The 55863-nt window shown below is 39.4% G+C and carries 72 protein-coding genes, 1 pseudogene and 2 riboswitches (2 of these 75 cut by a window edge); of the genes and pseudogenes, 62 read left to right on the forward strand and 11 right to left on the reverse strand.

Features of this window, described 5'->3' with window-relative positions; translation table 11 throughout:
* The 40 genes and pseudogenes from ACFX4X_RS03520 to ACFX4X_RS03715 all read left to right on the forward strand — a co-directional run.
* Positions 1–694 carry the 3' portion of a phage replisome organizer N-terminal domain-containing protein gene (locus ACFX4X_RS03520; protein WP_377381594.1) on the forward strand. 122 nt of this gene lie to the left of the window's left edge, so 694 of the gene's 816 nt are visible here — the last part of the coding sequence; the start codon falls outside the window, past its left edge; its stop codon occupies positions 692–694.
* A complete protein-coding gene (locus ACFX4X_RS03525; RefSeq protein ID WP_377381597.1) occupies positions 600–1472 on the forward strand; it encodes a DnaA ATPase domain-containing protein in 873 nt (290 codons plus the stop codon). The genes ACFX4X_RS03520 and ACFX4X_RS03525 overlap by 95 nt, the downstream gene beginning before the upstream one ends.
* A 144-nt stretch (positions 1473–1616) precedes the next feature.
* The gene (locus tag ACFX4X_RS03530) at positions 1617–1886 is read left to right on the forward strand and encodes a hypothetical protein (protein WP_377381600.1); all 270 of its coding nucleotides are present in this window, start codon (positions 1617–1619) and stop codon (positions 1884–1886) included.
* Positions 1876–2130 (forward strand): hypothetical protein, encoded by a 255-nt coding sequence (locus ACFX4X_RS03535; protein WP_377381602.1) that lies wholly within the window; start codon positions 1876–1878, stop codon positions 2128–2130. The genes ACFX4X_RS03530 and ACFX4X_RS03535 overlap by 11 nt, the downstream gene beginning before the upstream one ends.
* Positions 2131–2142: 12 nt before the next feature.
* The gene (locus ACFX4X_RS03540) at positions 2143–2637 is read left to right on the forward strand and encodes an HNH endonuclease signature motif containing protein (protein ID WP_377381605.1); all 495 of its coding nucleotides are present in this window, start codon (positions 2143–2145) and stop codon (positions 2635–2637) included.
* Positions 2638–2787: 150 nt separating this feature from the next.
* The gene (locus ACFX4X_RS03545) at positions 2788–3654 is read left to right on the forward strand and encodes a DNA cytosine methyltransferase (protein ID WP_377381608.1); all 867 of its coding nucleotides are present in this window, start codon (positions 2788–2790) and stop codon (positions 3652–3654) included.
* Positions 3655–3657: 3 nt separating this feature from the next.
* Positions 3658–4125 carry a single-stranded DNA-binding protein gene (gene ssb, locus ACFX4X_RS03550; RefSeq protein ID WP_377381611.1) on the forward strand — a complete coding sequence of 156 codons (468 nt, stop codon included), beginning with the start codon at positions 3658–3660 and terminating at the stop codon, positions 4123–4125.
* Positions 4126–4261: 136 nt separating this feature from the next.
* Positions 4262–4762 (forward strand): sigma-70 family RNA polymerase sigma factor, encoded by a 501-nt coding sequence (locus ACFX4X_RS03555; RefSeq protein ID WP_377381862.1) that lies wholly within the window; start codon positions 4262–4264, stop codon positions 4760–4762.
* 3 nt (positions 4763–4765) lie between these two features.
* Complete coding sequence (locus ACFX4X_RS03560; protein ID WP_377381613.1) at positions 4766–5323, forward strand: dUTP diphosphatase; 558 nt, start codon at positions 4766–4768, stop codon at positions 5321–5323.
* A complete protein-coding gene (locus ACFX4X_RS03565) occupies positions 5323–5469 on the forward strand; it encodes a BH0509 family protein (RefSeq protein WP_377381615.1) in 147 nt (48 codons plus the stop codon). The genes ACFX4X_RS03560 and ACFX4X_RS03565 overlap by 1 nt, the downstream gene beginning before the upstream one ends.
* The gene (locus ACFX4X_RS03570) at positions 5450–5881 is read left to right on the forward strand and encodes a DUF1064 domain-containing protein (RefSeq protein WP_377381617.1); all 432 of its coding nucleotides are present in this window, start codon (positions 5450–5452) and stop codon (positions 5879–5881) included. Before ACFX4X_RS03565 ends, ACFX4X_RS03570 begins: the two co-directional genes overlap by 20 nt.
* A gap of 3 nt (positions 5882–5884) precedes the next feature.
* Complete coding sequence (locus ACFX4X_RS03575; RefSeq protein ID WP_377381619.1) at positions 5885–6292, forward strand: hypothetical protein; 408 nt, start codon at positions 5885–5887, stop codon at positions 6290–6292.
* A complete protein-coding gene (locus ACFX4X_RS03580; protein WP_377381622.1) occupies positions 6293–6721 on the forward strand; it encodes a transcriptional regulator in 429 nt (142 codons plus the stop codon).
* Entirely contained in the window at positions 6678–7310 is a 633-nt protein-coding gene (locus tag ACFX4X_RS03585; RefSeq protein ID WP_377381625.1) for a hypothetical protein, read from the forward strand. The genes ACFX4X_RS03580 and ACFX4X_RS03585 overlap by 44 nt, the downstream gene beginning before the upstream one ends.
* A gap of 395 nt (positions 7311–7705) precedes the next feature.
* Positions 7706–7894 (forward strand): hypothetical protein, encoded by a 189-nt coding sequence (locus ACFX4X_RS03590; RefSeq protein ID WP_377381628.1) that lies wholly within the window; start codon positions 7706–7708, stop codon positions 7892–7894.
* A 91-nt stretch (positions 7895–7985) separates the two neighbouring features.
* Positions 7986–8171 carry a hypothetical protein gene (locus ACFX4X_RS03595; protein WP_377381630.1) on the forward strand — a complete coding sequence of 62 codons (186 nt, stop codon included), beginning with the start codon at positions 7986–7988 and terminating at the stop codon, positions 8169–8171.
* 3 nt (positions 8172–8174) lie between these two features.
* Positions 8175–8357 (forward strand): hypothetical protein, encoded by a 183-nt coding sequence (locus tag ACFX4X_RS03600; protein WP_377381633.1) that lies wholly within the window; start codon positions 8175–8177, stop codon positions 8355–8357.
* Positions 8358–8363: 6 nt separating this feature from the next.
* A complete protein-coding gene (locus ACFX4X_RS03605; protein WP_377381636.1) occupies positions 8364–8861 on the forward strand; it encodes a terminase small subunit in 498 nt (165 codons plus the stop codon).
* On the forward strand, positions 8824–10296 hold the full coding sequence (terL, locus tag ACFX4X_RS03610; protein ID WP_377381639.1) for a phage terminase large subunit: 1473 nt from the start codon (positions 8824–8826) through the stop codon (positions 10294–10296). Before ACFX4X_RS03605 ends, terL begins: the two co-directional genes overlap by 38 nt.
* Positions 10290–10526 (forward strand): hypothetical protein, encoded by a 237-nt coding sequence (locus tag ACFX4X_RS03615; protein WP_377381642.1) that lies wholly within the window; start codon positions 10290–10292, stop codon positions 10524–10526. Before terL ends, ACFX4X_RS03615 begins: the two co-directional genes overlap by 7 nt.
* A 4-nt stretch (positions 10527–10530) precedes the next feature.
* Complete coding sequence (locus ACFX4X_RS03620) at positions 10531–12357, forward strand: hypothetical protein (protein WP_377381645.1); 1827 nt, start codon at positions 10531–10533, stop codon at positions 12355–12357.
* 12 nt (positions 12358–12369) lie between these two features.
* Positions 12370–12627, forward strand: coding sequence for a Gp49 family protein (locus ACFX4X_RS03625; protein WP_377381648.1), 258 nt, complete (start codon positions 12370–12372; stop codon positions 12625–12627).
* Between the two features lie 80 nt (positions 12628–12707).
* Positions 12708–13472 (forward strand): hypothetical protein, encoded by a 765-nt coding sequence (locus tag ACFX4X_RS03630; RefSeq protein WP_377381651.1) that lies wholly within the window; start codon positions 12708–12710, stop codon positions 13470–13472.
* Positions 13473–13485: 13 nt separating this feature from the next.
* Entirely contained in the window at positions 13486–14454 is a 969-nt protein-coding gene (locus ACFX4X_RS03635) for a N4-gp56 family major capsid protein (protein ID WP_377381654.1), read from the forward strand.
* 59 nt (positions 14455–14513) lie between these two features.
* The gene (locus tag ACFX4X_RS03640; RefSeq protein WP_377381656.1) at positions 14514–14915 is read left to right on the forward strand and encodes a hypothetical protein; all 402 of its coding nucleotides are present in this window, start codon (positions 14514–14516) and stop codon (positions 14913–14915) included.
* A gap of 51 nt (positions 14916–14966) precedes the next feature.
* A complete protein-coding gene (locus ACFX4X_RS03645; RefSeq protein ID WP_377381659.1) occupies positions 14967–15374 on the forward strand; it encodes a hypothetical protein in 408 nt (135 codons plus the stop codon).
* 5 nt (positions 15375–15379) lie between these two features.
* Positions 15380–15619, forward strand: a complete 240-nt coding sequence (locus ACFX4X_RS03650; protein WP_377381662.1) for a hypothetical protein — start codon at positions 15380–15382, stop codon at positions 15617–15619.
* Entirely contained in the window at positions 15619–15831 is a 213-nt protein-coding gene (locus ACFX4X_RS03655) for a hypothetical protein (RefSeq protein WP_377381665.1), read from the forward strand. Before ACFX4X_RS03650 ends, ACFX4X_RS03655 begins: the two co-directional genes overlap by 1 nt.
* 3 nt (positions 15832–15834) lie before the next feature.
* On the forward strand, positions 15835–16785 hold the full coding sequence (locus ACFX4X_RS03660) for a glycerophosphodiester phosphodiesterase (RefSeq protein ID WP_377381668.1): 951 nt from the start codon (positions 15835–15837) through the stop codon (positions 16783–16785).
* 12 nt (positions 16786–16797) lie between these two features.
* Positions 16798–17595, forward strand: coding sequence for a hypothetical protein (locus ACFX4X_RS03665; RefSeq protein ID WP_377381670.1), 798 nt, complete (start codon positions 16798–16800; stop codon positions 17593–17595).
* Positions 17596–17606: 11 nt separating this feature from the next.
* Positions 17607–19421 (forward strand): hypothetical protein, encoded by a 1815-nt coding sequence (locus ACFX4X_RS03670; RefSeq protein ID WP_377381673.1) that lies wholly within the window; start codon positions 17607–17609, stop codon positions 19419–19421.
* Between the two features lie 17 nt (positions 19422–19438).
* Positions 19439–21316 carry a M14 family zinc carboxypeptidase gene (locus ACFX4X_RS03675; RefSeq protein WP_377381675.1) on the forward strand — a complete coding sequence of 626 codons (1878 nt, stop codon included), beginning with the start codon at positions 19439–19441 and terminating at the stop codon, positions 21314–21316.
* Positions 21317–21390: 74 nt separating this feature from the next.
* A complete protein-coding gene (locus ACFX4X_RS03680; RefSeq protein ID WP_377381677.1) occupies positions 21391–22335 on the forward strand; it encodes a hypothetical protein in 945 nt (314 codons plus the stop codon).
* Between the two features lie 71 nt (positions 22336–22406).
* Positions 22407–22718, forward strand: a pseudogene (locus tag ACFX4X_RS03685) (C40 family peptidase); the annotation flags it as partial.
* 105 nt (positions 22719–22823) lie between these two features.
* Positions 22824–23162: an aggregation-promoting factor C-terminal-like domain-containing protein gene (locus ACFX4X_RS03690; protein ID WP_377381864.1), complete on the forward strand. Its 339-nt coding sequence runs from the start codon at positions 22824–22826 to the stop codon at positions 23160–23162.
* Entirely contained in the window at positions 23162–23611 is a 450-nt protein-coding gene (locus ACFX4X_RS03695) for a hypothetical protein (protein ID WP_377381679.1), read from the forward strand. The genes ACFX4X_RS03690 and ACFX4X_RS03695 overlap by 1 nt, the downstream gene beginning before the upstream one ends.
* Before the next feature lie 4 nt (positions 23612–23615).
* Positions 23616–27380, forward strand: a complete 3765-nt coding sequence (locus ACFX4X_RS03700) for an LPD38 domain-containing protein (RefSeq protein ID WP_377381682.1) — start codon at positions 23616–23618, stop codon at positions 27378–27380.
* A 10-nt stretch (positions 27381–27390) separates the two neighbouring features.
* The gene (locus tag ACFX4X_RS03705; protein WP_377381685.1) at positions 27391–27573 is read left to right on the forward strand and encodes a hypothetical protein; all 183 of its coding nucleotides are present in this window, start codon (positions 27391–27393) and stop codon (positions 27571–27573) included.
* A gap of 37 nt (positions 27574–27610) precedes the next feature.
* Positions 27611–27976, forward strand: a complete 366-nt coding sequence (locus ACFX4X_RS03710; RefSeq protein ID WP_377381688.1) for a phage holin family protein — start codon at positions 27611–27613, stop codon at positions 27974–27976.
* The gene (locus ACFX4X_RS03715; protein WP_377381690.1) at positions 27973–29121 is read left to right on the forward strand and encodes a peptidoglycan-binding protein; all 1149 of its coding nucleotides are present in this window, start codon (positions 27973–27975) and stop codon (positions 29119–29121) included. The genes ACFX4X_RS03710 and ACFX4X_RS03715 overlap by 4 nt, the downstream gene beginning before the upstream one ends.
* Before the next feature lie 149 nt (positions 29122–29270).
* Here ACFX4X_RS03715 and ACFX4X_RS03720 read toward each other — a convergent pair whose 3' ends face one another.
* The 5 genes from ACFX4X_RS03720 to ACFX4X_RS03740 form a co-directional block, all read right to left on the reverse strand.
* Positions 29271–29579, reverse strand: coding sequence for a hypothetical protein (locus ACFX4X_RS03720; RefSeq protein ID WP_377381693.1), 309 nt, complete (start codon positions 29577–29579; stop codon positions 29271–29273).
* Complete coding sequence (locus ACFX4X_RS03725; RefSeq protein ID WP_377381695.1) at positions 29563–30210, reverse strand: hypothetical protein; 648 nt, start codon at positions 30208–30210, stop codon at positions 29563–29565. Before ACFX4X_RS03725 ends, ACFX4X_RS03720 begins: the two co-directional genes overlap by 17 nt.
* Positions 30194–30913: a hypothetical protein gene (locus ACFX4X_RS03730; RefSeq protein ID WP_377381698.1), complete on the reverse strand. Its 720-nt coding sequence runs from the start codon at positions 30911–30913 to the stop codon at positions 30194–30196. Before ACFX4X_RS03730 ends, ACFX4X_RS03725 begins: the two co-directional genes overlap by 17 nt.
* Before the next feature lie 176 nt (positions 30914–31089).
* The gene (locus tag ACFX4X_RS03735; protein ID WP_377381701.1) at positions 31090–31332 is read right to left on the reverse strand and encodes a hypothetical protein; all 243 of its coding nucleotides are present in this window, start codon (positions 31330–31332) and stop codon (positions 31090–31092) included.
* A 6-nt stretch (positions 31333–31338) separates the two neighbouring features.
* Positions 31339–31560, reverse strand: a complete 222-nt coding sequence (locus tag ACFX4X_RS03740; RefSeq protein WP_377381866.1) for a helix-turn-helix transcriptional regulator — start codon at positions 31558–31560, stop codon at positions 31339–31341.
* A gap of 104 nt (positions 31561–31664) precedes the next feature.
* On the opposite strand from ACFX4X_RS03740, the gene ACFX4X_RS03745 reads away from it, so the two are divergent.
* The 12 genes from ACFX4X_RS03745 (at position 31665) to ACFX4X_RS03800 (ending at position 37932) form a co-directional block, all read left to right on the forward strand.
* Positions 31665–31847 carry a hypothetical protein gene (locus ACFX4X_RS03745; RefSeq protein ID WP_377381704.1) on the forward strand — a complete coding sequence of 61 codons (183 nt, stop codon included), beginning with the start codon at positions 31665–31667 and terminating at the stop codon, positions 31845–31847.
* A gap of 180 nt (positions 31848–32027) precedes the next feature.
* Positions 32028–32264 carry a hypothetical protein gene (locus ACFX4X_RS03750; protein WP_377381707.1) on the forward strand — a complete coding sequence of 79 codons (237 nt, stop codon included), beginning with the start codon at positions 32028–32030 and terminating at the stop codon, positions 32262–32264.
* Positions 32257–33450, forward strand: a complete 1194-nt coding sequence (locus ACFX4X_RS03755; RefSeq protein ID WP_377381710.1) for an FtsK/SpoIIIE domain-containing protein — start codon at positions 32257–32259, stop codon at positions 33448–33450. The genes ACFX4X_RS03750 and ACFX4X_RS03755 overlap by 8 nt, the downstream gene beginning before the upstream one ends.
* Positions 33451–33535: 85 nt before the next feature.
* Positions 33536–34021 (forward strand): hypothetical protein, encoded by a 486-nt coding sequence (locus tag ACFX4X_RS03760; protein WP_377381713.1) that lies wholly within the window; start codon positions 33536–33538, stop codon positions 34019–34021.
* A gap of 165 nt (positions 34022–34186) precedes the next feature.
* Entirely contained in the window at positions 34187–34636 is a 450-nt protein-coding gene (locus ACFX4X_RS03765; RefSeq protein ID WP_377381716.1) for an ATPase, T2SS/T4P/T4SS family, read from the forward strand.
* A complete protein-coding gene (comGB, locus tag ACFX4X_RS03770) occupies positions 34620–35654 on the forward strand; it encodes a competence type IV pilus assembly protein ComGB (RefSeq protein WP_377381719.1) in 1035 nt (344 codons plus the stop codon). The genes ACFX4X_RS03765 and comGB overlap by 17 nt, the downstream gene beginning before the upstream one ends.
* A gap of 78 nt (positions 35655–35732) precedes the next feature.
* Positions 35733–36041 (forward strand): competence type IV pilus major pilin ComGC, encoded by a 309-nt coding sequence (comGC, locus tag ACFX4X_RS03775; RefSeq protein ID WP_284472032.1) that lies wholly within the window; start codon positions 35733–35735, stop codon positions 36039–36041.
* A complete protein-coding gene (gene comGD / locus ACFX4X_RS03780; RefSeq protein ID WP_284470234.1) occupies positions 36034–36492 on the forward strand; it encodes a competence type IV pilus minor pilin ComGD in 459 nt (152 codons plus the stop codon). The genes comGC and comGD overlap by 8 nt, the downstream gene beginning before the upstream one ends.
* On the forward strand, positions 36479–36817 hold the full coding sequence (locus ACFX4X_RS03785; RefSeq protein ID WP_089361505.1) for a hypothetical protein: 339 nt from the start codon (positions 36479–36481) through the stop codon (positions 36815–36817). Before comGD ends, ACFX4X_RS03785 begins: the two co-directional genes overlap by 14 nt.
* Positions 36765–37244, forward strand: coding sequence for a competence type IV pilus minor pilin ComGF (comGF, locus tag ACFX4X_RS03790; RefSeq protein ID WP_061464024.1), 480 nt, complete (start codon positions 36765–36767; stop codon positions 37242–37244). The genes ACFX4X_RS03785 and comGF overlap by 53 nt, the downstream gene beginning before the upstream one ends.
* Positions 37237–37623, forward strand: a complete 387-nt coding sequence (comGG, locus tag ACFX4X_RS03795; protein WP_061464023.1) for a competence type IV pilus minor pilin ComGG — start codon at positions 37237–37239, stop codon at positions 37621–37623. The genes comGF and comGG overlap by 8 nt, the downstream gene beginning before the upstream one ends.
* Positions 37624–37746: 123 nt before the next feature.
* Complete coding sequence (locus ACFX4X_RS03800) at positions 37747–37932, forward strand: YqzE family protein (RefSeq protein WP_061464022.1); 186 nt, start codon at positions 37747–37749, stop codon at positions 37930–37932.
* Positions 37933–37981: 49 nt separating this feature from the next.
* On the opposite strand, the gene ACFX4X_RS03805 is transcribed toward ACFX4X_RS03800, so the two are convergent.
* Together ACFX4X_RS03805 and ACFX4X_RS03810 are read right to left on the reverse strand one after the other, a co-directional pair.
* Entirely contained in the window at positions 37982–38779 is a 798-nt protein-coding gene (locus ACFX4X_RS03805; RefSeq protein WP_284470236.1) for a YqhG family protein, read from the reverse strand.
* Positions 38757–40445: a DEAD/DEAH box helicase gene (locus ACFX4X_RS03810; RefSeq protein ID WP_089361501.1), complete on the reverse strand. Its 1689-nt coding sequence runs from the start codon at positions 40443–40445 to the stop codon at positions 38757–38759. The genes ACFX4X_RS03805 and ACFX4X_RS03810 overlap by 23 nt, the downstream gene beginning before the upstream one ends.
* A gap of 373 nt (positions 40446–40818) precedes the next feature.
* A riboswitch (glycine riboswitch) is annotated at positions 40819–40906 on the forward strand.
* Between the two features lie 3 nt (positions 40907–40909).
* Positions 40910–40992: riboswitch (glycine riboswitch) on the forward strand.
* Between the two features lie 136 nt (positions 40993–41128).
* Between ACFX4X_RS03810 and gcvT the strand changes: the two genes are divergently transcribed.
* Genes gcvT through gcvPB form a run of 3 tightly spaced genes read left to right on the forward strand, consistent with a single transcriptional unit; the run spans position 41129 to position 45049 of the window.
* Positions 41129–42235: a glycine cleavage system aminomethyltransferase GcvT gene (gene gcvT / locus ACFX4X_RS03815; RefSeq protein ID WP_377381726.1), complete on the forward strand. Its 1107-nt coding sequence runs from the start codon at positions 41129–41131 to the stop codon at positions 42233–42235.
* 17 nt (positions 42236–42252) lie between these two features.
* Positions 42253–43599 (forward strand): aminomethyl-transferring glycine dehydrogenase subunit GcvPA, encoded by a 1347-nt coding sequence (gene gcvPA, locus ACFX4X_RS03820; protein WP_061464018.1) that lies wholly within the window; start codon positions 42253–42255, stop codon positions 43597–43599.
* Complete coding sequence (gene gcvPB / locus ACFX4X_RS03825) at positions 43592–45049, forward strand: aminomethyl-transferring glycine dehydrogenase subunit GcvPB (RefSeq protein ID WP_377381729.1); 1458 nt, start codon at positions 43592–43594, stop codon at positions 45047–45049. Before gcvPA ends, gcvPB begins: the two co-directional genes overlap by 8 nt.
* 161 nt (positions 45050–45210) lie before the next feature.
* Here gcvPB and ACFX4X_RS03830 read toward each other — a convergent pair whose 3' ends face one another.
* Positions 45211–45594 carry a rhodanese-like domain-containing protein gene (locus tag ACFX4X_RS03830; RefSeq protein WP_076365383.1) on the reverse strand — a complete coding sequence of 128 codons (384 nt, stop codon included), beginning with the start codon at positions 45592–45594 and terminating at the stop codon, positions 45211–45213.
* A gap of 203 nt (positions 45595–45797) precedes the next feature.
* Between ACFX4X_RS03830 and ACFX4X_RS03835 the strand changes: the two genes are divergently transcribed.
* On the forward strand, positions 45798–46634 hold the full coding sequence (locus tag ACFX4X_RS03835) for a lipoate--protein ligase family protein (RefSeq protein WP_377381733.1): 837 nt from the start codon (positions 45798–45800) through the stop codon (positions 46632–46634).
* Positions 46635–47023: 389 nt separating this feature from the next.
* Positions 47024–49594, forward strand: a complete 2571-nt coding sequence (locus ACFX4X_RS03840) for a vitamin B12-dependent ribonucleotide reductase (RefSeq protein WP_284470240.1) — start codon at positions 47024–47026, stop codon at positions 49592–49594.
* Between the two features lie 131 nt (positions 49595–49725).
* Here the strand turns inward: ACFX4X_RS03840 and ACFX4X_RS03845 are convergent, their stop codons facing one another.
* Positions 49726–49911, reverse strand: a complete 186-nt coding sequence (locus ACFX4X_RS03845; protein ID WP_061464013.1) for a hypothetical protein — start codon at positions 49909–49911, stop codon at positions 49726–49728.
* A gap of 136 nt (positions 49912–50047) precedes the next feature.
* On the opposite strand from ACFX4X_RS03845, the gene splB reads away from it, so the two are divergent.
* Positions 50048–51073 (forward strand): spore photoproduct lyase, encoded by a 1026-nt coding sequence (gene splB, locus ACFX4X_RS03850; protein WP_377381736.1) that lies wholly within the window; start codon positions 50048–50050, stop codon positions 51071–51073.
* A gap of 83 nt (positions 51074–51156) precedes the next feature.
* Entirely contained in the window at positions 51157–52038 is an 882-nt protein-coding gene (locus ACFX4X_RS03855; RefSeq protein ID WP_061464011.1) for a patatin-like phospholipase family protein, read from the forward strand.
* Positions 52039–52059: 21 nt separating this feature from the next.
* Here ACFX4X_RS03855 and ACFX4X_RS03860 read toward each other — a convergent pair whose 3' ends face one another.
* The gene (locus ACFX4X_RS03860) at positions 52060–52434 is read right to left on the reverse strand and encodes an SA1362 family protein (protein WP_061464010.1); all 375 of its coding nucleotides are present in this window, start codon (positions 52432–52434) and stop codon (positions 52060–52062) included.
* A 138-nt stretch (positions 52435–52572) separates the two neighbouring features.
* The gene (locus ACFX4X_RS03865) at positions 52573–53526 is read right to left on the reverse strand and encodes a DUF1385 domain-containing protein (protein WP_377381739.1); all 954 of its coding nucleotides are present in this window, start codon (positions 53524–53526) and stop codon (positions 52573–52575) included.
* Between the two features lie 333 nt (positions 53527–53859).
* On the opposite strand from ACFX4X_RS03865, the gene ACFX4X_RS03870 reads away from it, so the two are divergent.
* From ACFX4X_RS03870 to ACFX4X_RS03880, 3 genes are all read left to right on the forward strand, one after another.
* Positions 53860–54369 (forward strand): YqhR family membrane protein, encoded by a 510-nt coding sequence (locus tag ACFX4X_RS03870; RefSeq protein ID WP_377381742.1) that lies wholly within the window; start codon positions 53860–53862, stop codon positions 54367–54369.
* Between the two features lie 95 nt (positions 54370–54464).
* A complete protein-coding gene (aroQ, locus tag ACFX4X_RS03875; RefSeq protein ID WP_284472033.1) occupies positions 54465–54911 on the forward strand; it encodes a type II 3-dehydroquinate dehydratase in 447 nt (148 codons plus the stop codon).
* A protein-coding gene (locus tag ACFX4X_RS03880; RefSeq protein ID WP_061464006.1) for a M24 family metallopeptidase crosses the window boundary here: on the forward strand, positions 54912–55863 show its 5' portion. The gene runs 110 nt beyond the window's last position; only the first 952 of its 1062 coding nucleotides appear in the window; the start codon lies at positions 54912–54914; the stop codon falls past the right edge of the window.

The following is a 55863-nucleotide window of genomic DNA, read 5'->3' on the forward strand; positions in this document are numbered from 1 at the left end:
AGGTAAGACAAATGCGTCAGGATTTATTTATCTTAATGAGAACATTCCGTTCACAGATGAGATGATTGCGACTATCTTTAATCGTCCGCTTGCGACAGTGAGATTAGCATTAAGTACTCTCAAACAGTTCGGAATGATTGAAATATTAGACAACAATTTCATCAGTATTTGTAATTGGGAAAAGCACCAAAACGTTGCTGGGCTTGAGAAAATCAGAGAACAGACAAGACAGAGGGTTGCTAAACATCGAGAAGCAAAAAGTATCTCATCTTGTAACGTTACAGTAACAGAAAGTAACGCTCTAGAACTAGATAAAGAATTAGATATAGAACTAGATAAAGAAAAAGATAAAAAGAATACCCCTTACTCAAACGAGTTTGAGCAATTCTGGAATATCTATCCTAGGAAAGTGGATAAGAAGAAAGCCTTGAAATCGTTCAAGACAGCTTCTAAGATCCACTCTCTAGAAACTATATTGTCTGGTACACAAAAATATGCACAGCAAGTCCAGAATACAGAAAAGCAATTCATCAAGCACCCTACGACATTCTTAAACAACGATTCATTCATTGATGGATTTGAAGAAGGGGGCGGGCAGTTTGGACAAGATACAAGAAGTTTTAAACAAACTCCAAGAACGAACGGCAGGCAATACGACATTGAACCACCAGAATTCAACTACGAACAAAGGTGAATGCTCTGAATGTAACGGTATGGGCTTCGTAATGTACCTTAAAAACGGTTATGAGTTCGCAAGAGAGTGTAAGTGCCAGGAAGCCATTAAAATGCGAATTAGGTACCAAAACGCGACAATTCCGGAAGAGTACGAAGAATACACTTTCAAAAACTTTGTGATGAGGGAAGATGTTCACGATCTGATGCTAACCAAGATTGTAGAGTATTTAAAAAACTTCCCAACTCAAAAGCCAGAACCTACATGGAAAGATGGCAAACAAGAAAAGTTTAAAGGCCCGTCATTCGGATTCATTGCAACGTTCGGAGAGCAGCGCATTAAAAATATAGGTGATCCTAACGCTAGAAACGATTTGAAGCGCAAACACAATAATTATGGAATCGGAAAAAGCCATTTAACGATAAGCGCAGCTAAATTTCTGCTGAAGAGTGGTTATAGAGTCCAGGTAGTTAGTGACCCTTTATTCATCCAAGATTTAATGACAGCAAAGTTTAACAACGATAAAGGGGAATCTTTCAATAACATCCTATCGAGTGTTACAGCTTATGCGGACTTTGTTATATGGGATGATCTCGGAAAACTGAAATGGACTGAGCCAAGAGAAGATTTATATTATCAGATCTTCAATGAGTTATATAAACAAGGCAAGCCAGTTATTTTCAGCAGTAACGAGGACATAGAAACGCTATCGGATAAAATCGGACAAGCTGCAGCAAGTAGGCTGAAAGGAATGTGTAAAGGATTTCTATATCCAGTAGAGGGGAAGGACCAAAGATAATGTGCATTTGCGAAGGAAACGGAAAGGTTGGAAGTGTGGTGCATGGAATGTGGTTAATTGAGCCTTGCGAATGCAATAAAGGCAATTGGGAAACGACGAGAAAACCTCAGCTTGAAAAAATCCTGAAGGAAGCGAGGGAGCGTCATGAGAGATATGGAAAACAGAGTGATCAAGAATACAGAAGAGAAGTACTTGTACCACAAGCGCCATAACCTTTACATCATGCTAGAGGACGAAGATGTGGATTGGTATTGGGATGAATCGGAAGTCATTGAATTTGATCGGATGTTCAATGAAGGTGCCACTGTATTAGAGCTTTCTCAGCACTTTTGCCGTCCTACAGTTGAAATAGCTTTGCTTACTATTGACCGGGATTTAAAAGGGCTGCTGGGAGTTGGTAAAGATGCAAATTGAAGATATCAAAGTGGAATACGATGACTGCGGACGTGTTAAATTCAACCCAGAACTTCATGAGAATCAAAGAAAGCCATGGAGTGAAGAAGATAAAGAATATCTTTGTAAATATGAATCCATTGATGAGTTGGAAACTGTAGCTATGGCATTGGGAAGAACACGTGGGACAGTAGCGGAAAATCTAAAAAAGTTAAGAAAAAGTGGAGAATTCGAATATTACAAGAACTTAAATAAATTCTGGTGAGGTGGATTGCAAATGGAATTTCGACCAGTACCGAAACCAGTTTCAAAACGTAAAGAGAAGCCGAGATATAAAGAACGTAAGCCGAAGAAAAGAAAGAAGCTTGAAACGTTCAAAGGTCGAACTATTCCGCCAGCTAAGGTAAGGGGATCCATCAGTAAAAAGGAATATGAAAAAGTGATTGGGCTATATGGTCATAACTGTGCTTATTGCTTCAGTTCTTATATTGAAATGCATCATATTTGTTTCCGTTCGCAGCAAGGTAGAGGAACATACAGAAATCTAATACCTCTGTGTAAGGAACATCATGGACTAGCTCATAGAAATCGAGTTTTCACGGATCAACTAAGAAGAGAACGGACCCAGAGTTACGGAGAATGGTACTGGGCTGATAAATTTGACTTATGGAAACAGAATTTAATACCTAACACCACGGATAAGGCATTTGAGGAATTCATGCTAAAAGAAGAGGTGAAGGTCCGTGAAACGATACGTCTTAATCAAGACTGAAAAAGATGTGGACGGAGCATTGTTACAAGTGGTTCAGGTACTGGATAGCAAACCAAACAGGGTGGACTTTATTATCTTTGGTAAAAAATAGCGCAAATAACCCAATTATAATAATACGTCAAATGGGGACCGAACGAAAAGGGGAACGATATGAAATTTTTAGACTTATTCGCCGGTATTGGCGGTTTTAGATTAGGGATGGAGCAAGCAGGGCATGAATGCGTGGGCTATGTAGAGTGGGATAAATTTGCAAGGAAAAGCTATGAAACTATTCATAATACAGAAGGAGAGTGGACTGCGCATGACATCAGAAAAGTTCGAGCAGATGAAATTCCCAGAGCTGACGCTTGGTGTTTTGGATTCCCCTGTACAGATATCTCAATTCAAGGAGAGATGCTTGGATTCAATGGAAGTCGTAGCAGTTTGTTTTTCGCAACTACAAGACTTATTAGAGATACAGAAGAAGAAAATAGACCCTCAACCCTATTTATTGAGAACGTTAAAAACTTACTTAGTATTAATGGAGGGACAGACTTCCTTAAACTTCTCGTTGAATTGGATGAATGTGGGTACGATGTTGAATGGGATGTTATCAATAGTAGAGAGTACAGTGTACCCCAAAACAGGGAAAGAGTGTTCGTTATTGGACATATTAGAGGTGGAGGTACAAGAAAAGTATTTCCTATCAGAAGATCAGATCAAAAGACTGGTGTACCTATAGTTAGAGTTGCTCATGCTAACAACTATCGTCGGTATTGGCTGACATACAACGTTAAAAGTAGTATTGAATGTTTAGATACCATGCAAGGAGGGGGCCGTCAACCTTGTGTACAGCTACCAGATGGCCGAATCAGAAAACTTACACCTCGTGAATGTTGGAGATTACAAGGATTTCCAGATTGGGCATTCGATAAAGCAGCAGAGGTTAATTCCGATAGTCAATTATATAAACAAGCAGGAAATTCAGTGACGGTAAATGTCATTAATGAAATAGCAAAAAGACTAGGGGGAAAATGAATAATGATGAATCGAGTGGTTTTAGTTGGAAGGCTTACAAAAGATCCGGAAATACGCTATACACCTAATGGGGTGCCGGTGGCTACATTTACATTGGCGGTCAATAGAAGCTTTACCAATCAACAGGGAGAGCGAGAAGCGGACTTTATAAATTGTGTCGTATGGAGAAAGCCAGCTGAGAATGCAGCGAATTTCTTAAAGAAAGGTTCACTTGCTGGAGTGGATGGAAAGGTCCAAACCCGTAACTATGAGGGGCAAGATGGGAAGCGTGTCTATGTAACTGAGATACTAGCAGAATCGGTACAGTTTTTAGAGCCTAGGAGCCAAAATACAGGTGGTAACAGTCAAGGGAATACAAATACTTCTGGTAACAAACAAAACAGCTCACAGGGCAATTATATGAGAAATGATGATCCGTTTGCTAATGACGGTACACCAATCGATATCTCAGACGACGATCTTCCGTTTTAATGAGGAGGCCTATATGAAAACATACTTGGCTACCAATAAACAATTAGAAGCAATAACTAAATTTGACTTTGACTGTCCCCCTTCTCTTTTGAGGGAGGTAGTCGAGGAAATGTTAAACAGGAATTTATTCGATCGTATGATAAACAATTGTTTTCAAACAGTATTCGGCAGCATTAGACGGATAAGTGAAGTGTACAAGATGGATTTAGAGGATTTTTTGCAGATAGGACGGACATGTGTATTCGAAGCAATCAAAAGTTATAAGCCAGGTAAAGGAAAGGCATTTTCAAGTTTTGCTTTTGTGGCTATCAAGAATAAATTTTGTGAGTTTATTAGAAATTTGGAAAGAGAAAAGCGTGATCAAAGAAATGAAATTAGTTGGAGTTTTGTTAATGAAGGATTGGACTTAATCAATCTGCTTGAAAGTCCTACTAACGTTGAGAAATACGTAATAAAGAAAATCACTTTAGAGAATTTGCTTAATACATTGACCAAACGGCAAAGGGAAATTGTAGATTTATTCCTTCTGGATTACAACTTTGAGGAAATCGCAGAAATCTTAGGGAGCAAAGGCAAAGGTAGATCTTTAAACAAGACCTATAACGATGCACTCAAAAAAATGAGAAAAGGGGCTTGAATTATGAATTTAACTAAATTATTTGATGCACAAAAAGAATTGGAGAAAGTTGGGTTGTTTAATTATAGAGGCCCAGATCGTTTTGATAAATTGGTTTTAGCCTTGCTGGTGGAGCTTGGGGAATGTGCTAATGAATGGCGCGGCTTTAAGTTTTGGAGTACGGACCAGAAACCAAGGACAAAGGCTTTAAAAAATCAAGTGATGATGGAAGAAGATAAAGTGTATTACAATCCTCTTCTTGAAGAATATGTGGACGGATTGCACTTTGTATTGGGAATCGGTTTGGAAATTGCTCAAAAAATGGATCTTGATGTTAGTGATTACTTTGAAGAGATTAATTCAGATATTGAAAGAGGATACCATAAGGAAGCGAACATAACACAACAATTTAATACGTTATTTCATATTACATCAATAGTAAATTTAGATTTCGAATACTCTGATCTGTTTGCTTATTACTATCACTTGGGTGAAATGCTTGGCTTTGCAGATGAACAGGTGGAACAAGCCTACTTTGAAAAAAACAAAATCAATCACCAACGTCAAAGTGAGGGGTATTGATGACTGAACAAGAACGTGAATCCATGATTGAATGGTTAGCTATGACAGGATATAGCAGAAACTATTACGAGAAAATGAGTGATAAAGAATTAGAGTTTTATTACCGTGAAATGCTGGGGGAAAACAATGGGGAAAATCAACAGTAAGAAAACGATCGCAGGTGGGTTAGTATTCGATTCTCAACTTGAGGCTGAATACTACTTGTACCTAACTAATAATCCAGATGTTAAGCACATTGAAATACAGCCTCAATACACCTTATTAGAGTCTTTCAAGATAAGATGCAGTAAATGTAAAGGGGAGGGCAAAAAGCCTTCTCCTAAGACTGCCAGGATGATTAAATGCAGCACGTGTGATGGGACAGGGAAGAAAAGCCGGCAAGCCTGGACCTATAAAGCTGATTTCAAAGTAACATACATGAACGGTTATGAAGAAGTGGTCGACGTAAAGGGACATCCTAACGAGCGATTCCCACTGGTTAAGAAGATGTGGGAAAAGAAATACGGACAAGAGTTGATCGTGGTGAAGAAAGTAAAAGGTGAATGGAAACGGGGATAGATCATGAACCAGCCTAAGCAGGATTGGACAGAAACCCATTTAATCGAAATCATCAAATATCAAAAGCAATTAGATGTCCTCCCTCATGATGGGATGGAGATAGCACGTATAGAGCTTTTATCCAAAATGCTTATATTCATTGGGAAGTTATCAGCTGAGTTCGCAGAACGGTACAAACGAGTGTATGCCAGCAGGAAGAGAGCGCATGCAGAAGCTTATATTGCAGCAGCTAAGAATAAAGCAGCAGAGGCAGAGCTTGCCGTAATCGATTTAAGGGAAGAAGAAGCAGAAGCATATGGGAACATGAAACGCTGGGGAAATGCTTTTGAAAGTACGAAAGAAGAGATAAACGCTCTGAAATATCGAGTGAGAATCAGTATAGAGGATGGATCAAGTAGGAGGGGAAGCTAATTGGCGACAGCAAGTAAACTTAAAAAACCAACCTTTAAACACATAGAATCAGAGTTATATAGTTATCATGATACTTTGAAAGAAATTCAATTCCTTCGGACTAACATCATGTTTACAAAGGAAAATGATGATGAGAATGTAGGTGGAGGAAGAAGCTCATACATTTCATCTCCTACTGAACAGATTTGTACAAGGTTAGTAACACATAAAAGATTGACTAAACTTGAGGAAATAGCAAACGCCATAGAGAAGGTTTATACAGGTTTACCTGAGGACCATAGAAAACTAATTGAACTAAAATTTTGGAGTAAACCCCAAATATATACATGGGATGGCATTGCTGGTAAACTACATGTTAGCAAGAGACAAGCAATGAGGTGGAGAGATGAAATTATTCAAATTACGGCAGAAGTCCTTGGGTGGAGATGATGATGATATCCCAAAGGAAAGAACTGAGTACAAGAAATCAGAGTTGGAAGCAAGTTCAGAATTAATAATTTTCTTCATTGGAATTTCTATAATGATTTTAGGGACTTTAAATTCTATTCGACCAGTTCCTAAAGAGTTTCTTTTAGGGGCAACATTAGCGGGTTTATTTTTCGCTTTTTCTGATTACTATTTATTAAAAATTAAATTTTTTAGAACTGACTTAATTATCAATTTAACTTTTATCTTCCTTGGGGTTTTCTGTTTCTTTTTACTCCCTGTAATACTAATTACGTTTCCGAGTTTATTCAATGTTTTTGGGCAATTTGGAGACATAGCAACATTTCTTGCGTTAGGTTTGGTTGTATCAGGTTTAGGTCTGAAAACTTATTCATCAAAAAGAAATTTTCTATTAGAAACTAAGGCAGATTTATTAGAATTAAAAGAAAGAAATGAAGATCTTCGAGAAAATTATAAAAAACAACAAGCTGTATATGAATCTATACTACAAGATATGAAGATATCAAATGAAAAAATATCTGAATTGGAGCAACTAGCACAACAGCTTGAAAACCGTAAAAATAATGAGTAGAAATAGATTGACACTTTCATGTCACTTTTGCCTTCAAATTCCATGATATTATGATATTATGCAAATTTATTGAAAGGGATATTGGTGATTCCTTTCTAATTCGATATTAAAAGGCGACTCACTCATGTGGTCGCCTTTTCCTTTTACTTACATTATCTACCTCAGAAATATCAAAAAGTTTGCTACGCATTCCGTCTTTCGTTGAATATATATCATAACCGTCTATCCATTGGGTAGGCGCTTTTTCATATTCCTTGTAAACTAGGCATACAGAAATACATGATCCACAACACATAGAAGTGATTGTAAAGTCTTGTGCCTAGTTTAGAGTGAATATACAAGAAGGAAAATAGTCCCTTTTGTCGAATTAGTGTAGGTGAAAGGGGGGAGCAACAATGAATATATCTGGTCAAATGCTTTGGGATATAGCGATAGACAAAGAAGAATCGCTTGCGGATACGATATCTAAACTTATAGATGAAGCAGAGCTAACATTAGGTGAGAATCAATACCTAGTTGTTCATCAAATAACTAAAAGAAACGATGAATTATATACTGTAGTACTTTATAGGGTTGAATACTAAAAGGTTAGCATCCATTAATTTGGGTGCTTTTTATTTGCAGGAAAATAGTACCTTCTGTCGAATTAATTAGGCAGAAGGGAGAGATGGAAATATGATGTTTACGGTGCAATTGGATAGAGAAGATAATAGCAGGGACTATGCGTATATTAAAGGGAATACAAAACCAAATGTTATATCCCGGATAACAAACAGCGTTTGGCTGAAATGCGATGAGACAGATTTTTATTACAATATGAATAAAGTAGTTAGTTTCCAAGTTGAAGAAAAAGAAGAATAAAAAATGAAGGTCGCTCTTTTAGAGTGGCCTTTTTTTGTTGGGGTGAAAACGATGAAACGTGATGAACCACCAAAGAAAAAACCCGTGAAGAAAGAGAAGTTAAGTCAAAGGGATCTTGAAGAGTTGATGAATATGAAAGCATCTACCTATATGCGTGGGCGTGGTGGAGCTATTAGGAGGAAGTGAGATGACATGAGTAATGTAGGTAGACCATTAAAGTTTCAGAGTGTTGAAGATTTGCAACAGAAAATAGATGCATACTTTGATTCATGCTTTGAAGAGTCTTGGTATCGAGTTGATGGAGAATGGAAACCTGAGTTAGATAGATATGGGGAAGTGGTTACACGTCGCATTAAACCCTTTACCATTTCAGGACTAGCAGTTTTTTTAGAAACCACAAGAAGAACCTTATTGGATTATGAACAACGCAACGATGAATATTCTCACACGATACGCGCAGCTAAGAACAAAATTGAGTCATTTGCTGAAGAAAGTTTGTGGCAGCCTAAAATTGCAACAGGGGTAATGTTCAATCTGAAAAACAATTTTAGCTGGGAAGACAAACAAAATGTTCATAGCACAGGTGAAACTACACATAACATCAAAACTCAAACTGATCTCAGTAAATTGTCAGTCGAGGAGTTGAAGGAGCTTGAAACTATCCTCTCTAAAACTTCCGACACTGAATGAGGTACAAAAGGCCATAGCACGTAAAAGCTATCTGGATTATGTTATCTATACGCATCAAGGGAGATACAAGCGAGCTCCGCACATTGAATACATTGGTAACATCATTCAAGCTGCTATCGATAAGAAACAGCGTATGCGTGATGGTGAGATTCCTACAGAGAATCAATACATTGCATTGAACATGCCTCCACGGCATTCTAAATCAATGACAATCACAGAGACATTGCCATCCTATTACTTAGGACACTTTCCAGAAGACCGAATCATTGAGATATCTTACAATGACTCATTCGCTCGTAAGTTTGGGAAGAAGAATAAAGAAAAGGTGCGGCAGTTCGGCAAGGAACTATTTGATATTGAGGTTGCTAAAGATAGTTCAGCGCATGATGAATGGGCATTAGATAACAATATTGGCGGTATGATTAGCCGCGGTGTGTTATCGGGTATCACTGGTCAAGGTGCTGACTTAATGATTATCGATGACCCCATTAAGAACCGTGAAGAAGCAGACAGCGAAACGCACAGGGAAAAGATATGGGATGAATGGATTGACTCCTTTTCTTCTCGTTTGCATCCAGGTGCTATTGTTATATTGATTCTTACACGTTGGCATGAAGATGATCTACAAGGTAGGTTGTTAAATGCAGAGTACGGGCAACCGTTAAACTGGGCAGTCTATAACTTCCCGTTAGAAGCTGAAGAGAATGACATACTGGGCAGGGCTCAAGGTGAACCGTTATGGCCTGAACGATACGGTAAGAACTTCATTGAAGAGCGTAAAAGGTATCCATCTTCCTTCAACTCACTTTATCAAGGTAGACCATCATCAGCAGCAGGGAATATCCTTAAGCGTGAATGGTGGCAGTATTATGATAAGTTACCAGAGATGGTGACAACGATAATGAGTGTGGATGCTACATTTAAGGATGAAGATGATAATGACTTTGTAGCTATTCAAGTATGGGGGAAACGTGACGCAGATATGTACATGATTGATAATCTGAAAGCACGAATGAATTTCCCAACAACTTTACAAGCCATAAGGAACATGGCCAAGAAACATCCTCAAGCTGTTACCAGATTGGTAGAGGATAAAGCAAATGGTCCAGCTATTATTGCCATGCTTCACAGGGAAATAGGTGGAATGATACCTGTTAAGCCTGAAGGTGGTAAGGTGGCAAGGGTTAACGCGGTATCTCCTCACATTGAATCAGGTAACGTGTATTTACCACGACATGCAGAGTGGGTACATGACTTTGTAGAAGAGTGTGCATCCTTCCCAAAAGGAAAGAATGATGATCAGGTAGACGCGATGAGTCAGGCTTTAAACCGATTCATTTATTACTATGCTGATTTACCGCCTGAACCTAAAGCACTTATGCATCCAGCGTTCAGGACGGATGATGACAATGAAGGAGGCTATATGTCTTGGTAATCATATTAGCAGTATGTATTCCGGTTACGGCTATTGTAACGGGCTTTTTTACGTTAAAGGCAGTACAACTTGGTTTGCGATGGCAAATGGAAACTAAACAGGAGAAACCACCAACAATGGAGACACCAAAGATTCCTAATCCTATTGCTCCCATTATCGAAGCTAAACAGGAGAGGGAAACGGCAAGCATATTTAATGAGTGGGTGTATGGTCCAAATGAAAGTAGGTGAGTAAATGGATAACAACATAGAAGCTGCCAGTGCTGTACAGAATCAGTACAAGGATGGATTATCTTATAAGAAACAACAAGGATACTTAGATAATTGGGCAGAGTATGAAAGGTTCAGAGCAGGTGATCAATGGCCTCAACCTACTTCAAGGACCAAAGACCTCCCAAGGCCTGTATTCAACGTCATAGACCAGATACAGGGGCATAAGGTTAGCTCAGTAATGAATGAGAATATCAAGATGATTTATACAGCTACGGAATCAGAAGAAGGCGAACCAGAGTTTGAGGCTGCCGATACCTTCACACGTTTTTCTGATGCTACATGGGAACGCATCAAACAGGATGATTTGAATGAGGAAGCATTGGATAGTGGTTCTAACGTTGGGACCTGTATATGGCATTACTACTGGGATGTTAATAAATATGGTGGTAACAAGCTTAAATACAAGGGGGAAATGTGTGGGGAAACAATTGATCCCGTTAACTTCTTCCCTGGTAATCCTCAACAACGTTTAGTCCAGAAACAACCATACATTATCATTACGCACCGTGACGATGTGGCGAACGTGAGAGAAGCAGCGAAGGGTAATGGAGTAAGTGAAGAGTTAATTGCTCTTATCAATCCTGACAGCAACACAGAAGATCAAGCGTATGACAAAGCGAAGGATGAAATAACCGGCAGCAAGAAGGTTACAGTCCTAACTAAGTATTATAAAAAGGATGAAATCATTCATTTTACTAAGGTAGCTGGTAAAGTCGTTATTCAGCCGGAAACAAGTACACGTAAAAAGCTATATCCATTAGAGGTTATGCAATGGAAACGACGTAAGATGTCCATATTCGGCATTGGGGATACAGAAGGGTTGATACCTAACCAGAAGAGCATTAACTTCCTTATCGCTATGCAAATATTAAGCATACAAAACACAGGGATGCCTAGAATGCTCATTAAAAAGGAGTTTATCCGTCAGAATCCTACCAATACACCAGGTGAAATCTTAGTTGATGGTGGTCCTCCAGGGACATGGAATGCTCAATACATGCAACCTGGGACAATGTCACCGCAAGCTCAAGGCTTAGTTGATAACATTATGACCTACACTAAAGAGGTATCTGGTGCTAATGAGTCGGCAATGGGTGAACAAATCAGCTCAGACCTGAACGCTTCGGCTATCATGATGCTTCAGAAGGCTGCAGGTATTCCGATTGAGTCTGTTAAAAGACGTTTTTATCAATCGATGGAGAACATCGGCCGTATTTGGGAAGAGTTTTGGAAGGTTCATTACAATACGGATCGTGCAATCACCTTGAAAGATGATGATGAAGAGTCATATACGCGAACTTTTAAAGGTACTGAACATAAAGATACAGAAATGTCACTCAAAATAGATATTGGTCCATCTTCTTCTTACTCTGAAACGTTAATGATGAGTAGTTTAGATAAATTGTTCGATACGCAAGCAATTTCACTTGAGCAGTATCTTAAATTTGCACCTAGAAACGTGATCCCGTTTAAAGATAGATTGCTGAAAGAAGTACAAGAGCAGATGGAGCAACAACAACTGATGGAACAGGAACAAATGGAACAGCAACAACAGCTAGACGATGATATGCAACAACAACAGACGGATGAACTACAACGGCAACAGGATGAAGAATTGAGACAGCAATTAGAAGCGCAGGAAAAAGAGGCAGCGGAAGCACCTCATGAGTTTGACCAGATCCTTGCTACCTGGCCGCAGCATGAGCAAGAACAATTTAAGAAGCTATCTCCACAGGAACAAAAGGCAATCATGGAACAAGTGATGGCTGAACAGGAACAAACACTATAAGGAGGAATAAAATTGAGTGAAAACACTGTAACACAGGCACATGTAGACGATATCTTTAATCGTACAGAATTACAGTACGATACGATTTTTGGGAAATGTACAGTTTTAACAGCAAAACTACCTAACGGATTTATTATTGTAGAATCGTCAGCGTGTGTTGATCCTGCTAACTTCGATGAACAGATTGGCGCAGATATATGTAATGAGCGTGTTAAGAATAAGATTTGGGAATTAGAAGGATACGTATTGCAAAGCACCTTAGCCAAATAAGGTGTTTTTATTTTGTCCTGAGCATGACGCTATAAAAGGCTTAAATACTATTCGGCAACCATACCGAAGGAGGATTTATTATGTCAGAAGAATTTCAAGAAAGCGCCAACCAAAGCGCACCAGAAGTAATTGAAAGCAATGAACCATCAATACAGCAAGAACCAGCAATAGAAGAAGCTCCTGCTACCACACAGGAAGCACAACAAGCGTTCAAAGTGAAGTACAACAAGGAAGAAATTGAAGTACCTTACGAACAAGCTCCGGATTATATCCAAAAGGGTATGAATTACGACAAGCAAGTTCAACGTGCAGAAGAGTATCAACAGCATTTAGAACGCGTTGCTCGGTTATCCGGATACCAAAACCCTGAGGAACTTCTTGGAGCTTTGGGGGATTTAGAAAAAGAGCAGGAACGACAAAAGTATGAACAAGCTGGAATCAATCCTGATAAATTCAAAGAATTAGTCAGTGAGCTACCGGAATTTCAAGAGATGCAACAAATGAAACAACAGCAACAACAAAACCGACAGCTTCAATCAGAAGCAAATGAGCTATTTACCGAGTTTCCAGACTTAACACCTGAACAAATACCGCAGGAAGCGTGGAATCTCAAAGAATCAAGAGGCTTATCACTCTTAGATGCTTACTTACGGACTACGTATAAGCAACTAGGACAGCAAAAAGAGCAAGAAGCTATTCAAAAATTACAACAAAACCAAAACTCGTCACCTGGTTCACTAGGAGCTGGAGGAGAACACCAAGTTCCGAGTGTAAGTGAAATGTCTAAATCGGAGTTTGAAGCCTTAATCCAAAAGGTGAAGCGTGGAGAAAAAACAGACTTTTAGGAGAGTGTAAAACATGCCAACAAATATCAATAGTTATTCCAATGGATCAGCCGGATTTACGCAATTAACAGCAGAACAAGCCGAGGTATACCAACGTTTACTGTTAGAACGACTTACACCAGAGCTTTTCTTCATGAAATATGGTGAAAAGAACATGGGTATGCCGAAGAATGCAGGGGATACAGCATCATGGAGACGTTGGAACTCCCTCGCGGTAGCAACTACTGCCGTGACGGAGGGTGTAACTCCTGATGGGGTTTCATTAGATGTAACTAAGATTTCAGCTACCGTAAAACAATATGGTAACTGGACTAAATTCACAGACAAAATTCAATTAGTAGGTTTGGATAACACACTTGTTGAAGTAACTGAATTAATGGGTGAAAATGCAGGGGAATCACTTGATATTGTTGTTCGTGATATTATCACAGCAGGAACAAACGTTGTTTATCCTGGCGTAGCTACTTCGCGTGCAACTGTAACGGCAGCAATGAAAATTACAGCATTGGATATTTTACGTATCAGACGTAACCTTAAACGTAACAAGGTTAAAACTATTACACTTCCTGGTGGAGGAAAAGGGTACCTTGCATTCATCCATACGGATGTAGCAACAGACTTAATGCAAACTCAAGAGTGGAAAGATCAAAATACTTATGTTGATACAAAGAATCGAGTAGAAGGTACACTTGGTAAAATGTACGGTATCTACTTTATTGAAGCTGACAACGCACCTAAATTCGCAGGAGCTGGTTCAGCAGGAGCGGATGTATTCGGAACTCTCGTAATTGGTAAAGGTGCATATGGAGTACCGGACGTAGAAGGTTCAGCAAAACCAGAAATCATCGTTCACAAGGCAGGTTCAGCAGGTACAGCAGATCCAATGAATCAGTTCAATACAGTAGCATGGAAAGCGTGTCTGACAGCTTTACGACTTAATGAATTGTGTATCGCGCGTTATGAATCATCAGCATCACTATAATAACTAACTAAGAGGAGGGCTTAATACCCCTTCTCTTTTATTTTGAGAGGAGAATTTAAATGGCTAATAAAGAACCTAAACCAGAAATCAATGTGGAAGAACTTAAAGCACAATTAAGAGCAGAATTGCAACAAGAGATGGAAGCGGAACGAGAAGCAGCAGAAAAGAAAGCGTCTAAAGAAGAAGCACGCCTTGAACGTGAATTAGCAAAACAAGAAAAGTCAATGAAAGCTATATTGGACGCTCAACCTAAGAAGCTAATCCATATCCCTGAAAATCCTATGAATCCGAATGAAGTTGTTCCAGTCGGTGTGAATGGGGTTATTTATGCTATCCCAGTAGGCCAAGATTTCGAAGTTCCTCAATCGATTTATGAAACATGGAAATACTCATACGAAAAGACACGCGAAGCAAACAAACGTATGGAAGAAGTTCTTAAAAAAGAGATCACTATCCTATAACACTCCTTAAAGGGGTGTTTTTCAGTCTTGAAGGGAGGATGAAGTTTACAGATGAACTTAGGACAGTTTTTAATACATATTCAATCCCTTACTGAAGAATCTCCAACACTTGAACAAGTAACTAATTATGCAAATGACGGGATAGCCAAGCTTAATTCAAAAGCTGGGGCTATCTTTCCTTTTTTAGAATCCACTCCAAATTACGAGTTTCCTATCTCAGAAACATTTGTACGCACTATTCTCGTTCCTTTTGTTGCAGGTCGAATAAAAACACAAGATAGTTCTCAGTTTGAATACTCAGATTTATATGGTGAATTCAAGGAAGGATTGAGTGATTTTATCGCAAATTATCCGATCCCTGAAGAATTTAAAAGTCATCAAAATCAGACCTATAATCCCGAAACAGGAAAATGGGAAACTGATGTAATGAGCATTGAATTGACATACAGAATGGGGTGATATGTATGGCGAGACAAAATACCCGTCCTGAACCTTGGATTAAACACATGGAATCCTATGATAATTTTAGTGGTGGATTAAATACAATAGCCGAAGATACCAACATGGCCGTAAATGAAGTACCACTTATATTAAATACGGACATAGGAGATCGAGGGAGCGTGTCCCGTAGACACGGTATGACACATCATATTCGGAGGCCGATATGGAGTGACATTAAAGGAAAAACTTGGGGTGAATTGTAATGGGGGAAATCACTTTGTTTATAGCAGCTTTGAGTATACAGAATGAATCAAAATTAGAATCCTTCGAAACTAAAGAAGCCTTACTGGCGCGTGCAGGCTCTTTAGGTTATGGCGATAAAGTGGAAAGAGTTTTTTCCATCACGCATAGTGGAGTATTCAAAGGGCATAAGGTCTTGTTCACAGATCGATTAGAGTTAGTTTTGGAGGGATAATGTATGGCAGAATGGTGGGAAAATCTCAACCTATTTAAGCCAGGATCAGATGACAACATGGGAGTGGAAGACAGCTTAAATGGAAACTTCCAGAAGATTGATGAAAAAGTTGGGGATGCACTTAAAGATAAAAACGGAAAGCAATACACTTCCATAGGTAAACGTATGGATGAAGAATTAGCCATTCTTGAACAGAATAAAAAGGATACACAGATTGCATTAACCAGGGAGTTCAACGTGGTACGGGATGACCTACAACATCACTCCATCGCCCTACGTGGATACAGAAGGGGAGCACCAGAGAATACGTATCCGGCTTTCCGCCAAGCAAAACAGATGGGATTTTGGGGAATTAAAACAGATTTACGGCTCACATCAGATAAACAGTGGGTTGTTTTCACAGATGCAACAGTGGATAGAACTACAAACGGTACAGGCGAAGTAGCATCTAAAACTCTTGCACAAATGAAGGCCCTCGATGCAGGTCTAAAACTAGGTGGAGCTTATCACGCAGACGAACGAGTCTTATCCTTAAAAGAGTTTTTGTGGTTTTGCCGTGAACATAACATGGCTGCATATATGGAAATCAGGGTAGCATTAACGGCTACAGATACACAAGAACTTCTAAGGATCATTAAAGAGTACAGCATGTTAAAACGTGCAGCTTTAATATCCACGACAATTCCAGACCTTCAGCTAATACGTGACCTAGATCCAAATATTCAAGTAGGTTTCAGTACAAGTATTTTGAATCAAACTAATATCGACTACGTTAAACCGATACCGAATTCATTTATATACACTGTGTATTCACAGATTGTACCAGCGACATACATACTAGCAATCAATGCAGGTCTTCAGGTTGACGGGTACCAGGCTGAATCGTATGACGATGCACAGACAGCAATACGGAACGGGGCCAGACGAGTGACTACTAGTTCTGTACCTTTCTAAGGAGGATGACACATGTTACCATCGGCAGCACTTACCTTTTATAGCAAGCTAGGACATTGGGATTTAGAGAAAATGATTGCACGAGACAAGAGGAAAGATGGGTCCTCTACTTTATTTGTCGATGCAGGGGTACTGAAATGTAAATCGACTGCAATCGATGAACGGGCATATACCTTCGAAAATGTATTTGTACCTACAGGCGGTTGGATTGAAGTAGAATTTCAGGCAAAAGTAATAAGTGGAACAGGACAAATGTCCACAGATGTTTACGGGGATGCATCTTTTACCGGTGACCCTACGACAGATAGCGTTACGATCACAGATAAGAACTGGAAATATTATCGCTTTGCATGCCCTACCGAAATGAATAAGAACTACCTACGCATATTGTTTGGTTTATGGAAAAGTGCAATCGGAGAAGTTTGGTTTAGAGATATTTCTATCAAGGGGTACAACATGAATCCCTATCCGGATGTTCGTTTCGCAGCATTCAAAGGTTCAGGCAGTTCTTGGGGCCTGGATGACGGAATTGGCCAATATGCAAACGAGGGAATTGTTTCGGTAAAGCTAATGTCTGATTACCTAGAAGTTCAGCATGTCCCATTCAATACTTGGTACAAACCAGTATATAGTGCTACAGTTCTTCGGGACGGAAACGCGACAAACATTATGGCAACTATTGGAACGAATCCTACAAATCCTGAACGGTATTGCCGTATCTATTTAGTTAATCCGGGTACAGGAGCCAAGGTTGATCCAAGAAGTATCTCTGGAGATATGACTATATTTTTTGAAGCTAAAGCGAGATAGGAGGGAATTCCATGGTGCTGTGGAAAGACCTACAACAACAGCAAGTGACACCTCCAAACCGAAGAGGTAAAGGGCAGGGATACTTTAGATATTACCGACCTGATGGATCCTTTAAGGCGATTGTAGCGGTAGACGGTAAACTGATGCTTGACGGTGGAGATTTACCGATTACAGGGCTACCAGAAGGATTTCAGGAGGAACGGATGATTGAAGCCGTTCAATGGAAAGACAAGCTGTTTATCGCAACTGGTACCGAGCTTGTGGAGTACGATGGAACGTTGGCAAAGGTAGTCGAACCATACAGACCTAAACCACTTGAAGCGTTAGAAATAGGCACAAATGGGCTAATGGATTTTCCTGATAATTACCTTGATGATGGTGAAGGAGATTTATTATCAATCATGGGAGTTATGCCTGATAAAAGAATTGGGATACCCAATCAACCAACAACATTCTCCACTTTTATATCGAAGGTTGCTGGAACGAATATAGAATACAAATATGAGTATGGGATGAAGCGATGGGCAGCAGGAACAGGAGCGGAAAATCTTCTATTAGGTAAAGATTGGTCTGACTCTAAAACGTGGATGTTTACCCCATCACAATCAGGTGATTGGACGATTAAAGTCTCAGCTCGGGTAAAAGCTACACCTGAGTTTCCTACTCCAGGTGAACCAGAAGCATTTACTATCCCTACTTATAAAGTTACGTCGACTGACGAAAATATAAAAATTGATACAAATTGGGTGAAAACATGTAACCGAATCATGCTTTATTGGGACCGATTAATTATGTATGGAGATACGACTAAGAAATCTCAAATTTATATATCTCACTTACAGAATCCACGCTATTTCCCAGTAAACAACACTTTGGAATTTGAGAACACAGAGCAAGAAGGTATTTCGAAATTGGTACCCTACAGAGATTTCATCCTCATTTTCATGCCAACATCGGTTCAAGCTTTACTAGGTAAATCACCTACAGGAAGTGATCCATTTTCTCGGTATGTAGTTCATACAGGGGTGGGGTGTATTGCGCCAGAGACAGCAAAAGTTATGGGGAATGATGTTGTCTTTTTATCTAAAGAAGGAATCATGGTATTAAGGTCATTCGGACTAAATGAAAACAGAATGAATATTGAACAATTGGATGGGAAGATAAGAAATATAATCCCTTCTGATACTAATGCTTGCGCTATTTTTTATGATCATCAATATCATATTTGCTTCCCAAATAGAAAACAGCGTTTAAGATTTTATACAAATCATAGTGCATGGACTATGGATGAATCACCATACTTTGATTTCGCCAAAATGTATGAATGGCAGAGTGAGTTAGTAGTGCAGTCTCAGGATACAGGACAAGTATTCCAGTTTGATGAAAACGTATTTAATGACCTTGGGTTTATATATGAAGACCGAATTTTAACAAAGTCTTTCGATATGAGTGCTCCGTATAATCCTAAAAAGTTTAAAGAACTTCATGTTATTACGGAACGTAACGAGCATGATACAAAATTAGTGGTTACTGTCAATGTAGATAATAACGCTGTTGTGAATCCCATTAAGAATGTAGTAAGTGTAAATGATCGAGGGGAAGTTGAGTCGATTGAAGTACTTGAACCGAATATTATTGTTGATTCAGGTACGGTTCTTGGAAGTTGGGATTTAGGTGTTTTCTCTTTCAGTAAAGCTAAATCGGAGAAATCTGCGCTTCCCATTTCAGGTAAGGGACGGTTAGTTAGTATAGATATTCGTCATAAGCTGGATGTACCAAATACACTCCTAGGAGTTGCATTCGTTTACAAACTTAAAAAACCATAAGTTAGGAGGGGGTTTATATGGCACGTATACCAGACGGAACATTAAAAGAATGGCGTGATGTAGATCGTGTGGACGCAACAGCATACACAATAGAACGTGAAGTTCTTCGTGTAGCAGTAAATGATGCACAAGATCAAGTGGATGAACTGAAGATGGCAAACCTAGAATCTTTAGGGCGAACGGAAGCAGAAACTATTTTTGCCAACAAGCAAACTGTGGACGATTTAACTTTACGTACAGAAGAAGCGATTCAAGCCGCGCAGCAAACTATTACACAGGAAATGTTGTTGAGTGAAGTAAACAATAAAGTTCCTGTAGTTATTGATGAAAAATTACTCCCGATTAACACAGAGTTGACGGGCAATTCGGTAGATATAAAAGACATAAAAGTTATTAATCCTTCTTTAAATGCAGTTTGGAAATCACCAGAAATGCCAGCTACTTTGAGGGGGGTTCAAGTTCCATCTTCATACAATCCTGATGTGCAACTTGCTGCATTAATGGACCCGTTAGTTGATGGTGAATACGTAACTAAAAGAAGTATAGGTAAAAGTTCTTCACGACCTGCTCCAGCGACCACACTACCAAGTGAAATATTTGACGTATGGTGTTATGAATTTACACCTAAATATCCAGAGAAAACAATATTAATAACTGCATTAATACACGGTAATGAATACACAGCATTCTATTGGGCTACACAGTTTGCCGATCTACTTGTTAACCATTATAAAGGTGATCCACATTTGGAATATTTAAGACGCTCTGTGAGGATCGTGATGGTTCCTCTCGTTAACCCATATGGACACTTAATGCAAACAAGGGAAAATATTAATGGGGTAGATTGCAGTAGGAACTTTGATTACAATTGGGGCGTATCAACGGATGAATACAATCAAGGTCCAGCAGCATGGAGTGAGAATGAGTCTAAAATCATACGTGATTTAATGGCTTCATTACCAGATGATACAGTAGCAAGCCTTGATTACCACACTACATTAAGTGAAGGCGATACACATTACATGCTTTATTATCCACGATGGATGGAGAATGATGTACAAGACTACCTTGCATTAATTGACCAGATTAAAAAGCCGGGAGAAACAACAGCATTTGCAAATGTAACCCTACCAACTCTAACAAATTGGGGAGTTTATAATCATGGATTCAATGCGGCTAATCCAGAATTTAAAAACAGGGTCGACCCTGCGAGAACCACACGCGACAGCCAGGAAATGACCCGTGCCATGAAGTTCTTTGGAAATATGGTAATGTTAGCGGCTAAGAAACCATTTAGGAATAAAGGCACAACAATCTCCACAGATGAATTAATGAGAGTAAACTATGATTATAGAACAGATGGTGGACTAATACCATTTAGTTATAACACTGATCCAGGTACAGGGTTACCAATTTATACATCACAAGGAGCAAAGACATCAGTAAGATTTGAAGCTAAATCTGAAGGAACATGGAAGGCTTTTGGGGATGTAATAGTCATTGCCGATCAGGATTGTGAGATTTCTATTATGTCACATTTGTATCAATTAGGATCTCCAGACTTTGACTTTGAGAAAACAAAGAATGATGAAAAAAACTCAAGGATCTTAAAAGTTAAAGCCGGGGAAGAAAAAGTATTTTCTATACGTTCTGCAATACTTTGCCACAAGACAAATATACTTGCGGCTAACAATACCAATACAGCAATGAGGGCAAGGGAAGTTGTATGGCAATTAAGAACAAAGATAGGTACAACAGGTACGGCAAATATTAAGTTTGTTGATATGATGTTAGAATTTGTTCCTAGCACAAATGGCAAAAGGCTTACTACTTACAGGACTAACCCGGCAAAAATTGATTATCCAACAGGTCAAGAAACGGTCTACAAGTATTAATGTATAGAAGGGAATCCAAGGCATCCAATAGGAGGGCTTTTTTTTTGTGAAAAAATATAGAGAGGGGCAGGTAAATGGCTAAGAGAACAGTTGTTACTAAGCCAAAAACAACTAATATAACTGTTAAACCGAAACCAATCAAATATACATCGCCGTCTGATATTCAGAAACAGTATGGATTGGATTACTCACAAAAGTTCGCTAAACAACAAGCTGACGCATTAGCGCAATCAAAACTTACTGGGCTTAATAATCAAGGGAAACAAATTGATACAGGTATAAAAAATGCCCAGGATACTATTGGTCGTGATTATTTTCAAAAAGGATTACAACAAGCCCAATCACAAGTGAATGGTGGAGTCAATTCAGGGCTAGCAGCTGAGGGTAATTTACGTTTGGGCATGAGTAGGCAAGCTGATATGTCAAAAATGTTCCGTGAAGCACAAACAGAGAAGAATAACTTGGCTTCTCAAATAACAAATGTGGAAGTAGAACGTAAAGCAAACCAAGCGCAGATATATCAGGACCTTCAAGAAAAAGCATTTGATAAAGCTAAATGGCAAACGGAATTCAATAACAGTAATTCTAAATGGGAAACAGAATTCAATAGAAATCAAGCTATTGATAATCGTAATTTCACCTACCAACAAGGCAGGGACAAGGTTGGTGATGCCCAGTGGGATAAGTCCTTTAATTATCAAAAGGGCCGTGATAAAGCAACAGACTCTCAATGGGATAAGTCTTTTACCTATCAAAAAGGTCGAGACAAAGTAGGTGATACTCAATGGGATAAACAATTTGGTTTTCAGAAATCACAATTTAAGACAGAGCAAGAATGGCGTAAATATGAATTTAGTCATATGTCAAAATCTGAAAAAACGGCACTAGATTGGGCAAAGAAGCAATATGGAGAAGATGCAGCATGGAGATTGTACGAAATGGAATACAACGGCAATAAAGCACTATCTCAAAATCAAGCTACGATTGATGGGTATAGCGCAATGGATTTTCTTCCGTAAATGGAGGGGGGGCGGTAGCAACAGTATCGGCCTTAGGGCAAAAACTTAGCGGAAACTCAAAATATGTATGGGGTGGCGGCAGGACCGCAAGTGATATAGCAAAAGGGAACTTCGATTGCTCGAGTTTCGTTAACTATGCATATAGCCAAATGGGGATTAATTTAGGCAAACAGGGCAACGCATCCACTGAAACACTCAATAAAAAAGGCACAAGAATTAAGGCTAGCCAACTTCAACCTGGTGATATGGTGTTCTTTGATACGTATAAGAAAGATGGACACGTTGGCATATACATGGGTAACGGTAAATTCCTTGGTGCGCAATCAAGTACAGGTGTGGCGCAGGCTGATATGACTAAAGGTTACTGGAAAGAAAAGTTCAGTGGTCACGTTCGCAGGGTAGGAAGTGGTGGAGGCTTAAGTCGTGCTGATATAGGTCAAGCCGGCGCAAACCGCAGTGGTGGAAGTTCTTATACAAACACTTGGAAAATGAAGAAAGAAGCCGTGAAATCTCCTGATTATCAATCTTATAAAAACCATTTACGGTCAGCGTTAGGTACGGGGAAAATATCAGGAAATTGGGTTGTTGCTTTAACGGAATTAATAGGGCGTGAATCCACATGGAATCCAGGTGTAGGGAATAAAAAAAGCTCTGCATGGGGTTATGGTCAGTTTCTTAGTTCAACACGAAAACAATATGAAAAGAAATTGGGACTCAGCTATAAAAACCCAGTTAATCAGATTATCATGACAGCGGAATACGTTAAAGATAGATACGGAACGCCAGAGAAGGCTTTGAAGCATTGGGACAGTAAGGGGTGGTATTAATGGCTTACAATGAATTTGATCCAAATAAATACAAAAGAATATTCGATAACATGTATGGGGCCGGCAAATTCAATGCTGGCCTTTCTCAAGCTCGTGAAATCGGTAAGACCACGGCCCAAGCTGAGTTTGAAAAAGATATGTATGCCCAACGTTTGAAAGATGCCCAAGATGCGGCAATGGCCGCATCAGAAGCGGCACAAGCGGAATTGGATTATCAAGATGAATCAGGTGAATCTGTGGATGATTTAGTTAGTCAATTCCGGAAAGATAAAGAAGAATCCAGTAAATCGGGTATTTCAAAATACTATGAGAATCAGACGAAGCAATTGAACAAAGGGAGATCATTAGCTAGGAAGCCAGTCGAAGAGGTTTTCCCTCAAGCTGTTCCTTCCCTTCGGGATAATCCAAACTTGAATGCTTGGGAAAAAATGAAACTGTTTGGTGGGTGATTAAATGGCGAAATCAGCATTTCAGATATGGGCAGAAAACGAGAAGAAAAGGAAAGCATCTCCAAAGCTTTCTTCTTTGGCCCGTCGCGAAAATCCCGTTCAGTACAACAAGTCGAACTACAGTGGGGAAAGTTTAACCCGAAGCAAGAATTACGAATGGGAAAAAGGCTTACTCAAAAACTTACCGTCTAATTATGGAAGAAATTACGATAAAAAGTTTGAATCTTGGGCAGCCAGTAAAGGGATGGATAAATCTGAAGCAAGGGAATTCCGTACCTGGATGGATTCAAAAGAGGATGAAGTGGATACCAAAAGTCGTTTGACTGATGGTATCTTAAATCTTTCTAACCGGAGAACGGAAGAAAGAGCGAAAACCATTACAGAACATCGGCCTAAACGTGAACCAGAAAAGAAAACTGGTTTTGCTGCTATGGTTGATAAGCTTAAAAAGTCGGAAGTCGGGCAAACATTCAAAGCAGCAGAAGACTTCTTTAATCCTTTTGACAAAGTAAAAGCTGGGGATGCGATGAATAACTTCTTGAATCATGAACAATCCGATAAAACGAAAGAATTTGCTCGTGGTGCTAATCGTGCGACTGATTCAGCTTCATTGGGTCTATTTAGCAACTTAGATAAAAGACTGAATGACCGTGATCCAGCTTATAATCCTGATCGTGAATTTGGGGAAGGTGGAGGAACGGATATGATTACGTCCGGTCTTGGCTACCTTGTTCCAGGTTTAGGTGCTGCTAAAGCTGTAAAAGGGGCCGGATTAGGCGCAAAAGCAGGAGCAACAGGTTTATCTAGGTTCGGACAAATAGCTCGTGAAGGGGCTATTGCAGGGGCCGGTGTAGGTGCTACGGAAGTTGGTATCCGTGAGGGGTTGAATCCTGATGATTACAATTACAAACAGAACTTAGGCCATATTGGAATAGGTGCGGCTGCCGGTGCGATTGCAGATCCTTTACTGGATGGAGCAGGCCAACTTGCTTCTAATGGCCTTGCAAGGTTAGCGAAAGGTGAAGTGCCTGAATTCACAGGCAAACCAAGCGAAGATATTTTGGAACAATTACGACCACAACAAAGTAACCGTATAGAAACGCCTCATAAGAGTTTGTTTGATAGATTACAAAGTATTAAGCGTGAGGAATCTATTGCAGATACTGAAGCAGCGCCTTCCTTGGACCGTATAAGAAAAGGTGTGGACTATGAACCAATCGAAGCTGGACTAAATGCAGTTGATGACCCTGGCATTGTCCTTAAACCTGTGAATCATGATATCCCTTATAAGCCTGGCGATCCATTACCTGATACATTAGACCACATCGGCACAAAAACCAAAAGAGAAATGCCGACTCTTAATAATTTAAAAGCCAATGCGTATATCAAAACTGTTGATAATTTGCATAATTTGAATCAGTTTGATAAGACCGTGGAAAAGGTTCTAGGAAGGGAATTAAAGCCTTCTGAGAGTTCTTATACCTTAGGTCTTAATTCGCGTGGAAGCGACCAAATAAGCAAACAAATTCTAACTGAGAAGATGGTTAATAAGTTAGGTGATGCAATTGGTCCATCTTTGAAAGAAATTACAACGAAGGTGCCTAAAAACAAGCTTTCAAAGTTTGAGGATTATCTTATAAACAAACATGCTATTACCCGTATGGAACGCGGTGAAAAAGTATTCCCTGATGAAATGGAAATGAATGCTGCTAAGTCGGAAGCTAAAGTGAAACAATACGAATCACAAATTCCGGAGTTCAAGGAATTATCCGAGCAATATTATGAATATAATAATCAACTAGGGAAAACATGGCTTGTAGATAGTGGAATCCTTAGTGAGAAACAATGGAAACAATATCGTGAAGCAAATCCGAATTATGTACCAAACAATCGTATTTTCAAAGATATTGAAAAAAGTGGTTTTTCTCACATAGCTAAGAAAGGATTTTCAAACCAAAGTAACCCTGTAAAAAAAGCGGTAGGATCTCAGCGTAAACTCGTTAGTCCTATCGAGAGTACAATTGAACATACGGATAAATACGTCAAGACAGCCAAACGTAACGAGGTTATGCAAACACTAATTAATAATATCAAGCAAGATCCGGAAGCTTTCAAAGGATGGGCTGAAATTGTACCTACGAAAGAAACTCCTCAAGATGTTTTAGAAACATTACAAAAGGATGGAGTAGAAGGGGTTCTTGAAAACTTTATCAGTGGGTTTGAACAGAAAACAGATTTAACAAAAGGGAATGTTGTTTTTGGTTTAATTGATGGGCAAAAAGTACATGTAAAGGTTAATGATCCGCAATTATTAGAGGCGATTACGAACCTTTCACCACAAGCCCAACATATTGTAATTAAAGCTGTCGGTCAGGTGACAAGGGTTATGAAAAACTTAACAACTGGTATTAACCCTGTATTCTCACTGACTCGTAATATTTGGCGAGATATACCAACGGCCTTCGTCAACTCGAAAACAACGGATAATCCTCTTAAATTCGGAAAGGATTTAATTGGATCTGTAATCAGTGTTTTCAAGAATGATGATTTGTATCGTTCTTTTAAAGCTGTTGGTGGAGGTCATTCAAGTCCAATTTCATCTGATGTAAATTTATTAGCACAAAGTAAACGTGATGTTTTGCCAGAAAAGGGATTAAGAAATTTTTTAGGTAAAGGTTTAGGAGCTTTAGAAAACTTGAATAACGCAGTTGAAGCAGCACCACGACTAGCGGAGTTTAAACGCATTACCAAAAATGATCCTAGCTATGACGGTAAAATGAAGGGTTTATACGAAGCTAATGACATAACAGTTAACTTTAATAAGTATGGGAATACTGCAAAAGAAGTTGATGCCGTTGTACCATATTTAAATGCAGCCTTACAGGGTTTAGATAAAACTTGGCGTTCTATAAAAGGTCAGCCTGCCAAATTCGTAGTCAAAGGATTCACAGCAGTAACTATTCCGACTATCGCTTTATATGCGATTAACCATGATGATCCCGACTATAATCAATTGAGTGATTTTGTAAAAGATAATAACTTTCTTATCCCTAACGGAGATGGAACATTCACTAAGATTCCAAAGCCAAGGGAATTAGGTGTTTTTTTTGGTTCTGATGTCGAGAGAGCATTAAGAATGTGGAATGATGATGATCCAGAGGCTTTTAAAACCTTTTCAGCAACTTTCCGCGGAAGCTTCACACCACCAACCAGAACAACCTTACATCCTGTATTACGAGATTTGCCAGCTAATAAAAACTTTATGGATGCCCCTATTGTACCAGGGGATTTACAAAGTCTTTCTCCAGAATACCAATATGATTCTACAACAAGCGAAGTAGCTAAAGGTCTAGGGAAATTGACGAAAAAGTCTCCAAAACAAATTGATTATTTATTTAAATCATATGGCGGGGTATTAGCTGAACTAGGTATCCCAGCAACTACAAAAAATGCTACAATAGGAAACACATTGAAACAAAAAGTTACAGCTGATCCTGTTTTTTCTAACGATAATTCTAAAAAGTTTTATGATTTGAAAACCAAGCTAGATCAAGCGCATGCAAATTACGCTAAACAGGGAATAGAATCTAAAGACTTGGACGAGGAATTACGAAAAGAAATGAATAGAAAATCTCTTGAAATGGGTAAAATCCGCAAAGAGATTAAAGAAGTTCAAAATGATGACTCATTAAGCCGGAAAGAAAAGCAAGCTAAAGCACGTAGGTTGCAACAATTTATTAATGATCTCGCGCAAATTCCTAAGGAATAGAGGTGAAGTTGTGAACAAATGGATTTATAGTATCATTACTGCTTTTGTTGTTTTCTCAATAGTAGGAGATATTTATTTTTATGATGTATCGGTTACAGTTGGAGCGGTTTTCGGAGTGCTGGTTTTCATCTTCATAGCAATAAGTGGTACTGTTAAGGCAAAACATTTAAAAAGTAAAAACCGAGAGGGCTGATTCATTCAGCTCTCTTTTTTATATAGAGGAGGAAAAGATGGATTTACAACTTGTTCATTCTTACTTATTTGGGGATGTAAAATATATAGATTATTTAGCTGTGTCAATGCTGATTGACATATTTACAGGTATCGGTGCAGCATGGAAGGAAAAAAGGTTACGTAGTCGCACAGCTCTATTTGGATATGTTAGAAAAATTGGTGTGTTTGGCATAATCATAGCTGCAAACATCATTGATATTATATTGAATTTAAACGGCGCGGTGGCTATGGCCTCGGTGCTTTTTTATATTTGCAATGAAATATTATCGATTGTAGAAAATTGCGCAATAATGGGGTTAAAAGTACCATCTGTGATTGTAGATAAATTACAAGTAATCAAAGAAAAGGATGATGAAAAATGAATTTTACAAACCTTCCACAATTAGTCGATATGAGAGGTAAATTGAAATCAAATGGTACTTATTCAAAACGTACGAAAGCAATCACTCACCGCGTATGGCACCATTCTTTAACAAAGAAGAGTTTGGCGGGTTCTGATGCTGCAAGCTTTGCAGCATACCATGTAAGTACACTGGGGTGGCCTGGATGTGGCTATGCTCTTGTAATTGAGCCTAAGAATATAGTTAATACACCAAAGGGTGAAAGGGCTAGGATTGTGTATGCAAATGATATTAACAACAGGACATATCATGTTGGGAATAGCAATCAGTTCTCCCTTGGTATTTGTGTTGCTGGTGATTATCGATATGACACTATGGATGAAGCTACTCTTGCAAGTATCGCAGAGCTTCACGAAGCACTTGTTAAAGATGGCGTAGGACAATATGATAAAGCCCATAATGAAATGCCAGGGTATAGCTGGAAAGCTTGTTGCGAGTATAATTACAGAGCTACATTTGATTGGAGAGGTTCAAAAATTCCAACCAAGCCAGTACCGGCTCCTGATGTTTATACAATCCAAGAAGGAGACACTTTATGGAGTATTGCACATAAGGATGGAGCAGGCGGGGTTCAAGTTGAAGATTTAATTAAAGCGAATCCTGGTATCGATCCAACTAAATTAAAAATTGGCCAGAAAATCAATTTTGGTAATGCTAAAGACGTTATTCCTCAATCTGATACTAAAGAAGAAACCGAACCTTCAAACAGTGGTGATGAAGTAATTAAGTCGATTCAAAAAACGTTAAATAGCCGTTATAAAGCTGGTCTAATTGTGGATGGATTTAATGGCCCAAAAACCAAAACAGCATTGATTAAAGCGCTACAAACAGAACTTAATAAACAATTTAATAAGGGGCTTGTTGTGGATGGGAAATGGGGAGCTAAGACAAAGGCCGCCATTGTTACTGTCGAAAAAGGTGCAAAAGGCAATCTCACTTGGATCCTACAGGCTGCACTTTATTTGGAAGGATTTAATCCTGGATCACTTGATTCTATCTTTGGAAAAGGTACTGATTCGGCTTTATATAAATTCCAAAAGGCCCAGGGGATTTCTGCAGATGAGAAAGCTGGTAAAGGTACCTTCACTGAATTGTTTGCGGCATAAATGAATAATTAGAAACGAATGGAAATAATTAAATAACGGTTACTACCCCTAAGTAGTACCTCATCATTGGTAAAAGCCCTTCTCGTATTGAGAGGGCTTTTTGTTTTAAGTCTTTATAATTGGAATAACGATTTGATGTTATAGGATTTTTATGCGCCAGGAGCAGCACTTTTATTTGGATCAAGTTTTGAATTACCTTGTAAATCAACTGTAGAGGCAGATATCTTTGTTTGAAGAGTTATTATACCTATTATAAAAATTATTCCAAAGATCATTGAATAGAAATAAAATTGTATTATGAATTGTGATGGGAAGGAATGAGTTATTTTATGAGTAATATTAAACTTATATAAATCTGATATACCATATCCCAAAATTCCAAACAGGATTACAAAAGCAAAAAACGCTGGTCCTAAAATTTTTGATAGGAACTCAAAGGTTTCAATGAACTTTGGCATTATTTAATGTCCTCCTATATAGCTTGTCAAAAAACATTAGAAAACCAAAAGTTGAGGATATTAATAAAACAAAGATACTGTCGGGAACAGAAATCACTTTGATAAATGCAAGAAAAATAAATAAAAAACCTACAATTAAACTAACTGTGATAGCTGTATTTTGTACTTTAGTTAGAATTTTAATAAAATAATCTCTTTGTTGGGTCATAAGATCAATCTCCTTATTCTCCTCATTTATAATTATTTTATCATTCTTAGCTTTATTTGTGTTGAATATGTTATCGACATTTTCCCCCATAGTACTTATTGGGATTGGCGACGAAACAAGAGGTTTCTCATTGGGTGTTAACTTAGGACCACTCATGGTCGAAGTGTAATTTGTTTGTTCCCTGATAATCCTTATAGTAACCTTTTCACCTTTATTAATATAAAGGGGTAAATCAACTTTTAGAGGAAAGTCCTTGGCTATAAGAACACTTTCTTCAACTTTCTCATCATTACCAGTAGTCTCGAATTTCTTATCATTTGTTGAAAATAGTTTAGATGCATCAATTATATTGTTTCTCTGAGGGTTTGGTTGATGAATATCAAAAGCAGTACTAGTATTATTAGTATTATTTTGAAAGTTCATATTTGTCATTCCTTAAGGATTTAATATAATCTGGTAATTTATCATTTAATTCTTTAAGATCATTCAAAACTGTTTGTAGTTTCTGCACCTTAAAGTTTTCTCTAAAACCGTCTAAATCAACTGTTAATAAATCCCTTACATCCTTATTTATAATTGGCATTCTAGGGTCAAAAGAACTCTCAATAGTTTGCTCTTGTTGATAATACATCGCTAAATTAAAAAGACTTGCTCCTTTTTTACCAGAAAATTGAACTCTAGGATTGAAGTAATGATCAGCAAATTGTTGTGATTTGAACTTGGAAGTTAAATATTCTTTGAAAATAAATTGATCAATTGCTTCTTGGCTATTTGACTGAAAAGAATGGAGTGTTCTAAAACCAATACGAATAATTTCATTTACTTCCATTAATTTCAAAACAAAAGTTAAATCTGAAACCGCACTTTTAATGAACTCCCCTAAAGAATTGGGTTTGTCCCAATCAATAACAATTCTATTTAATTGAATATGAAGTTGTTGTTGCCTACTCTGATCTAAAAAAGACAATAATTCCGGGTTTTCTGAATGATGCTGAGAGTACTTTTTTGACATTTTGTCAAGAATCTTATATCTCGTATCAGTCAAAGGTAATTTAAAGGAATCTTTAAACCTTACTTCGATGAAACTTTTATCTGTTGTGTAACTATTAAAATCAAGGTGTAACAATATAAATTCTCCTTTTTAATAAATTTTAATAATACTGCAAGTATCCTATAAATCCATTTTTTTCATTTAAATAATAATACCATCTATTCTAAAATTAAAACTATATTCTTTAAAAAAACTTATAATAACAGTCCTTCGGGTTATTGATGGCTTGTTTTTTAGAATGGTAAGTCATTCTAAATGTTAGTCCTAACCTTCTTAACTAACTCCGTAATATCATTTTCTTCGTTATAAATTACTTGGTCAATACGAACCCTAGACCCCATATTCTTATTAATCTGTTGAATCCATTCATATGCAGCAATAGCAGCTGTCCAGTCAGGATCCTTCTTGAAGTCTGAATTAAGAACTGGGAAGCTCCCACTTTGAGAAAAATTAGTATCCTTTACATGTAAGTAAACCTTGATAGTGATGTTCAAAACAGTTCAATCCTCTTTCTCATACAGTTCATCTACTCTAACCCCCAATAAATCAGCCAATAGATATGCCTTATCTATAGGTGGATAACTTCTATTTAATTCATAATTCCTCAATTGCCTTGTAGAAATACCTAATTCATTTGCTATGTAATCTTTTCTAAGTCCACTTTGTTTTACTAACTCTTCTATTTTACACCTCATATGCATCACCTGTTGTAAATATTCCACATTCAATCCATTTTCCCCTCTAAGTAATTAAATTTCAGATAGACATGCAATTATATTTTAGATGCCAATACAATGAATTATACAACGAAGAGGAGAGTGTAAAAATGGACCCGTTCACATTTGGATTAGTCTTTACAGGTATAACCGGAGGATCATTAGCAGCTATTGCTTTATTGGATAAGGAAGGGTTAAAAATTAATGGTGATATGCTAGTAATTTTTATGGAAATAGCCAAGTACGGCAGCATCCTTTATTTATTGAAAGTAATCAGCAAAGCATTCTTGTAAGAATAGTTCAAGGTAATATTCAAAAGGTGTATTTTTCATTGTTCTATGCAAAGTTGATGATATCAATTGTTTAACTTGTCTTTTTTAATTCTTTTATTTTGCGACAGATATGTTTCACATATCTCTTTTCTGTCTGTTCCATCCAAAAAAGATTGATTTCAAAAAAAGGGAGTGTTGAAGATGGATTTTGAGATTCACCGTAGTAAAAAGAAAGCATTTAAGCCTTTACATGAGTTTCTTGCCGATTGGAGTAATGACAAAGAAGAGATTGATGAAACGTTAGGCCAATACATGTACATGTGCCATGATGAAGAGAAAACGTATTACAAGCACTGGGGAACCCGAAAATACTTTAATATTTTTAATGACGGTACAACAGAAGGAGAAATTGAAGATTGGAGGAATTGGAATGATTGAATGGTTAGCTATTCCAGCTATCGCTTTAGGTGCTGCCTTTATCCCTGGTAAGAAGATGACAGACGAAAAGAAAATAGAACAGATATTTGAAAATAGAAAGGTAGGTATCAACAAAGGAGAAACGTTCCTGTATCCTAAATTAATCCGCAAATATAACCACATTACTTACACCACTTATATCTACTCACTGCCTTTAGGCGTACCCTCAGAAGCATTTGAATCCTTTATCCCTGTATTGAAAGATGGGCTTAATAAAGATGTGGAAATCGACTTTGACGAAGCGTTAAAAATCAATGTATTTGAACAAGGGCTACCGAATAGCTGGAACTATGATGCTACCCTTTTGCGGCCTGATACATGGGAAATACCAGTCGGAAAGAATCACAAAGGCACTTTATATCACGACTTTGAAAAGTACCCTCATATGCTCGTTGGAGGTGTTACCCGTTTCGGAAAAACCGTTTTAATCAAAGAGACTTTTTACACTTTGCTTATGAACCAGATTAATGATGTTGAGTTTTATTTCTTGGATTTGAAAGGCGGTTTGGAGTTTGGGAAATATGAGGGTTTGCCACAAGTGAAAGCTGTAGCCAGTAATGTATTCGAAGCAGCAGAAGTATTGTCCGAAATTGTAGATGACTTAAAGAAGCGTGAAAAGATGTTTCGAGCAAAAGGATACACCAACATAGTTGATACTCCTATAAAGAAGCGGACCTTTGTCATAGTGGATGAAGGGGCCGAATTATCACCAAATATTATTGCTGGCGAAGGAAAGAAGTATGCAAAGTTTTGTCAGGCTGCCTTATCTGAAATATCTCGAATAGGTGGGGGATTAGGGTTGCGTTTGATTTATTGCACCCAATACCCTACGAAAGAAGCTGTCCCGATGCAAGTCAAAATGAATATTGTTGCGCGGATATCGTTCATTGCAGCTGCACAAATTGCCAGTATGGTTATTTTAGATGAAAAGGGAGCAGAGGATTTACCTAGCACACCAGGTCGTGCCATTTACAAAATTGAGAAGAAGAGAGTCGTTCAAGTACCGTACATTGATGACAAATACATGATGGAAAAAATGGAGGAAAGAGAAAATGATATCATTCACTCAACAACGAATCGAAAACCTGTTAACGACAATAGACCGGCTGAGTATGGCGAAAATACGCCACCTTCAGCAAATACATGATTTAAAAAGCTATAGGAATGCTTGCCGCATTATAAAACAACTTGAACCATATATTCATGAGACTTATTTTGAACGAGAAAAGGTAATGTACCTTAACAAAGAGGGGAGGGAATTAATCGGATCTAATAAAGAAGTGAAAAAGAACATGTTAATTGAGCACACCCTTTTATGTAACGAAGCTTATTTATATTTTAATTGCCCGCTGGATTGGAAAAAGGAATATATCATAGAGACAAGAGAACCAGTCACTTCTTCATTTGGAATACAATTCAAAGGGTTAGCCCTATCTAATAAGAAAAAAGTCATAAGTGATGCTACTTTTAGCCGAAATGGCTACCTTCATTTAATCGAAGTAGACAACATTAGAGGAATGGCTGATAACAAAAGCAAAATAGAAGCATATGTCGATGTGTTTCCGGAAGTGAAGAGTAGATTTGGATTGATTCCAGCACTTTATGTATTCACTTCAACAGAAGATAGAAAAGGTAAATTTGAAGGATGGATGAAACAGCATAATTTGAGGGGAGAGGTAAAAACATTCAATGAAATAAAAAAGTGGTCAATCATTTAAGATTGACCACATGACCACACAAATGCTCACACACTAGTATGAACTAGCGTTAATTAGTTTTTATAAATAGAGGGGGAGCAATTAGTTAAACCGTTGATATATTAGTATTTTGGAGTGTATCGTTGACCGGGTGATACTAGTGTAATTTCATTATACAGTCCCGATGTGATCATGGTTGGGGAGGTCAGGGATGCCGAAACGGCCAAAATTGCAGTTCGTGCTGCACTAACCGGTCATTTGATACTTACAACCATGCATACAAGGGATGCACAGGGCGCTATCTCCAGGTTACTTGAATTTGGTGTCAGCCTGCTTGAAATTGAACAGAGTTTGATTGGCGTGACAGCACAGCGGCTGGTTGAATTAAGCTGTGTACCATGTAAAGGCGACTGTGCTATTGCTTGCCAAATGACTGCCAGGAACAAAAGGGCAAGTGTGTATGAATTGCTTTATGGAAAAAGCATGGCCAATGTCCTTCGGATGATGGGGGATGAAAAAGGAAAGGGTACGGTAAGCTACCGCCAATTGAAGGATGAAATAGGAAAGGCGGTTGCAATGGGCTATGTGGATTCCCTGGAATATGAACGGCTGGTATACGATGAAGCAAAAAAGTAAATGGCAGCTAAAAGAACAGGCGGTCTTTATTTCGAAACTAGGGGAATTATTAAGTCATGGTTATCCCCTGGCGGACGCATTACATTTTCTGGAATTCCAGGAATCGAAGAAGAAAGCGGAAGATTTCGCTCAGGCCATAAAGGATTTAAGGAATGGATATCCGTTGCACCAGGTGCTAATTCACCTTAATTTTCATCCGCAGCTTGTAAGTTATATATTTTATGGAGAGCAATACGGCGACCTGGATCGGGCGTTGAAAGAAGGAGGGCAATATTGGAAGAAAAGAACGGAGGATATGGATAAAGTAAAAAAGTTAATGGTTTATCCCGTATTCTTAGTCATTTTTGTAAGCATCGTTTTTTATATACTTCAGAGTGTTCTCCTTCCTAAATTTCAGGCAATCTATTTCACGATGGATGTCGATCAGAATGCAATCTTGAAATTACTGTCAGCTTCTACAATCATTCTCCCAGTCCTCCCCTTCATATTGCTTGGATTGCTCCTATTCCTGTTTGTGCTCAAACGATTTTGGTTCAATGGATTATGCCCATTAAGGCAGCGGCGGATTTTGATGGTCATTCCGATATTCGGGACCTTCATCAAGTTATACGAAACTTATTTCTTTGCAAGCCAATTCAGCGGTTTGCTTTCCGGAGGGCTTTCGATTAACGAAAGCATCAAATTATTCTCTAAAAACCAGCAACAGCCTTTTTACCAAAAACTATGCTCCATCATCAAGGATGATCTGACTGAGGGAAGATCGCTTGAAATGATCTTTCAGGAGCTCCCCTATTTCGATGGAAACTTACCTGTGGTTGCTGCAAATGGTCAAAAATACGGCAGACTTGATGCAGAGCTGCATCATTACAGTCGTTTTTTACTCGAGAAAATCGAAGAGAGAATGAATGCAATCTTGAAAATCATTCAGCCTCTTATGTTTTCACTGATAGGTCTTTTGATCGTTTCCATTTATTTAGCGGTTTTGCTGCCGATGTTCTCTTTGCTTGAAGGTATATAGGATTCAGTATTGCATTCCGGAGGTGAAATTGCTCTGAAATCACCTGGTGTCAGATGGTTTCAGGAGCAGGATGATATGATGAAGAAAATGATGAATGAACGAGGTTTTACACTAATTGAGATGCTTATTGTTTTACTTGTAATATCTATTCTTTTGATTATAACAATCCCAAATATCACGAAGAACCAATCTACAATCCAGTCTAAAGGGTGTGAAGCATTCGTGAAGATGGCTCAAGCGCAGGTTCAGGCATATGAGATCGACAATGCTAAACTGCCCGTAAGTATCGATGAATTGGAAAGTCAAGGCTATCTCAAACAGACATCTTGCCCTAATGGGAATGATATTAGTTTGGATAACAAAGGAAAGGTAACGGTCGTTGAGTAGGAGAGAAGTTAATATACGGCATTCCAATGGGGGGTATACCCTGTCTGAAACCCTTATTGTCCTTGTTATTTTTATACTCCTGATTTCCATCAGCCCAAATTTATATCCAAGCTTCACTAAAGGGATGGAAATCAGGTTATTTCTTTCTCAATTCCATGAAGATCTTTTCTACGCACAACAGTATGCCATCAGTCATGAGGGCTTGATTTACCTCCATATTGATAATACCAATAAGTTTTATAGTGTTTCGTCTTATAAGGAGGGAACTCTTCTAGAGAGAAGCATACCAGAGGATATACAGTTCTTAAGTGGAACATTAGGGTTCAGCTTTCATTTTAATCAGTATGGAAATGCTTCAAAAGCTGGAACGATGATGCTTGACACTTCAAAAGGAAAGTACAAATTGGTCCTCAATATCGGTAAAGGGAGGTTCAGGATTGAGAAATTGTAAGGGTTACGTCTACCTTGAGATTATTGCCGCATTTTCCATTTGTATTTTCGTGGTCCTTTCCATTTTACCGATTCTTGAAGAGTTGATGACACATCGTAAAAATATTGTCATAAGGACAGAAGCCCACCATTTATTATATGAAAGATTGACGGCGTTCATCGATGGGGAGATACAAGCTGTTGGACAGGATATCATTTACCGAAGAAAATCCTATGAATTGATATGGAGGGACCATGGCGATTTCCCTGGGATGATTGAAGGGTGTGTATGTTATGAAGATGAATCTGGTAAATATGAATCCATTTGTGATGCTGCGAAAAAATGATGGTTTTACGATGATCGAAATGCTTTTTTCTTTAATGATCTTAATGACGACGTCTCTTTTTGTATTAGAACTTTTTTCAACCATTCATACCCAGGTGAGGTCCATTGACAAGTTACATCCTAAAGAGTGGGAGGTCTTTACTATGCAAATGCAGCAGGAGGTCCGGAGTTCAATAGATCAGGATGTAATGGGAAATAAATTATATTTGCTTTCAGGTGAGCAATTATCATCCATTGAACAATATGAGGATAAGGTCCGAAGGCGAGTGAATGGTATGGGGCATGAGGTCATCTTGCAGAACATTTCGGAATTCCAGGTCGAGAAGGATGGCGGTGTCATTGTTTTAAATATAACGGATAAAGCAGGGACTACTTTCAGTCGAAGATTTCATCCTTTCTTTAAAAATGTGAAGAAAGTCGATGAATAATCAAAAAGGAGTCGTTTTCCCGATGGTAATGATTGTAGCAAGTGTTTTCATCATGTTGACGATATTGATGATCGATCAATTTATCCTCGATAAAAGGTTTTATAAAGAAGTGGAAGAATCGCTTGTGGCCGACCATCTTGTACATCTCGCCGTTAAGGATGTGACGGAAGAGCTGGGGGAGGTGATCCCGGACATCATTCAGGGGGAAATCTCATACCCAAATGGTGTGGTGAGGTATTCCTTAACAAAGCAAGACGGTCCTTACGTCTATCTCGAATTTTCTTCCACAACTAAAAATGGCCGCGTTGGCAGGGTCATCATTCAATATGATAAAGAAGCGGGGAGAGTGATAGAATGGATAGAAAAGCAGGCTATGTAATACTCAAAGATCAACTCTCTTTTTAAAACGCTGACCCATTTTCAACGATTTTACGTGTTTAACTAACAAGTGAAGGATTAAAAGAAGCGCTATCCGGGCATACTTTGCATAGGGTGATTTTAAATGTCTACAAACGCTTATATTAAATATCTGACGCAACAGCTTGTCGAGTATTTTAATTTGACCAAAAAAGAACGAAAAGAAAAGCGCCGTCATAGAAAAGAGGATAAAAATCATGGTATATCCCATTGGTTTGGCATTGTCCCTTTTGCTTTGTCGATGTTCGTAAGGAAAAATATCAAAAAATAAAACAGATGTCCTAAACTTAGGATATCTGTTTTTTTAAGTATCGTTTTTACTATCCCAACGCCCTATCTGAAAGGTAAAACAAACCTCCGTTGATGATGGATATTCGGATATTCGGTTCGTATTGAGCTTTTAATGCTTCTTTTTCGGTAAAATAACTCTCACTTTTTTCGTCCATGTCCTTGTAAAAATGCTCCAATAAGTTCAAGTCATTCTGCCAGCGCAGCATGGCTTCTTCCGCCCAAGAATGGTCATCATTCTCGAAACTCGTTCTAATGTATGTATCCAGTCTTGCCAATCCACTTTTCGGCATGATGAGCGGTGAAAGCGTAAACGAGTAATCCGGTATTTTTGGGGTGACCTTAATTGGTAAAACCCGATGGTGAAATCCTTCCATGATCTCGCCCGAAATTAAATTCAATCCGATGGACATAAAAGTATCTTTTTTACGATCGCATTGGTAGGATATTTTCACATTCAGGGTAAGCCATGGAAACAATGGATTATTCCCGCCCATTGATGGAGGAGTATCCTCAAAAAGTCTAGTATACCCTGCCAGCTTTTTTGTTGATTGAATAATCTGATGGAGCCGAGGGGAGCCAAAATGAATCATTTCTCCCTTTAGGTCGGGTGGGGCTTGTTCCGGATCGGTAATGAAAGTCATCTGGGCTGGGTTCGGAATGCCACCCGTTTTTTCCAGGTAGTGCCAATAAAAGGGCCGGTTCATTAATTCTTTATCCATTTCTATCGTTAGTTGAACTGTAAGGTGGGTTGGTTTATTATCCAATATTTCACATTCATTGGCTTTAAAGTAAGTTATTAAAAAATCATGAATTTCCTGTTGCTGCATGAACCTCACCTTCCTTCATGGATTGAGCGAATTGGATCATCGATGAAAAATTATCCATCTTGATTTTCATTTCGCCCTCTGTTTTGGACTCGCCGACCACATCAATTAAATATTCTTCAATGTTGTTAATATCCAGTTTGGTTAGAATATCATCCAATTCACCAATTACTTTTTCAAATAAATTAATTTTTTCGTATAGTAACTTTAGAATATGTTCTTCAACAGTATTTTTCGTGGCAAAGTTATAAATCCTGACATCCTCTTCCTGTCCAAGGCGGTGAATCCGCCCAATTCTTTGTTCAAGCCTCATGGGGTTCCATGGCAGGTCAAAATTAATCAAGTGATGGCAGAACTGAAGGTTTATCCCTTCCCCGCCAGCTTCTGTTGCAATTAATACCTGAATTTTCTTTTGGAATAATTCTCGCATCCAGTCTTTCTTTCCACGTTTAAATCCGCCTCGGAATGGGACTGAAGAAATTCCATTCTGTTGAAGGTACCATTGTAGATAAAGCTGAGTAGCTCGGTATTCGGTAAAGATAATCACTTTGTCATCAATTTTCTTGATCAGTTCCAAAGCTTTTTCAGCTTTTGAATTCTGAACCGTTTCATTCACTTTTGTAAATAAATCATCAAGCTTTGCCAAAAAGTCAGGGGTAGGCTGGTCGTATTTGGCTTTCATGTTTTTTAAAGTATAAAAGACCGCCTCTCTGCTGCTGCAGGCTTCTCTTTGGAGAGTGAGAGCTGAAAAGGCGCTTCCTTTTGTTCCATCAGAAATAGGTTTGAATTTTGAAACTGCATCGTACAATGCCTGCTCGGTTGGAGAAAATTCAATGGTGATGGTTTCCACATGCCTTTTTGTCCATTCAATACCAGTATCGGCCCGCCGGTTTCGAATCATCACAGTGTTGACCAATTCCTTTAGGTGTTCATCTTCAATTATGTTCCGGCCTTTCCCTTTATATTTTTCCGAAAAGAGTGAGGCATTTCCCAAGTGGCCTGGTTTTAATAACGAAACGAGGTGAAAAATTTCCTCGACTTTATTTTGAATGGGAGTAGCTGTCAGGAGTAAACAAAATTTCTTTTTCAGATTTTGGACGAATTCATAGTTCTTCGTCTTATTATTTTTAAGTTTATGAGCTTCATCAATGATGATGAAGTCATATTCCTGATTGAAAATGATATCACGATGTGGAGCGCGTTTCGCTGTATCAATGGATGAAATGACCACATCACAGGAGTCCCATACATAACTTTTTCTCTGAACGACTGCCGGAATATGAAACTTCGTATTCAATTCAAAAGCCCATTGTGTTACAAGGGAAGCTGGTACAAGGATCAATACCTTCTTTACAAGGCCTCTGATCATATACTCCTTTAGGATCAAGCCGGCTTCAATTGTTTTTCCGAGACCTACTTCATCTGCTAAAATGGCCTTTCCATTCATCTTTTCCACCACTTGCTTTGCAGCTTCCAATTGATGGGGAAGCGGGGTTAACTGAGGAAGGTGCTTGGGTGCCTGTAAACCTTCAAAATCAGGAATGATGAGATTTTCCTCCATTTTAACCGCCAACTTATAAAGCTCCCAATTTCCCCATGGACCATCATTTTCCACTTTTTGTAAAAACTCGTCATTCCATTCAGAATTGAAGGATATATTGATTTTCATAGAAATAACTCCCTCTTAAATCATAAATTCCTTAATATAAGGTCAAAAACCGAACATTTCATATGTGAAGTAAGAAAAATATTTCTCTTCAAAAGATATTGCAGAGATAAGTTTCTTAGGGTAGGATATAAGTATATTTAGAAAATTCCAATTTCCAAACGCTAAAAAGAATTTTTGTATCGATTTTGCAGTTCGCGTTTTCTTAGTATGGGCTATAGGTACCTGCTTTATCCATGATTACCGAAGGAGATCATTTAAACGTTTTTCTGGAGTTTTTGGAGATTTGGCAGAGAATGCATTCTATGATGCTCAAAGGTTTTACTAATGGGTGGGGCTTATTCGCTTAATTTCATTGGTAGACCATAATATGCGGGTGAAGATAAGGGGAGAGACTACGGATGTAGCGCCGAAGGAGCAAACTTAGCAGTGAATCTCTCAGGCAAAAGAACTCTTATTGGACGCAACTCTGGAGAGCGCCGCCCGTTTGGGACGGCCACCAAAGGGGAAAACCTATTATATAGGTAAACTTTCAGGTTTCAGGACAGAGAAAAAGCTCAAACGGGCTTTCTCTGTCCTTTTTTGTGCTTTTTTCACATCATGAATCAGAATATCTGATGCGTAAGGACAAAAAGCTTTGATAATGAAGCCAATTTAATTTTAAAAAATCTGAGGGGGGTCATTTTTTGACCAATTTAAAAAGAACACCACTATTTGAGGTTTATCGTGAATACGGAGGGAAAACGATTGATTTTGGCGGCTGGGAACTTCCTGTCCAATTTTCGGGTATAAAGGACGAACATGAAGCCGTACGTACAAAAGCGGGTCTGTTCGATGTATCGCATATGGGGGAAGTTGATGTTAAGGGTCCTGGGAGCCTTTCCTTTTTACAGAAGATGCTGACTAATGATATATCAAAGCTGCAAACGGGCGGTGCCCAATATTCGGCCATGTGTTATGAAAACGGCGGGACGGTTGATGATCTCATCGTTTATAAAAGGGCGGAAGACGACTATCTGCTCGTGGTCAATGCAGCGAATACAGAAAAAGATTTCGATTGGCTGCAAGCTAATCTAACGGAAGATGCCCAAATTACGAATGTATCGAGTGACTATATACAGCTAGCACTTCAAGGACCATCTGCAGAGAAGATATTGCAAAAACTTTCAGAAAATACTGCCTTAAGTGAAATTGGATTTTTCAAGTTCAAGGAGAATGTCATGATAAATGGTATCTCCACGTTGGTATCCCGTACTGGATATACTGGTGAAGATGGTTTTGAAATATATAGCGACAGTGAAAACGGCCCTGCCCTTTGGAAGGCGATAATGGATGCCGGAAAGGAAGAAGGGATACAGCCGATTGGTTTAGGTGCTCGTGATACCCTGCGTTTTGAAGCGAAACTGCCGCTGTATGGGCAGGAGCTTTCAGCGGACATTACTCCAATAGAAGCCGGGATTGGTTTTGCGGTAAAAGTGGATAAGGAAGCCGATTTTTTCGGGAAAGCCGTTCTTGCTGAACAAAAGGAGAAAGGGGCACCCCGGAAGCTTGTGGGAATTGAAATGATTGACCGTGGCATTCCTCGTCATGGGTATAAGGTCTACAGCGGGGACAAAGTCATTGGGGAGGTCACGACTGGTACCCAATCACCAACGTTGAAGAAAAACGTAGGATTGGTACTTATCGATAAGGAATATTCGGTGCTGGATGCGGAAATTGAAGTGGAAATCCGTTCCAAACGTTTGAAAGCCGTTATAATACAAACACCTTTTTATAAAAAACCACGTAAATAGAGGGGAATGGTCATTAGATGAAACATCGTTATTTACCCATGACAGAGCAAGATAAACAAGAAATGCTGGAAGTTATAGGGGTACCTGCTGTTGAAGAACTTTTCAATGATATCCCTGAAAGTGTTCGCTTTCAAGGAGAATACGATATCAAGCCTGCTAAATCGGAACCTGCATTAATGAAAGAATTATCAAGGCTTGCTGCCAAGAATGCGGATCTTAAAAATTATGCTTCCTTCCTTGGTGCGGGTGTCTATGACCATTATGCACCGGTCATCGTCGATCACGTTCTTTCCCGTTCTGAATTTTATACGGCTTATACTCCCTATCAGCCCGAAATTTCACAGGGTGAGCTGCAAGCCATCTTTGAATATCAAACGATGATTTGTGAATTGACGGGTATGGATGTAGCTAACTCCTCCATGTATGACGGCGGGACTTCGCTGGCTGAGGCGGCCATGCTTGCTTCAGGTCAGACACGGCGCAAGAAGATTCTCATTTCAGGAGCAGTTCATCCTGAATCAAGAGAAGTTGTGAAGACATATGCCAAAGGGCAACGCGTGGAAGTGATTGAAATTCCTTATAAAGACGGTGTGACGGACATGGCTGCTTTAAAGGAATTAATGAATGATGACATTGCAGGAGTGATTGTGCAATATCCGAATTTTTTTGGCCGGATAGAGCCATTGAAAGAAATGGAAGAAATCATTCATGGCGTCAAGTCCATGTTTATCGTTTCCAGTAATCCGCTTGCACTGGGGGCTTTGACACCCCCAGGTTCACTCGGTGCAGATATCGTAACGGGAGATGCTCAGCCATTCGGCATTCCAGCGGCATTTGGGGGACCTCATTGTGGATATTTTGCCGTTACTAATAAACTTGTTCGGAAAGTTCCGGGCCGGCTCGTCGGTCAAACGGTGGATGAAAATGGAAAAAGGGGGTTTGTGTTGACACTTCAAGCTCGTGAGCAGCACATTCGCCGTGATAAGGCCACATCCAACATTTGTTCCAATCAAGCGTTGAATGCCTTGGCAGCTTCTGTTGCAATGACGGCGCTTGGGAAAAAGGGTGTCAAAGAAATGGCCGTGCAAAATATTCAAAAAGCGCACTATGCGAAAAAAGCTATAAAGGCAAAAGGGATAGAAGTGATGTTCGACGGTCCTTCGTTTAATGAATTTGTCATTAAACTGCCTGCTTCGTTTTCAGAAATCAATAAAAACCTTTTTGAAAAAGGGATGATTGGCGGCTTCGATTTAGGGACGGTTTATCCTGAGCTGAAAGACCATATGCTGGTTGCGGTAACGGAACTTAGAACAAAAGAAGAAATCGATGCACTTGCGCAGGAATTGGGGGATCAACATGAATAATCAAGATCAATCACTCATTTTTGAAATCAGCACTTCCGGTCGAATCGGGTACAGTCTGCCAGAAATGGATGTTGCAACTATTCCGCTCGAAGAAATTCTTCCTGCCGACTACATCCGTGAAGTAGAGGCAGAGCTTCCTGAGGTGTCCGAACTGGATATCATGCGTCACTATACAGCACTTTCCAAACGGAATCATGGGGTGGATTCGGGTTTTTATCCGCTGGGTTCATGCACGATGAAATATAATCCGAAAATAAATGAAAATGTGGCACGCTATAACGGTTTCGCCCATATCCATCCATATCAAGACCCGACTACAGTCCAGGGAGCCTTGGAACTATTATTTGATTTGCAGGAACATTTAACGGAAATCACAGGGATGGATCTAGTGACATTACAACCTGCAGCAGGTGCACACGGTGAATGGACAGGGTTGATGATGATTCGCGCTTTTCACGAAGCGAATGGCGATACAGAACGGACGAAAGTGATCGTACCTGATTCTGCACACGGTACGAATCCTGCATCTGCAACTGTTGCCGGACTTGAAACGATTACAGTGAAGTCCGATGAAAATGGGTTAGTCGACCTTGAAGATTTAAAGCGTGTTGTCGGACCGGATACGGCGGCCTTGATGCTGACGAACCCCAATACATTGGGATTGTTTGAAGAGAACATTTTGGAAATGGCACAACTTGTCCATGATGCCGGTGGAAAGCTTTACTATGACGGAGCCAATCTGAATGCAGTCCTATCAAAAGCACGCCCGGGTGATATGGGCTTTGATGTGGTTCACTTAAATCTCCATAAAACATTCACAGGTCCGCATGGCGGCGGCGGTCCGGGTTCCGGCCCTGTAGGGGTAAAGTCGGATTTGATTCCCTACTTGCCTAAACCGCTTGTTGTTAAACAAGATGAGCAATTCGTTCTTGATTATGATCGCCCGCAATCCATTGGCAGGGTAAAACCATACTATGGGAACTTCGGGATAAATGTTAGAGCTTATACGTACATTCGTTCAATGGGTCCTGATGGCCTTAAAGCCGTCACAGAGAATGCGGTCATCAATGCCAATTATATGATGCGTAGGTTGGAACCATTTTTTGACTTACCATATAATCGTCATTGTAAGCATGAATTCGTATTAAGCGGACGCAGGCAAAAGAAATTAGGGGTAAGGACCCTCGATATAGCAAAAAGATTGCTGGATTTCGGGTATCATCCTCCAACCATTTACTTCCCGTTGAACGTGGAAGAAGGAATGATGATAGAACCGACTGAAACCGAGTCAAAAGAAACGCTGGATGCATTCATCGATGCAATGATCCAGATTGCCAAGGAAGCGGAAGAAACCCCGGAAATCGTTCAGGAAGCTCCGCATACAACCGTTATTAAGCGGCTTGATGAAACTCTTGCTGCAAGAAAACCTATTCTGCGTTATCAAGCATAGACTGATAGCTTACACGAAAAAAATCCCTGCCTGCCGGCGGGGATTTTTCATGTTTATGTAAGAATTCATTAAAGTCGAACAGTTAACTTTCATTTTCCTAGAGCCCGCATGATGCATATGAAGGCTTTTTAATTTAAAAGAGCCCATGCGGAGATGGGGTCTTATTTCTTTGCTTTGATTTTCCCGGTCCACATCTTGAAACCGCCCTTTAAGTGAAAAAGTTCCCTGTAGCCCTTTTTGTATAGCATGGCTGCAGCTCTTCCGCTGATGATTTCGCTTTGAGCGTACAAATATACAGGCTTGTCCGGCCTAATTTCGACCAAGCGGGTTTTCATTTGCGTCATAGGGATGTTTCTTGCGCCTAAGATATGACCATTATCGAAATCATTCGGTTCCCGCACATCGATTAGCTGCACTTTTCTGTAGTTAGCGATAAATTCGTCCTGTGTTAATGTTTTAACGATTTTACGCTGGCGGTACCAATTAAAAAGTGAATACGCAATAACCACTCCTAAGATGATGAGCAGTGTATATAATATTTCCAAACATAAAAACTCCCTTCTACCTTAACGAATACAGACAATCTTTATTATATAATTGCTTTACCCAATAATCAAAAAGAATTTTCATCAAATTCTTCATCGACTTGATAGCACTTTCTTTTTTAGAGTGTTAAAGTCTGTTAAACTACTACATGTGAGTTTTTTGTGGGGTATTGAAAAACAGTCTATTGAAACGAGGGGTAAGGATGACTAAAGAAAAATGGGGTTTTATAGATTCTGGATATTGTTCACCGGCGTTTAATATGGCGCTGGACGAAGTACTGCTAAACTGGCAAAGCAAAGGGGAAATTCCGCCAATCATACGCTTTTACGGTTGGGACCCAGCGACATTGTCGATTGGTTATTTTCAAAAGGCAGAAGCGGAAATCGATATGGAAGAGGTCAAAAGGCAGGGCCTTGGTTTTGTTCGCAGACCAACAGGAGGACGAGCGGTACTGCACGAGCATGAATTGACTTATAGTGTAATCGTTCCAGAATCCTATCCGGGGATGCCAACTACCGTTACTGAAGCATATCGTGTCATTTCTGAAGGAATATTAATGGGGTTCAGGAATCTGGGATTGGATGCTTATTTTGCCGTGCCTAGAACCGATCAGGAAAAAGCAGCTTTAAAAACGCCCAGGTCTTCCGTCTGCTTTGATGCTCCAAGCTGGTATGAACTGGTCGTCGAGGGCAGGAAGGTCGCTGGCAGCGCTCAAACCAGGCAAAAGGGCGTCATCCTTCAGCACGGTTCCATTTTGCTTGAACTTGATGATGATAAGCTCTTTAGCGTATTTAAATTCTCAAATGACAGGGTTAAGGAGAGAATGCAAAAAAGCTTAAAAAATAAAGCTGTGGCCATAAATGACATTGCCGGAAGAAAGGTTACCATCCCTGAAGCGAAAGAAGCTTTTGAAAAAGGTTTTGCCGAAGGACTTTCGATCGAGTTAGAGCCATACGTCCTAACTGAAAAGCAATTGCAGGAAGTGAAGGCCATTGCAGAAAGCAAATATGAAAGCGATGAATGGAATTTCATGAGATAGAAAAAGCAGGATAATTAAAGTGGATAATAAAAAAGTTTTTTCAGATTTGTTTGACCAAATAAGCTATTCCTTGCAGGGATAAGCCCTAAAAGGCATGGGGAAAAAGCAAGGTCCAAATTAATTGAAATCTGATGAAAAATTATTATAAATCGACATTTTCCTCCCTTTTGCTAACTATATTAATTGATTTATCGTTTGACAAAATTAAATGTTATTCAAAACAAACACAATATATAGTAGTTGAAATATTTAATGCGACACTATATGTTGATTTTTGGGTTTCGCTATGATAAATTTAGGGTACTTGTTAAGCGAAACGGACATGTAAGGCTACATATAGATTTGCGGCAGCAAGAACGGATCTTGAAACATATAAAGGAGAGGGAATTATGTCGGTTGTAATAAAAGAAGCTTTAAAGGTTGATCTAGAAAGGTTGAATAAGGATATTTCTTTATTTCCCCAGGTTCACCCTGTAACTGCTGATATGAAAATGGCGCATAAGGGCGTGTCCCGTCTAGTCATGCTTGACCGCTATTCTTTTAAGGATACTGAAAAAATCACACTCTCGGCAGGCGATTTCGTAGTGTTGACGATTAAGGAAGATCCGAAATTCCCGGCAAGGGGTCTCGGTTACATCGTTGAAATAGATTGGGAAACGAAAAAAGCCAAAGTATTGGTGGATGAAGAATTCCGTGGCGTATTGGATAATCCGGAAGAAGTGGAGACGGGGATTGTAAACCGTCCGCTGGATATTATCGAAAAGCCGCTTGAAATATACTATGAACAAATTGCGAAACGTAATGCAACGGGCTTGGCTTCAGTGGAAACCACGGAAGAAAAAAGAACGGAATGGTTCAATAAATTCTATGAAGAACTAAAGAACCTTAATTTTGTTCCGGCAGGACGCGTATTATATGGTGCGGGTTCCAATACGGATGTTACTTATTTCAACTGCTATGTGATGCCATTCGTACCGGATTCACGTGAGGGGATTTCAGAACATAGGAAACAAGTGATGGAAATCATGAGCCGCGGAGGCGGAGTGGGTACGAACGGATCGACACTGCGTCCAAGAAACACTTTGGCCAAAGGGGTTAATGGAAAATCCTCTGGTTCAGTATCATGGCTTGATGATATCGCGAAATTGACGCATCTTGTTGAACAGGGCGGTAGCAGACGCGGTGCACAAATGATCATGCTGGCTGATTGGCATCCGGATATTGCAGAATTCATCATTTCTAAAATGCAAAATCCAAGGATCCTTCGATACCTAGTGGAAAACACTAAAGATGAAGCAATCAAGAAATATGCAACGGATAAATTGAAATTCACGCCGCACACCGAACAGGAAACGGCTATGTATCAAGGAATCATCAACTATAAGGAAATTCCCGGTCTAGGTGGATTTAGCGAAAAAATCATTAGGGATGCAGAGGAAAAGATCCGTACAGGCGGAACGTACAGTGTCCATAATTCTGAATTTCTTACGGGCGCCAACATCTCGATATGCTTGACAAAGGAATTTATGGAAGCGGCAGAACAAGATGCGGAATACGAATTGCGTTTTCCTGATGTTGAAAGCTATGATGCCGAAGAAATGGCTACTTATAATCAAGAATGGCATAAAGTCGGTGATGTTCGTAAATGGGAGGAAATGGGGCACAAAGTCCGTGTTTACCGTAAAATCCGGGCTAAAGAACTTTGGAACTTAATAAACATTTGTGCAACATACTCTGCAGAACCAGGTATTTTCTTTATCGATAATGCTAATGAAATGACAAACGCCAAAGCCTACGGTCAACAGGTCGTAGCTACGAACCCATGTGGCGAACAGCCATTGGCCCCATATTCAGTATGTAACCTTGCTGCTGTCAATTTGGCTGAAATGGCTGATAAAGATAGCAAAACCGTTAATTTCGAGAAACTTAAGCAGACCGTCGAAGTCGGTGTGCGTATGCAGGACAATGTCATTGACGCAACTCCTTATTTCTTGGATGAAAACAAAAAACAGGCACTGGGCGAGCGACGGGTTGGACTTGGTGTAATGGGTCTGCATGACCTGTTGATCTACTGTGAAACGGAATACGGATCTGAAGAAGGAAATATTCTGGTTGACAAGGTGTTTGAAACGATTGCGACTACAGCTTATAAGGCATCCGTGGAACTTGCTAAAGAAAAAGGCAGTTTCCCGTTCCTGATCGGATCAACGGATAAAGAAACCGATGAGCTTAGAACACGTTTCACACAAACTGGATTTATGGAAAAAATGCCGGAAGATATCAGGGAAAGCGTTGCTGCATATGGCATCCGTAACTCTCATTTATTGACAGTGGCTCCTACAGGAAGCACAGGAACGATGGTTGGGGTATCAACAGGTCTTGAACCATATTTTTCCTTCACGTATTTCCGCAGTGGCCGTCTTGGCAAATTCATTGAAGTTAAGGCTGATATTGTTCAGGAATACTTGGACCGTCATCCAGAAGCTGATCCAGAAGAGCTTCCAAAATGGTTCATTTCCGCTATGGAATTAGCTCCTGAAGCCCATGCAGATGTTCAATGTATCATTCAACGCTGGATTGACAGCTCGATCAGTAAAACGGTCAATGCTCCAAAAGGATATACTGTCGAACAAGTTGAAAAAGTATATGAACGTCTATATAAAGGCGGAGCAAAAGGCGGTACAGTATATGTGGATGGCAGCCGTGACAGTCAGGTTCTCACGCTCAAAGCGGAAGAAAACCAAATGGACGAGCAGCTTGAAATGGACGAATTGACAGATGTGGAAGTAAAGAAAAAAGTCGTATTGGTCGATACGATAAATGAACTGCGTTCGACGAATGTTACGATTGGGTCGGAAGTGGGCAATACTTGCCCGGTCTGCCGTAAAGGCGAAGTCCAGGAAATGGGCGGATGTAATACTTGCACGAATTGCGGAGCACAATTAAAATGTGGGCTATAAGCTATTAGAAGGGAAGTCGTTAAGTGTGCTGAAAAGCTAATCTTAACGGCTTTTTTTTAAATAGATCGGGCGAGTAGATTTTAAACTTATTAAAAGAGAAAGCCGAATCCGGCTTTCTCTTTTAAGTTCATTCAACCATTTTCATTTTGTTGGCCTATTTCCTTTTCGGCCAGGTATTGGTTTCCATCCTTCAATACCGAAAATTCATCGACCGAGTCTCCAGGGATATTCCTAGGATTAGGATATTTATTATCTGTTTGGACGGTAATCGTTTGTTTCCCCATCCCGTTTGTCAAGAATTCTCGTTTATTAGCCATTTTGCATCTCCTTCATTTGGATTTCCAATTAAAAACAATCATGAGGATAACAGAATAAAGAAAAACTATCCTTATTAATAAGATTGTCTAGTTCGATTGAAAGTATGAACAAATCCTTAAAAGAATGGAGAACGAAATGAAACCATTTATGCCACAGTTAGTATATATCGAGCCTAGGGCATTGGAATACCCGCTTGGCCGGGAATTGAAAAAGAAATTCGAGGATTTGAATATTGAAATCCGTGAGACAACATCACATAACCAAATTAGGGATCTTCCTGGAGAAAATGATCAGCAAAAATATCGTGTCGCCAAGTCGACGCTTGTGGTGGGCATCAGAAAAACATTGAAATTCGATTCTTCAAAGCCATCTGCTGAATATGCCATCCCTCTTGCTACCGGATGTATGGGGCATTGTCATTATTGTTATTTACAGACGACACTCGGAACAAAGCCATACATTAGGACATATGTGAATCTCGAGGAGATTTTTGAGGCAGCTGAAAAATATATCAATGAGAGAAAGCCTGATATTACTCGTTTTGAGGCGGCCTGTACGTCAGATATCGTTGGAATTGATCATTTGACACATTCGTTAAAAAGGGCTATAGAGTATTTTGGAAAAAGTGAATATGGGGTTTTAAGGTTCGTAACTAAATTTCATCATGTCGACCACCTGTTGGATGCTGAACATAATGGAAAAACGAGATTTCGGTTCAGTATAAATTCACGTTACGTAATAAAGAATTTCGAGCCCGGAACTTCGAGTTTCGAGGAAAGAATGGAAGCGGCACGTAAAGTGGCAGGTGCCGGGTATCCCTTAGGTTTTATCGTAGCTCCAATATATCGTCATGAAGCATGGAAGGAGGGCTACCATGAATTATTCGAACGGTTAAGTGAGGCGTTAAAAGGGGTGGATATCCCTGACTTGACTTTTGAACTAATCCAGCATCGATTTACGGGCCCTGCTAAAAAAGTAATTCAAAAAAACTATCCGAAAACAAAATTGGAACTGGACGAAACGAAGCGCAAATATAAATGGGGCCGATATGGAATTGGCAAATATGTTTACCAAACCGAAGAAGCCGCAGAACTGGAAACGACCATTCGTGGGTATATAGCGGAATTTTTCCCTAAAGCGGAAATTCAGTATTTTACCTGATGAAGGCATTTTCCATATAAAACTGTCATAAATCGCTCTAATCCTGCTTAGAAATGTAAAGACCGGATTAGGGGAGGGCAGCTATGATTATTGACGGCGTTTTTTCCGGAGGTGGGATAAAAGGCTACGGTTTAGTGGGTGCCCTGCAGGAATTAGAGGAGCGAGGATTTGTATTCCATAGGACAGCCGGTACAAGTGCAGGTTCCATAATTGCAGCTTTCGTAGCCGCTGGGTACACAGGAAAAGAAATGGAACAGCTTTTTCTTGATATAGATTTAATCGGCATGCTGGATAAAAGGCGTGGTCTTTTGCCTATCCCGCTTGCCAAGTGGCTCCTTTTATACTGGAAACTGGGCCTTTATAAAGGTGACGCTTTGGAAGCATGGATTGCCGCTAAACTTGCCGAAAGGAATGTAGTCACCTTTAAGGATGTTCGGCCGAAATCTCTCCGTATCATAACCTCTGACATTACACATGGGAAATTGGTGGTACTGCCTGATGATTTATCTAACTATGGAATTGATCCGATGACTTTTCCAGTGGCAAAGGCAGTAAGAATGAGTTGTAGCATCCCCTATTTCTTTGAGCCAGTCAAACTTGATGTCGGAAAAAGCAGGGTCCTTTTTGTTGATGGAGGTGTGTTAAGCAATTTTCCAATGTGGTTATTCAATTCAGATCATGTAAGAAAGGAACGGCCGGTCATAGGCTTGCGACTAAGTGTCGATGAGATATGGAAACCGCATGTGGTGGATAATGCGCTTGAATTGTTCTCCGCACTATTCAAAACGATGAAAGATGCCCATGATGCACGTTATATTTCCAAGAAACACGTCCAGAATATTGTATTTATCCCGATGAGGGGAATATCTGCAATGGATTTCAATCTGAATGATGAAAAAAAGGGAGAATTGATGAATCAGGGCAGACAGTGTACGAAAGAATTCCTTAAGAGATGGTCATATTAATAATCATAAAAAATCGGGCTCTTAAAAAGAAGCCCGATTTTTCTTTTTATTCTTTTTTCCTTCAATGACGGTTAAGTGACTATCCGTTTTCTTTCTCACTTTTATTTTTTTTGATGATTTTGCTGCAGAAAAGCTAGCCACATTATCCTTTTTCGAAGTTCGGTTTTTTAGCCTTTTTTTCGATTGGCGTGCAGCCTTTCGGAATGCTTGCTGCTCTTTTTTTACTGGTTTTCCCTTTGTTAATCCGGTATAAATCATATAAATAATCCCTGCGACAATGGCTATTATGAGAATGTTTCTAAAAAAGCCAATCGGGTCATTAAATAGTCGGCTCATTAGTCCGAGGACTCCGAGGGCGATGATTCCGTATATCATGAAAGATATGAAACGTTTCAACAAAGACACCTCCTTAAGAGCATCATAAGCATTTTTTGCTTATTTTAAACATTACCCATGTAAAATACTAGAAATTAATGAAGATTATTCCCTTAATTTAGTATATGACTTTTCATCATCAAAATGTGTATAGGTGTTTTACACAATAACATCGGATTCTAAACCTTTTTCGGTCTTTTTTTCCATCCTCAACAGTTCATGGAAGGATGCCAATGCAACTTCGACTTGATCGTCGGTAGGGGCTTTGGTTGTCAATAACTGAAGCCAAAGGCCAGGATAGCCAAGGTAACGCAGAATTGGAATATCTCTTACTTTGTTGGTCAACTGCAATACCTCGAAGGCTATGCCAAGCACTACGGGGATAAGCAAAACGCGATCCACGACACGGAGCCATAATGGATCGATTGGAACAAGCATATAGACAAACATGCCAACAATGACTGTAAATAAAATAAAGCTGCTGCCACAGCGATAATGAAGGCGTGAACTTGCCTGCACATTTGCTACGGTCAATTCTTTTCCGCTTTCAAAGCAATTGATCACCTTATGCTCTGCACCGTGATACTGAAAGACCCGCTTGATCAATGGAGTCATGGATACTAAGTAAATGTATACCAGCAATAATATCAACTTGAACAAGCTTTCGATTAAAACCTGGGCCATATGGCCGCTGAAGATGGGTCTTGTCAATTCGGCAAGAAATACGGGAATCAAAGTGAAAAGCAGCTTCCCGAATAGGAAGGAAAGGACACCGATTACGGCAACTCCAAGCCATACACTTAATTTAGAAGATTCTTTAGTTTCTTTTTTCTTTTCGTCCCGCTTTTCCCCTTCTTCTTCTTCATACTGTTCAGTGGAAAAGTTCAGATGTTTTGAACCGATGGCACTTGACTGTATCAGTGATACGAGACCCCTTAGAAACGGTACTTTTTTTAAGCGGTTGACAACAGGTTTCGTTTCACGCGGCAGATGATAATATACAATCGTTGAATCTTTGCGGCGTACCGCAGTGACTGTGTGATGTTTACCGCCAAACATGACGCCTTCCACAACAGCCTGCCCTCCATAAACGGGTTTTTGGACCTCAGACATTTCTACACCAACCTAATAGTTATTCACGTAGCTCTCTCTTGGGTGCTAACATGTTTATTATCAAGTATCACAAGGGATAAAGTCGGTCTCCAAAATTTAAATGGCGGCTTTATCCCTGCAATTACTTTATGAATGTTGAATCACAGGAAGGTAGTATCCTGTGTACATTATAAACTTCAACAGAGGATGGGTATTTTCCTCTGAAAAAAGTACATTATTTATGATTTAATCATACAGAATAAATCACAAAACCTCTAGTGATTCTCCTCCCTAAGAATAAAAAAAAATAGTTCTATTTAACAAAGGGCATACTACGTAGCGGAGGTGCTTGATATGTCTTCTAATGTAAATGGACAAATTCAACAGGAAAATCAAGGTGCGATCTACAATGTACTAGCTATCGGTTTTGTTGGGGGGGCTGTAGCCAGTTTAATTGGAATCATAGCCCATTATGTTAATTTTATGGGGTTTAGCCCAAAATTCATACTTACGTCGTGGTCGAATATGGTCTGGATCGATCACTGGCTTGGTACGGTAATGACCATACTTTTGTTCGGAATTTTATCCGTGGGGATCGCTTTTATCTACTATAGTCTTTTTAAAAGGATGAAGAGTATCTTTTCGGGTATTTTTTTTGGAGTGGTTTGCTGGGTTTTGCTGGTATTTGTCCTGAAACCGATGTTCGCCGATTTGCCAACCATTTCAAAAATGTCGTCAAATACGATTATAACCAGTGTCTGCATTTTTATTTTATACGGTCTTTTTGTAGGGTATTCCATATCATATGATCATCAGGAATATCTACGTCAAAAAAACAAGGCCGAGAAGCAATCGGAAAGCTGATTGCTTCTTGGTTGTAAAAAAGTAGTAAGACAATTTGTAATTATGATAGAATGTTCATGGAAAGCATTCTTTTAATGATGAGCAGGTGTTTGATGATGACAAAAATCTTACTAATCAATGGTCCGAATTTAAATCGCTTGGGGAAGCGGGAACCTGCGCATTATGGATCCTTGACACTTGCGGATGTGGAAGCTCTATTACATCAGCAAGCTCAAGGGTTAAATGTGGAACTAACCTCATTTCAAACTAACCATGAAGGGGCGATTATCGACAAGCTCCATTGGTCAGAGGATCAGGGGATCGACGGGATTATCATTAATCCTGGAGCTTTTACTCATTATAGCTATGCGATTCGTGATGCAATAGCCGGAATTGATGTTCCAGTTGTGGAAGTGCATATTTCGAACATACATGCCCGTGAAAGCTTTCGGCATGAATCGGTGACCGCGCCGGTATCGGCGGGACAGATTGTCGGCTTGGGGATACACGGATATGAATTGGCGTTGCAGGCGATCACAAAGATTGCAAAGGGGAGAAAGTAAATGAATAAACTAATGCGCTTAAGAGCCTCAATGGAAAAGGTGGGCATTGATGGTTTATTGATCACCAGTACATATAACCGCCGATTCATGACCAATTTTACCGGAAGTGCAGGCGTCGTCCTGATTTCCCAAAATGAAGCTAAATTCATCACTGATTTCAGATACGTGGAACAAGCAGGAAAGCAGGCTACGGGCTATGAAATCGTCCAGCACAAAGGAACCATCACCGAAGAGGTCGGTAAGCAAGTAAAAGAAATGAAGATCGGCACACTGGGCTTTGAGCAAGATCATCTGACTTTTGCCACATATAAGGCATACGAAGCGGCCATTGAAGGACAACTTTTGCCGGTGTCTGGAGTTATTGAGAATTTACGCTTGATAAAGACTTCATCAGAGATTAAGATATTAAAGGAAGCGGCTGCTATTGCTGACGCTGCCTTTACACATATTCTGGATTACATGCGTCCAGGGATTTCAGAACTGGATGTATCCAATGAACTTGAATTCTTTATGAGGAAACAGGGGGCAACTTCCTCTTCCTTTGATATTATCGTAGCATCTGGCGTAAGGTCAGCTCTCCCGCATGGAGTTGCTACGGATAAAATCATTGAAAAAGGCGATTTTGTCACATTGGATTACGGAGCATACTATAACGGGTATGTGTCTGACATAACTCGGACATTAGCAGTTGGCAAGCCGAGTGAAGAACTTATTAACATTTATGACATTGTTTTAGAAGCGCAACTGCGCGGAATGGCTGGGATTAAACCTGGGATGACGGGCAGGGAAGCGGATGCACTAACTCGTAATTTAATTGAAGAAAAGGGATTCGGGCAGTATTTTGGACATTCGACTGGACATGGAATCGGTCTGGAAGTCCATGAAGGTCCTGCATTATCCTTAAGGTCTGATATCATTTTAGAACCAGGTATGGCCGTAACCGTCGAGCCGG

The sequence above is a fragment of the Peribacillus sp. YIM B13481 genome (assembly GCF_042787985.1).
Lineage (GTDB): Bacteria > Bacillota > Bacilli > Bacillales > DSM-1321 > Peribacillus > Peribacillus simplex_A.

Excerpts from the sequence above, each read along its gene's own strand:
- ACFX4X_RS03530 (WP_377381600.1), top strand. The coding sequence starts at position 1,617 with ATGAGAGATATGGAAAACAGAGTGATCAAGAATACAGAAGAGAAGTAC.
- ACFX4X_RS03535 (WP_377381602.1), top strand. The coding sequence starts at position 1,876 with ATGCAAATTGAAGATATCAAAGTGGAATACGATGACTGCGGACGTGTT.
- ACFX4X_RS03540 (WP_377381605.1), top strand. The coding sequence starts at position 2,143 with ATGGAATTTCGACCAGTACCGAAACCAGTTTCAAAACGTAAAGAGAAG.
- ACFX4X_RS03545 (WP_377381608.1), top strand. The coding sequence starts at position 2,788 with ATGAAATTTTTAGACTTATTCGCCGGTATTGGCGGTTTTAGATTAGGG.
- ssb (WP_377381611.1), top strand. The coding sequence starts at position 3,658 with ATGATGAATCGAGTGGTTTTAGTTGGAAGGCTTACAAAAGATCCGGAA.
- ACFX4X_RS03555 (WP_377381862.1), top strand. The coding sequence starts at position 4,262 with ATGATAAACAATTGTTTTCAAACAGTATTCGGCAGCATTAGACGGATA.
- ACFX4X_RS03560 (WP_377381613.1), top strand. The coding sequence starts at position 4,766 with ATGAATTTAACTAAATTATTTGATGCACAAAAAGAATTGGAGAAAGTT.
- ACFX4X_RS03565 (WP_377381615.1), top strand. The coding sequence starts at position 5,323 with ATGACTGAACAAGAACGTGAATCCATGATTGAATGGTTAGCTATGACA.
- ACFX4X_RS03570 (WP_377381617.1), top strand. The coding sequence starts at position 5,450 with ATGGGGAAAATCAACAGTAAGAAAACGATCGCAGGTGGGTTAGTATTC.
- ACFX4X_RS03575 (WP_377381619.1), top strand. The coding sequence starts at position 5,885 with ATGAACCAGCCTAAGCAGGATTGGACAGAAACCCATTTAATCGAAATC.
- ACFX4X_RS03585 (WP_377381625.1), top strand. The coding sequence starts at position 6,678 with ATGAAATTATTCAAATTACGGCAGAAGTCCTTGGGTGGAGATGATGAT.
- ACFX4X_RS03590 (WP_377381628.1), top strand. The coding sequence starts at position 7,706 with ATGAATATATCTGGTCAAATGCTTTGGGATATAGCGATAGACAAAGAA.
- ACFX4X_RS03595 (WP_377381630.1), top strand. The coding sequence starts at position 7,986 with ATGATGTTTACGGTGCAATTGGATAGAGAAGATAATAGCAGGGACTAT.
- ACFX4X_RS03600 (WP_377381633.1), top strand. The coding sequence starts at position 8,175 with ATGAAGGTCGCTCTTTTAGAGTGGCCTTTTTTTGTTGGGGTGAAAACG.
- ACFX4X_RS03605 (WP_377381636.1), top strand. The coding sequence starts at position 8,364 with ATGAGTAATGTAGGTAGACCATTAAAGTTTCAGAGTGTTGAAGATTTG.
- ACFX4X_RS03620 (WP_377381645.1), top strand. The coding sequence starts at position 10,531 with ATGGATAACAACATAGAAGCTGCCAGTGCTGTACAGAATCAGTACAAG.
- ACFX4X_RS03630 (WP_377381651.1), top strand. The coding sequence starts at position 12,708 with ATGTCAGAAGAATTTCAAGAAAGCGCCAACCAAAGCGCACCAGAAGTA.
- ACFX4X_RS03635 (WP_377381654.1), top strand. The coding sequence starts at position 13,486 with ATGCCAACAAATATCAATAGTTATTCCAATGGATCAGCCGGATTTACG.
- ACFX4X_RS03640 (WP_377381656.1), top strand. The coding sequence starts at position 14,514 with ATGGCTAATAAAGAACCTAAACCAGAAATCAATGTGGAAGAACTTAAA.
- ACFX4X_RS03645 (WP_377381659.1), top strand. The coding sequence starts at position 14,967 with ATGAACTTAGGACAGTTTTTAATACATATTCAATCCCTTACTGAAGAA.
- ACFX4X_RS03650 (WP_377381662.1), top strand. The coding sequence starts at position 15,380 with ATGGCGAGACAAAATACCCGTCCTGAACCTTGGATTAAACACATGGAA.
- ACFX4X_RS03655 (WP_377381665.1), top strand. The coding sequence starts at position 15,619 with ATGGGGGAAATCACTTTGTTTATAGCAGCTTTGAGTATACAGAATGAA.
- ACFX4X_RS03660 (WP_377381668.1), top strand. The coding sequence starts at position 15,835 with ATGGCAGAATGGTGGGAAAATCTCAACCTATTTAAGCCAGGATCAGAT.
- ACFX4X_RS03665 (WP_377381670.1), top strand. The coding sequence starts at position 16,798 with ATGTTACCATCGGCAGCACTTACCTTTTATAGCAAGCTAGGACATTGG.
- ACFX4X_RS03670 (WP_377381673.1), top strand. The coding sequence starts at position 17,607 with ATGGTGCTGTGGAAAGACCTACAACAACAGCAAGTGACACCTCCAAAC.
- ACFX4X_RS03675 (WP_377381675.1), top strand. The coding sequence starts at position 19,439 with ATGGCACGTATACCAGACGGAACATTAAAAGAATGGCGTGATGTAGAT.
- ACFX4X_RS03680 (WP_377381677.1), top strand. The coding sequence starts at position 21,391 with ATGGCTAAGAGAACAGTTGTTACTAAGCCAAAAACAACTAATATAACT.
- ACFX4X_RS03690 (WP_377381864.1), top strand. The coding sequence starts at position 22,824 with ATGAAGAAAGAAGCCGTGAAATCTCCTGATTATCAATCTTATAAAAAC.
- ACFX4X_RS03695 (WP_377381679.1), top strand. The coding sequence starts at position 23,162 with ATGGCTTACAATGAATTTGATCCAAATAAATACAAAAGAATATTCGAT.
- ACFX4X_RS03700 (WP_377381682.1), top strand. The coding sequence starts at position 23,616 with ATGGCGAAATCAGCATTTCAGATATGGGCAGAAAACGAGAAGAAAAGG.
- ACFX4X_RS03710 (WP_377381688.1), top strand. The coding sequence starts at position 27,611 with ATGGATTTACAACTTGTTCATTCTTACTTATTTGGGGATGTAAAATAT.
- ACFX4X_RS03715 (WP_377381690.1), top strand. The coding sequence starts at position 27,973 with ATGAATTTTACAAACCTTCCACAATTAGTCGATATGAGAGGTAAATTG.
- ACFX4X_RS03720 (WP_377381693.1), bottom strand. The coding sequence starts at position 29,579 with ATGCCAAAGTTCATTGAAACCTTTGAGTTCCTATCAAAAATTTTAGGA.
- ACFX4X_RS03725 (WP_377381695.1), bottom strand. The coding sequence starts at position 30,210 with ATGAACTTTCAAAATAATACTAATAATACTAGTACTGCTTTTGATATT.
- ACFX4X_RS03745 (WP_377381704.1), top strand. The coding sequence starts at position 31,665 with ATGGACCCGTTCACATTTGGATTAGTCTTTACAGGTATAACCGGAGGA.
- ACFX4X_RS03750 (WP_377381707.1), top strand. The coding sequence starts at position 32,028 with ATGGATTTTGAGATTCACCGTAGTAAAAAGAAAGCATTTAAGCCTTTA.
- ACFX4X_RS03755 (WP_377381710.1), top strand. The coding sequence starts at position 32,257 with ATGATTGAATGGTTAGCTATTCCAGCTATCGCTTTAGGTGCTGCCTTT.
- ACFX4X_RS03760 (WP_377381713.1), top strand. The coding sequence starts at position 33,536 with ATGTACCTTAACAAAGAGGGGAGGGAATTAATCGGATCTAATAAAGAA.
- comGB (WP_377381719.1), top strand. The coding sequence starts at position 34,620 with ATGAAGCAAAAAAGTAAATGGCAGCTAAAAGAACAGGCGGTCTTTATT.
- comGC (WP_284472032.1), top strand. The coding sequence starts at position 35,733 with ATGAAGAAAATGATGAATGAACGAGGTTTTACACTAATTGAGATGCTT.
- comGF (WP_061464024.1), top strand. The coding sequence starts at position 36,765 with ATGAAGATGAATCTGGTAAATATGAATCCATTTGTGATGCTGCGAAAA.
- comGG (WP_061464023.1), top strand. The coding sequence starts at position 37,237 with ATGAATAATCAAAAAGGAGTCGTTTTCCCGATGGTAATGATTGTAGCA.
- ACFX4X_RS03800 (WP_061464022.1), top strand. The coding sequence starts at position 37,747 with ATGTCTACAAACGCTTATATTAAATATCTGACGCAACAGCTTGTCGAG.
- ACFX4X_RS03805 (WP_284470236.1), bottom strand. The coding sequence starts at position 38,779 with ATGCAGCAACAGGAAATTCATGATTTTTTAATAACTTACTTTAAAGCC.
- ACFX4X_RS03810 (WP_089361501.1), bottom strand. The coding sequence starts at position 40,445 with ATGAAAATCAATATATCCTTCAATTCTGAATGGAATGACGAGTTTTTA.
- gcvPA (WP_061464018.1), top strand. The coding sequence starts at position 42,253 with ATGAAACATCGTTATTTACCCATGACAGAGCAAGATAAACAAGAAATG.
- gcvPB (WP_377381729.1), top strand. The coding sequence starts at position 43,592 with ATGAATAATCAAGATCAATCACTCATTTTTGAAATCAGCACTTCCGGT.
- ACFX4X_RS03835 (WP_377381733.1), top strand. The coding sequence starts at position 45,798 with ATGACTAAAGAAAAATGGGGTTTTATAGATTCTGGATATTGTTCACCG.
- ACFX4X_RS03840 (WP_284470240.1), top strand. The coding sequence starts at position 47,024 with ATGTCGGTTGTAATAAAAGAAGCTTTAAAGGTTGATCTAGAAAGGTTG.
- ACFX4X_RS03845 (WP_061464013.1), bottom strand. The coding sequence starts at position 49,911 with ATGGCTAATAAACGAGAATTCTTGACAAACGGGATGGGGAAACAAACG.
- splB (WP_377381736.1), top strand. The coding sequence starts at position 50,048 with ATGAAACCATTTATGCCACAGTTAGTATATATCGAGCCTAGGGCATTG.
- ACFX4X_RS03855 (WP_061464011.1), top strand. The coding sequence starts at position 51,157 with ATGATTATTGACGGCGTTTTTTCCGGAGGTGGGATAAAAGGCTACGGT.
- ACFX4X_RS03865 (WP_377381739.1), bottom strand. The coding sequence starts at position 53,526 with ATGTCTGAGGTCCAAAAACCCGTTTATGGAGGGCAGGCTGTTGTGGAA.
- ACFX4X_RS03870 (WP_377381742.1), top strand. The coding sequence starts at position 53,860 with ATGTCTTCTAATGTAAATGGACAAATTCAACAGGAAAATCAAGGTGCG.
- aroQ (WP_284472033.1), top strand. The coding sequence starts at position 54,465 with ATGACAAAAATCTTACTAATCAATGGTCCGAATTTAAATCGCTTGGGG.